Here is a 52458-nt window from a genome sequence, read left to right on the forward strand (position 1 = left end):
GGGCAGTCGCCGACCGCAGTTTTCCCGCCCTGGCAGGGGGGGTGGAGGAAGAGGGGGGGGGGAGCAGGGACAGTGGGGGGTCCCCGGCCACGTCGCCCGGGCCCCTCCCGCTGTCCGTGTACGAGCGGGGCGGCGTGCGGGTCAGCCGACCCAGCAGCGCGTGACGGTGGAGTCGTCGACCTCGAAGTTGATCCGGCCCGCGACGAACTCCAGGGTGATGATCGAGCCGGGCGGCAGCGACCGCACCGTGGTCCAGCCGCGGGAGCGGGCGCGTCGTTCCGCCGCGGTTTCGTCGAGGCCGACGTACGAATCGGTGCTGTCGTCGGGCTGTGCGGGAGAGCTCGGAATCGGTGCCATGTCCTTCACCGTAGGGGGCGGCGCACAGTGACGGAAGCCGGGCGGGACACATCGCCCCACCATCCTCACGTACCTCCGCGGTCACGCTTGTGTCACAGGATCACGACATGTGTTCAGTAAGGCTTACTTCACTCCCGGGGGACTCCGGCACGCTTCCGCAGGACGTTACCGGGGGAATTCCCCAGGGCCGCGAGCCCGTTCGCCGACCGTCGCCGACATGAATTGCCGAGGCTCCGGAAAAGCGCTCGGCATATCGTCACGATAATCCCCGACCCGGGGCGCCTTCACGAGGTCGCCGCAGAATTCCCCCAGTACGCCGACATGTCACCCGCCCACCGCCGGCGCGCCGCCACCGGACGGTGCGGACCGGTCCAGCGCCCGCGAGAGACGGTCGCGGACCAGCCTCACGTGGTCCGCGAGCGCACGTGGCTCGACCACCTCGAACTCCAGCCCCATGAGCGCGACGTGGATCACCAGCACGTCCAGGCTCGCCGCGCCGGTGCGCAGCAGGCAGGTCGACTCCCCCTCCGCCTCCAGGACACCGTCCATGGGGCCGACGACCCGCGCCGCCTCGGCGGCCGGGACGTGCAGCCGGACGACCGCCTGCGCCGCGTACACCCTCCTGCCCACGCCCTCGGAGACGTAGGCCGCCAGGTCCTCCGCCGGGGGCGTTCGGGGCGGGAAACGCGGCCCGTGCGGCGGCTTGGGGACGATCCGGTCCGCCCGAAACGTCCGCCAGTCGGAGCGGTCCACGTCCCAGGCGACCAGGTACCAGCGGCGCTCGGTGCACACCAGGCGGTGCGGCTCGACCGTCCGGCGGGTGGCCGAACCGCCATGGTCGCGGTACTCGAAGCGCAGCCGCTCACCGTCCCGGCAGGCCGCCGCCAGCTCGGTGAGCACCGAGGGGTCCACCGGGGACTCCGCCGAGCGCAGCAGGGGCACCGTGAACGTGGTCAGCGCGCTGACCCGGCGCCGCAGCCGGTCGGGCAGCACCTGCTCCAGCTTGGCCAGCGCGCCCACCGAGGTCTCCCCCACGCCCTCGATGCCGCTGCCCGCCGCGGTGCGCAGCCCGACGGCGACCGCGACCGCCTCGTCGTCGTCCAGGAGCAGCGGCGGCAGCGCGGCGCCCGCGCCGAGCTGGTAGCCGCCGCCCGTGCCGGGGCTGGCGTGGACGGGGTAACCGAGCTCGCGCAGCCGGTCGACGTCACGCCGTACGGTGCGGGGCGTGACGCCCAGCCGCTGCGCGAGGTCGGCGCCGGACCATTCGCGGTGCGCCTGGAGCAGGGACAGCAGGCGCAGCAGTCGTGCCGAGGTCTCCAACATGGGGCGAGTCTGCCACCGCTCGCGGACAGGATCGGTCCTCGATCGCCTGCTCGATCAGGGGCTGAGTCGTACGCAGAGATCGTTGTCGGTCGTGTAGCAGGGCGCCGCCCGGTACCCCTCGCCCCGGTGCGCCGGGTAGACGAAGACGTTCTTCCGGTCCCAGACGTCGTCCAGGACCCGGGCGACCCGCACCGGCTCCGCTCCGGCGTCCGGCCGCAGCCACAGCTCCCACAGCTGCTCGGCGGCGATCGGCGGCTCGGCGAGCAGCTCGTACGGGACGGTGAAGGCGAAGGTTCCGCCCTCGCCGCCGGCCGGCACCCGGTGGACCTTCCCGCCCAGCCGCGTCTCGGCCACCGCACCGGCCGCGCAGCGCGCCCCGTACAGCGTCCCCTCGACCGTGCAGACGCCCTCGCCGAGGACGATGTCGCCCGCCTCGGCGTGCGGGCGCCGCACCCAGCTGCGCACGGCGAGCCGGCCGTCCGCCGTGGGGTACGGGATTCGGGCGGAGACCCCGTCCCGCTCGTCCGGGACCCGGTCGACGAGCGCCCGGAGGTCGCGGAGGCCCGGCTCGACCGGCCGGTCGCCGAGGTAGGCGTCCCAGCGGCCCTCGGCGAGCCGCACCGTGCCGGGCAGCACCGCCCGCAGGTGCCCCCCGCCCACCGGGGTGAGCGGCAGCCGGACCTCCTCCGACGGGTTGCCGGAACCACCGGAACCGGGACCGCCGCGCCGGCGCAGTACCAGTACCGGCTCGGCCGCGTCGACGACCGCTATGTCGAAGGTGATGCCTCCGGCGGAGTCCGCGACGCAGTCGGCGCGCGGCGGTGCGCCGGGCGCGGGGGCCGGGTCGGTGGCATCACTCATGCGGGCTTTCCCCTCCGGAGCACGTCGGCGGTTTTGTAGCGCGCGGAGTAGGCGGCGTCCAGGACCGCCCCTCGGGTGCGGTGCAGCGCGTCACGGACCCGGCCGCGCGAGCGCCCGCCGCCGCCGCGGGCGACGAGTTCGGCGAAGAGCGCCTCGTGGCGTTCGGCGATCCGGACCGGGTCGAAGCGCTGCGACGAGGCGAGCGCGGCCTGCCCGGTACGGCGCCTGAGGTCGTCGTCCTGGATGAGCGCGAGCAGCGCGTCGGCGATCGCGTCCACGTCACCGACCGGCACCAGCCGCCCGTCGACGCCGTCCTCGATGATCTCGCGCGGCCCGTGCGGGCAGTCGGTGGAGACCACCGGCAGGCCGCAGCGCATCGCCTCGACGATGGTCATGCCGAAGGATTCGAGGCGTGAGGTCACGGCGGCGACGGAGCCCTTGACCCACTCGGGCTCCAGCGGGTTGGCCGTGCCCATCAGGAACACGTGGTTGTGCAGCCCGCGCGCCTGGATCAGGGCGAGCAGCGCGTCGCGCTCGTTGCCGGTGGCGTCGCCGGAGCCGTAGATCCGCAGCCGCCAGTCGGGGCGGGCGGCGACCACCTTCGCGAAGGCCTCGACGAGCAGGTCGTATCGCTTGACACGGGTGAGCCGGCCGGCCGCGACGACCCACTTGGCGGTGGAGTCGGCGGGTTCGACGGCCGGGGCGGGGACGCTGTTGGGCACGGAGTCGATGCGTACGCCGGGCAGCTTCAGCCTGGTGCGGTACGAGCGGGCGTCGGCCTCGGTGACGGTGGTGATCGCGTCGAGCAGGGCGTAGCGGTGGCCGATCTCGCGGCGCAGCCGGTAGCCGTGGCTGTCCAGCGTCAGGTGCTCCTGCCCGACGCGGACGGGCCCGCGGCGGGCCTGGCGGGCGATGTGCACGTTGAGGCCGGGCCGGGTGCCGACGACGACGTCGGCCCGGAGGGCCTTCAGGTGGGCGGCGATCCGGTCGTCGGTGAGGCGGCTGTACTGCTTCCAGCGGCCGTCGCCGCGCGGGAAGACCCTGGCGGGCTTCTTGTAGTCGGGGTGCGCGCCGTCGTAGGTGGGGCTGTTCTTGCGCAGGTCGACCAGGTGCTTCATGGTCACGCCGGCGGGGGCGCCGAGGGTCGGTTCCTCGCGGTGGCGGAAGACGGACACGATCTCGACGTCGTGCCGCTCGGCCAGCGTCCGGGCGAGGTTGAACGTCGTGCGGATCGTGCCGCCGATGCCGTAGGCGTTGTGCAGCAGGAAAGAGATATGCATCGCGTCGCCGCGTCCCCCTGGTCCGGACGTGCCCGTGGTCCCGTCCGATGGTCCGGTCCCTGGTCGGTCTGATCGGTCTGGTCTGTCGTCAAAGGGCGACTGTACTTTGCTTCCGACGGCCCGGACGGTCAGGGCCGATACGGCAGCTGGGGCACGGTGGCGCAGTTGTCGTCCATGTCGCCGCCCTGGGTGACCCAGCCCCGGCCGTCCTGCCAGCGGGCCACGGACAGGCAGGTGTGCCGGGTCCTGGGGGGCTCGGGGAGCCGCTCGAAGCGGACGGGCAGCAGGAGACCGCCGGCGGTGTACGGCTCGGGGCGGTTGACGAACCGTTCGACGCACGCGCGGGTGAGTCCGGCCGGGGGGCAGGAGCGCGCGGCGTCCGTGAACCACCTGGCGGCGGCCCAGCCCTCCAGGGCCCACTGGGAGAGCGGCTTGCCCTTCATGGCCCGCCGGAACTCCCGTACGGCGGGGTGCGCCGTGTCGTCGTGGTTGCGGCTGGCGCCGGTCGCCCACAGGGAGTTGCGGCAGCGCGGGGCGCCCTTGTAGTCGCGGGGCACGTCCTGGTTCCAGTTCTGGACGTTGGTGACCTTGGCGGTGACGGTGGCGCCGACGGCGTCCATCGCCTCGCACAGCCGGGCGTTGCCCCGCGCGTCGAGGGCGTCGAAGACCACGTCGACGCCCTGTGCGCGGAGGTCGGCGGCGACTGCGCGGTAGTTGGGGAGGGCGAAGTCGACCTGCTCGGGGACGACCCGGTACCCCTCCGCCTTCAGGCCCTCGGTGACGAGCCGGGCGTAGGACGCGGACGCCGCCTGGTTGTAGGAGACGACGGCCGCCGTGCGGGCGCCGTGCTCCCGCCTGAACCAGCGGTACACCTCGGTGCCGCCGGTGAGCACGCCGTTCCAGCCGGGCTTCCCCCCGGTGCGCGGTGCGGAGCTGCCGTAGATCCCGTACAGGTGCGGGTAGGTGTCGTACGCCGGGCCGAGCGGCTGGCCGCCGATGTCGGGGACGCCGGCGCGGGAGACGCGTGCGGCGCCCGCGTAGTCGAGGGCGGTGGTGGCGACCAGGGCGAGGACCCGCCTGCCGTCGACGAGTTCACGCACGCACGCGTCGTTGCCGATGCCGCTGCCGCCGTCGTCGCAGGTGGTGACCTCCACGCGGCGTCCGCCGATGCCGCCCCGGGCGTTGAGTGCTCCGAAGAACGCCAGCGCCCCGTCGCGGGGCCCGGTGAGGGCGTCGCCGCCGATGGGGCTGGTGGCGCCGGTGATGATGCCGACGCGGACGGGCTCCCCGCCGCCGGTCGCCGGCGCGGGGGGCCGCGACGCGAAGTCGCTCTCGGGGAGGCGGCTGCCGCAGGCGGCGCTCAGCGCGAGGAGCGCCGCCAGCAGGAGGGTCTCAGCAGCCCGGTACGGCCGAGGCATCGGGGCTGAGCTCGACCAGGGCGCACAGCGTCTTCACGGACACCTTCCAGGTGTCCTGCTGGTGCACGGCGGTGCCCTTGGAGTCCGGCAGGGCGGGGTTGCCGGCGACCAGCAGGTCGTAGGTGACGTCGGCCCGGTCGGCGGCCGTGAAGGCGACGTCCTTGACCTTCACGGACGTCTGGGCCGCCTGGGGGCCGGCGGAGAGGGCCTGGAGCACGGGCCTCATCCGGTCTCCGTTCTCCAGCAGCGCGGCCTTCCGGTCGATCGGCGTCTTCGGGTCGAAGAAGGTGGTCCAGTTCTTGCGGATCTCCTGCCGGGCAGCGCCGGGGTCGGCGGGCTGGTTCTCTCCCCCGGTCACCGTCGCGGTGGGCGTCGGGGAGCTCCGCGGCTCGCTGCCGTCCCCGTCACCGCAGCCGGCCGCGACGGGTACCAGTGCCAGTACCGCGACAGCGGCCAGGGCCGCCGTGCGGGGGCGCTTGCGGGGGTTCTTGTGGACCATCTGGCTCACCGCCGGGTTCCGGGGTCTGTGCCTTGTTGGGCCTTCCTGGGCATAGTGCAAGGAATCGCCATACATCGCCAGCCGGAGGGTTCGGGATGCCGACGTCACGGGTGCTGTGGTGGGGCGGGATCGTGGCCGCCGCCACCGGCGCGGTGCTGTGCGTGCTGGGCTGGTACGGGGCGTCCGGCGAGCGTTTCGCGGAGCGGCAGGTCCCCTACCTGGCGTCGTGCACGGTGCCCGGCGCCGCGCTGCTGGTCGCCGGGGCGGTGCTGCTGGCCGGCGGGCCGCCCCCGCGGCCCCCGGGGCACGGGGCGGTGCGGGAGCCCGGCGACGAGGCGGACCGCCCCTCCTCCGGAGCCCCGCCGGTCCGGGTGCCGGGCGGCACGCTGGCGCACCGCCCGGACTGCCCGCTGGTGGCGGGCAAGGCGGACGCGGTGCCGGTCGGGGACGCGGCGCTGGACCCGTGCCCGGTGTGCGAGCCGGAGGGCTGACGCCCCGGTGTCCTCGCTGACGTACGAACTGCTGCTGGCGGGGCTGGCGGTGGGCAGCGCGGCGGCCCTGACCGGGATCGGGCTGATCGTCACCTATCGCGCGACGGGCGTGCTGAACCTCGCGCACGGCGCGATCGCCATGGTCTGCGCGTACGTGCTGCGTGACCTGGTGGTGGAGTCGGGCTGGCCGCTGCCGCTCGCCGCGTGCCTGACCCTGCTGGTGGTGGCGCCCGGCATCGGGCTGGTGCTGGAGCGGGCGGTGTTCCGGCCGGCGGCGGTGCTGGGCCCGGACCCGGCCAGGACCCTGGTGGCGTCGATCGGGGTGTTCGTGCTCCTCGTCGGCGGCGCGGCCCTGGTGTGGGGCGGCGGGGCGCGGGCGGACGCGCCGGTGCTGCTGGGCGACGACCCGTGGGCGCAGCCGGCGACGGTGCTGCTGGTGGGCGGCGCGGTCGGGGCGGTGACCCGGTGGACACGGCTGGGGCGCGAGCTGCGGGCGGTGGTGGACAACCGGGAGCTGGCGGTGCTGAGCGGGATCGCCGCGGACCGGGTGTCGGCGGCGGGCTGGGCGTTCGGGTCGTTCACGGCGGGGCTGACGGGCGTGCTGCTGGCGCCGTACGTCCGGCTCGACCCGTACGGGCTTCCGCTGCTGGTCGTCGAGGTGATCGCGGTGGCGGTGGCCGCCCGGATGCGGAGCCTGCCGGCGGCGGTGACGACGGCGCTGGCCATCGGCCTCGCCCAGGCCCAGCTGACCCGCTTCCACCCGGAGGGCTGGGCGGGGCCGCTGGTCCAGGCGGTCGCCACCAACCTGTTCGTCGTCGCCCTGCTGGTCGCCGCGCTGGTGCTGCCGGGGGTGGGGGCGCGGGACGCCGTGCCGCGCACCTCCCCGGCGGGGGCGCGCGTCCCGGCGTGGCTGTGGGTGGCCGCGGGGGTGCTGTATCTGCTGCCCCTCGGCTTCGCCGGGAGCGACCTGCGGACGGCGGTCCAGGTGCCGGCGCTGGCGGTGGTTCTGCTGTCCCTGGTCGTGGTCACCGGCCGGGGCGGTCAGATCTCGCTGGGCCAGGCGGCGTACGCCGGTCTTGGCGCGCTGTTCACGGCGCTGCTGGCGGCCGGCCGCTTCCCGGGCCTGCCGGCCCTGGCGGAGCCGGCCGCGCTGCTGGTGGCCGTGGTGCTGGTCGCCCCGCTGGGCCTGCTCACCGGCGGGCCGGCGATCCGCCGCCACGGCCTGGCCCTGGCGCTGGTGACGCTGGCGGTGGGGGTGGCGGTGAGCCGGTTCGTCTTCGCGCAGCCGTACGCGACGGCGGGGCTGACGCTGTCGCGTCCGGCCGGCCTGGCACCGGACCGCGCGTACTACGCGGTGGAGCTCGCCGTGCTGGCGTGCGCCCTCCTGCTGGTCGCCGCCCTGCGCCGGGGCCGTACGGGCAGGGCGCTGGCCGCGCTGCGCGACCACGAGGCGGGCGCGCAGGCGGCGGGCGTACGGGTCCCGGCCCTGAAGGTCATGGCCTTCGTGGCGGGCGCCGCCCTGGCAGCGCTGGGCGGCGGCCTGCTCGGCATGGGCGTCCAGGCCTTCGACCCGGCGGCGTACGACCCGGTGCGCGGCCTGCTGTGGTTCGCCGCCGTCCTGGTGCTGGGCGCCGACAGCCTGCTGTCGCCGCTGGCCGCCGCGGCCCTGCTGGTCGGCCTCGACGCGGGTGCCCGGGGTGGCGCGGCGGCGGCCGTGATCGGGCTGCTGGCCGCGTTCACGGCTCGTGTCCCCCCGCCGGCGTCCCTCCTGCCGGGCGCGGCCCGGCGCCCGCACGGCACGCGTCAGCCGGGCGCGCCCGGCCACCCGGCCGGCACCGGCGCCCGCCTCTCCGAGGGCCCGGCGCTCCGCCGCCGGCCGCCGGTCCGCCCCGCGCGTCCCCCGGCGCGGCGGCCCGCCGCGCCCGCCCCCGTCCGCGGGCTGGAGGCCCACGGCCTGACCCTGCGCTACGCCGGGTTCACCGCACTCGACCGTGTGGACCTCCTCGTGGCGCCGGGCAGGGTCACCGCGCTGGTCGGGCCCAACGGGGCCGGCAAGAGCAGCCTGTTCCACTGCCTGGCCGGCACCGCCCGCCCCACCGCCGGCCGGGTCCGCCTGGACGGCACCGACATCACCGCCCGCCCGGCGCATGCCCGCACCCGGCTCGGCATCGCCCGCACGTTCCAGGAGCTGGCCGTGTTCCCGTCGCTCAGCGTCGAGGAGAACGTCCGCGTCGGCGGGGAGCAGGGCCGCGTGCGCGACGATCCGTACGCCGTCGAGCGCGCCCTGCGCCTCCTGGGGCTGACCGCGGCCCGCCACCTGCCCGCCGGCGGGCTGTCCACGGGCGCCCTGCGCCGCGTCGAGGTGGCCCGCGCCCTGGCGGGGCAGCCGCACACGCTGCTGCTCGACGAACCGGCCGCCGGGCTGGACGCGACCGAGGCCGCGGCGCTCGCCCGGGTGCTCAAGGCCCTCGCGGCGGACGGGACCGCCGTGCTGGTCGTCGAGCACGACCTGGACCTGGTCGCCGGCGTCGCGGACACCGTGCACGTCATGGAGGCGGGGCGGATCGTGCCATGAGCGTCGAGATCGCGCTGCGCTCCGCCCGCGTCCGCTACGGCCCCCTGGAGGCCCTCCACGGCGTCGACCTCCCCGTCCCGGCGGCCGCCGTCACGGTGCTGCTGGGCCGCAACGGATCGGGGCGTACGACCGTGCTGCGCGCCCTCGCCGGCACGGTGCCGCTGAGCGCCGGGCGGGTCGTGTGGCGGGGCGCCGACGTGACCCGGCTGCCCGCCCACCACCGGGCGCGCCGCGGCCTGTGCTTCGTACCGGACCGTCGCGCGCTGTACGCCACGCTCACGGTCGCCGAGAACCTCGCGCTAGGCGCCCGGGGCCGGGATCCCGCGCCCGCCCTGGACGCCTACCCCGAGCTCCGCCCGCTGCTCGCCCGGCCCGCCGGCACGCTCTCCGGCGGCGAGCAGCGGATGCTCGCCCTCTCCCGCGCGCTGCTCGCGCCCGCGCGGGTCGTCCTCGTCGACGAGCCGGGCCTCGGCATGTCACCGGCCGTCGCGGCCCGTACCCACCGCCTGCTGCGCGGCCTGGCCGACCGGCACGGCACGGCGGTGGTGGTGGCCGAGCAGCGCCCGCCGGCGGATCTGCCCGGCGGGTCGCCGGTCCACGAACTGCGGCGCGGGACCGTGTCCTTCAGCGGTGAGCTGGCCGAGTTCACTTTCCGAGCGGCGGAGGAACGGCGGCCGCCTTCGGAGCGGGCTTGAGGCCGGGGAGGGTGAGCATCATGCCCGGCCGGATCCGGTTCGGGTCGCTCCCCACGACCTTCCCGTTGGCCTTGTACAGCGCCTTCCAGCCGCCGGGCACCTTGAAGCGCCGCGCCACGTGGGTCAGGGTGTCGTCCGGCTGGACGGTGTGGGCGCGGCCGGAGAGCCCGTACTTCTTGGAGCAGACGGGCCAGGCGTTCCACCCGTGCCAGCGCAGCACCTCCTCGGCGACCGCGATCTGCTGCGGCCTGGTCGCCAGGTCGGCGCGGCGGGCGTGGGCGAGACCGCCGTACGTCTCCCAGGTGGACTGCTTGAACTGCAGCCCGCCGTAGAAACCGTTGCCGGTGTCGAGGTGCCAGCGGCCGCCGCTCTCGCAGTCCGCGACGCAGCCCCAGGGCCACTGGTCGCGGGCGCAGTCGGCGGCGGACACGGGCCGGGCCCCGGGCCCGGGTGCGGGCGGGGGCGGGTGGGAGCCGGGCCCGGCCGGCGCCGCGACCGCGCCCGTCGTTCCCCAGGCGAGCAGCAGCACGGCGGGCAGTGCGCCCGGCCACAAACGGATCTTCGGCATCGGCCCACGCTAGACGGGGCGACCGCGCCCGGTGGCGCCGCCGCGCGGTGCGGCGGCCCGGCCCCACCCGGTCGGCCGACGCACCGAGGCGCGGCCGACCCGTGACTCCGGCCGCAGATCACCCGTTGAACCCTTCATGAGACGAGCCGGGAACCGCCCGGCTTCGCACGCAACGAGTCCGAGGAGCCACCCGTGCCCCGCATGCTCGACGTCAGCGAGGACGTACGCGCCGAGATCGGCGACGAAGAAGCCGACCGGCTGCTCGCCGGCGAGAACGCCCCGGGCAGCTACGACTGCACCTCCTGCCGCACCCCGGGCGACTCCGAGCAGGAGCGCACCAGCACCGTCCTGTTCGTGGGCGAGGAGACCGCCGTCCTCGCCTTCGCCCACGCCACCTGCATCCCCTCCCAGGTCGTCAAGGTCGCCGAGGAGCAGCTCCAGGGCGCCGTCCGGTCGATCACCGGCGCGGAGGGGCAGGCGGCGGCCCCCGCCGCGCCCGCGCCGGCCGGCGACCAGGCCGTCCTGGGCGTCACCAGCGGTCTGGTGCTGATCGACAACGAACTGCACCCGGCTCTCGTGGTCGAGCCGACCGCGCCCATCGCACGTCCCGGGTCGGCCGGCGTCAGCGACGAGTTCCTGCCGCTGCTCATCGAGCAGGGCTTCCTGCCGGTGGGCGACGTCAACCAGAAGCCCAGCCCGATCGCCGGCTGGTCGGTGCTGCTCGCCATGGGCCAGCTGCACGCCATCCTCCAGCCGGGCACGGGCGGTGGCAGCCCGGTCGCCTGGTGGCAGGCCCACCAGCCGCTCCAGGTCACCGAGGGCTGGCGGGCGGCGGCGAACAGGTCGCACACGGTGCTGGTCTTCGCGGCCCCGGTCGGTTCCATCGGCCAGCAGCCGCGTGAGGACCTGCTGCGCGACGCGCTGGAGAAGGCGGCGGCGAACGGCCGGCTGGTCGCGGCGGCGATGCCGCTGGCCGGTACCTGATGCACCCGGGGGCGACGGGGGGCCGGACCGCGGAGGGCCCGGCCGCACGCCCCGGCACGCGGAGCGGGTACGCGCCGCCCTCGCCGCGCCCGGCGTTTTCCGCACCGGGGCCGCATCCGAAGGGCGGTGAGGTCGTTGGCTCATACGTGCACGCATACGAGTCTTCCCGCCAGCCGTACCAGCAGATTCCCGCCATGCGGTCCACGCAGGACGGACTGTCCGCCCCGTCGGCCACGCCGATCTACGACGCGCTGTACTCCGAGTACCTGAGGTCGTTCAGGACCCTGCCCGGCGACCGCAGCGGCGAGGAGGACCTGGGGTTCACGTCGTTCGGTTCGTCCGGGCCGGGCGGTGGCGCGGGGTCGTACCAGACACACCACGGCGGTTACACCAGCGGCTGGCAGCCGGTCCAGTCGATGCGCCGGGCCACCGGCCACCACCACGTACCGGCGGCGCTGCCACCGGCGCCCCGCAGGGGGCTGTGACCCGGCGGCGGACATGACGGCGGGGCCGGAGCGCATCGTTCGCTCCGGCCCCGCCGTCGTCATGCGCCCGGTGGGCGCGTGCGCGTCACTTCTTGCGGCCGCGCTTCTCGCGCACCCGCACCGAGATGTGGATCGGGGTGCCCTCGAAACCAAACTCCTCGCGCAGCCGGCGCTCGACGAACCGGCGGTAGCCGTGCTCCAGGAAGCCCGAGGCGAACAGCACGAACCGCGGCGGCTTGGTCCCCGCCTGGGTGCCGAAGAGGATGCGGGGCTGCTTGCCGCCCCGGATGGGGTGCGGGTGGGCCGCGACCAGTTCGCCGAGGAAGGCGTTCAGCCGTCCGGTCGGGACGCGGGTCTCCCAGCCGGCCAGCGCCGTCTCGATCGCCGGGACGAGCCGGTCCATGTGGCGGCCGGTGACGGCCGAGACGTTGACGCGCGGCGCCCAGGCGACCTGCTGCATCTCCGTCTCGATCTCGCGCTCCAGGTAGTAGCGGCGCTCCTCGTCGAGCTCGTCCCACTTGTTGTACGCGATGACGAGGGCGCGGCCCGCCTCGACGGCCATGGTGATGATGCGCTGGTCCTGGACCGAGATGGAGTCCGTCGTGTCGATGAGGACGACGGCCACCTCCGCCTTCTCGACGGCGGCGGCGGTACGCAGCGAGGCGTAGTAGTCCGCGCCCTCCTGGAGGTGGACCTTCTTGCGGATACCGGCGGTGTCGACGAACTTCCAGGTCGTACCGCCCAGTTCGATCAGCTCGTCGACCGGGTCGCGGGTGGTGCCGGCCATCTCGTTGACGACGACCCGCTCCTCGCCCGCGATCTTGTTGAGCAGGGACGACTTGCCGACGTTCGGGCGGCCGATGAGCGCGATGCGGCGCGGGCCGCCGACCGCGGTGCCGAAGGTCTGCTCCGGGGCCTCGGGGAGGGCCTTCAAGACCTCGTCGAGGAGGTCGCCGGTGCCGCGGCCGTGGAGGGCGGAGACGGGGAACGGCTCGCCCAGGCCCAGCGACCAGAGCATGGAGGCGTCGGCCTCGCCGGAGGGGCCGTCGACCTTGTTGGCGGCGAGGACGACGGGCTTCCCGGCGCGGCGCAGCAGCTTGACGACGGCCTCGTCGGTGTCGGTGGCGCCCACGGTGGCGTCGACGACGAAGACGACCGCGTCGGCGGCCTCGATGGCGAACTCGGCCTGGGCGGCGACGGAGGCGTCGATGCCGAGGACGTCCTGCTCCCAGCCACCGGTGTCGACGACCTTGAAGCGGCGGCCGGCCCACTCCGCCTCGTAGGTGACGCGGTCCCGGGTGACGCCGGGCTTGTCCTCGACGACGGCCTCACGACGGCCGATGATGCGGTTCACCAGGGTCGACTTGCCGACGTTCGGCCGGCCGACGACGGCGAGGACGGGGAGCGGGCCGTGCCCGGCCTCCTCGATCGCGCCCTCGACGTCCTCCACGTCGAAGCCCTCTTCGGCGGCGAGCTCCATGAACTCCGTGTACTCGGTGTCGCCGAGTGCCCCGTGGTCGTGCTGGTCGTTCATGAAGTCCGTTCCTCGTTCATCATCGTCATCGGCGGATCGAGTGATCCGCTACTCAAGACTCAGTCTCGCTCAGCGCCCGGTGAGGCGCCTGGCGTTTTCCAGGTGGGCGGTGAGCTTCTCCTGGATGCGTACGGTGGCGTCGTCCAGCGCCTCGCGGGTGCGGCGGCCGGAGCCGTCGCCCGCCTCGAAGGCGTCGCCGAAGACGACGTCGACGCCGCTGCGCAGCGGGGGCAGTGCTTTTATCAACCGTCCGCGGCGGTCGGTGCTTCCCAGGACGGCGACCGGGACGATCGGGGCGCCGCCGCGCAGGGCGAAGTACGCGAGGCCCGCCCGCAGGGAGGCGAAGTCGCCCGTGCCGCGGGTGCCCTCCGGGAAGATACCGAGGACGCCGCCGCCCGCGAGCACGTTCAGGGCGGCGGTGATGGCGGTGCGGTCGGGTGCGCCGCGGTCCACCTTCAGCTGGCCGATGCCTTCCAGGAAGGGGCCGAGAGGCCCCTTGAAGGCTTCCTTCTTGATCAGGAAGTGCACGGGCCGGGGCGCGGTGCCCATCAGCATGGGGCCGTCGAGGTTGTGCGCGTGGTTGACGGCGAAGATCACGGGCCCGGAGGCCGGGACCCGCCAGGCGCCGAGGACGCGCGGCTTCCACAGCCCGTACATCAGCCCGATGCCGATGCCCCGGCCGACGGCGGCGCCCTGGGGGGATGGGGTCACTCGGCGGCCCGCTTCTCCTCGACGAGCGTGACGACGCACTCGATGACCTGCTGGAGGGTGAGCTCGGTGGTGTCGACCTCGACGGCGTCGTCCGCCTTGGCGAGCGGCGACGTCTTGCGGCTGGAGTCGGCCGCGTCCCGCTTGATCAGTGCCTCGCGGGTGGCGTGGACGTCGGCGCCCTTGAGCTCGCCGGAGCGGCGGGCGGCACGGGCCTCGGGCGACGCGGTGAGGAAGATCTTGAGGTCGGCGTCCGGCAGGACGGTGGTGCCGATGTCCCGCCCCTCGACGACGATGCCCTGCTCGGCGCCCGCGGCGATGGACCGCTGCAGCTCGGTGATCCGCTCGCGCACCTCAGGGACGGCGCTGACGGCGCTGACCTTGGAGGTGACGTCCTGCGTGCGGATGGGTCCGGAGGCGTCCACCCCGTCGACGGTGATCGTCGGGTGGGACGGGTCGGTCCCGGAGACGATGGTGGGCTTCCCGGCGGCGGAGGCCACGGCGTCGGCGTCGTCGACGTCCACCCCGTTGGTGATCATCCACCAGGTGATCGCCCGGTACTGGGCGCCGGTGTCCAGGTAGCTGAGCCCCAGCTTGGCGGCGACCGCCTTGGAGGTGCTCGACTTGCCCGTGCCGGAGGGCCCGTCGATGGCGACGATCACGGATTCCACGGTGTCGGACACCTTCCTGGTACGGGGGAGAGGGCCGGCCGGTTGCCGAGGGGCCCTGCACAAGGTTACCGACTGCTGCCGCCACCCCTTGCACCCATTCGGGCTACACCCCCGGCCCGGCCGCCCCGCGGGCCCCCCGCGCCCCTACTGGCGCAGCGCCCAGCCCCGCTCCCGCAGGGCGGCGGCCAGCACCGGGGCGGAGGCGGGCTCCACCATCAGCTGGACGAGACCCGCCTGCTGGCCCGTCGCGTGCTCGATGCGGACGTCCTCGACGTTGACGCCCGCCCGGCTCGCGTCGGCGAAGATGCGGGCGAGCTCACCGGGCTGGTCGCTGAGGAGGACGGCGACCGTCTCGTAGGCGACCGGGCCGCCGCCGTGCTTGCCGGGGACGCGGGCGCGGCCGGCGTTGCCCCGGCGCAGGACGTCCTCGACGCCGGTGGCGCCGTCGCGGCGCTCGTCCTCGTCGGCGGACTGCAGCGCCCGCAGCGCCCGGACCGTCTCGTCGAGGTCGGCGGCCACCCCGGCGAGGACGTCCGCGACGGGACCGGGGTTCGCCGACAGGATCTCGATCCACATGCGGGGGTCGGAGGCCGCGATGCGGGTCACGTCGCGGATGCCCTGCCCGCACAGCCGTACCGCCGTCTCGTCGGCGTCCGCGAGCCGCGCGGCGACCATCGACGACACCAGCTGCGGGGTGTGCGACACCAGCGCGACCGCCCGGTCGTGCGTGTCCGCGTCCATGACGACCGGGACGGCCCGGCACAGGGCGACCAGCTCCAGGGCGAGGTTCAGCACCTCGGTGTCGGTGTCCCGGGTGGGGGTCAGCACCCACGGGCGGCCCTCGAACAGGTCGGCCGTCGCGGCCAGCGGACCCGAGCGCTCCTTGCCGGACATCGGGTGCGTACCGATGTACGCGGAGAGGTCCAGGCCCATCGCCTCCAGTTCCCGCTTGGGCCCGCCCTTGACGCTGGCGACGTCCAGGTAGCCGCGGGCGATCCCGCCGCGCATGGCGTCGGCGAGGGTGGCGGCGACGTACGCGGGCGGTACGGCGACGATGGCGAGGTCGACGGGGCCCTCGGGCGGCTCCTCGGTGCCGGCCCCGCGCGCGGCGGCGGTGCGGGCCCGGTCCGGGTCGTGGTCGACGAGGTGGACGCCGATGCCACGCCCGGCCAGCGCCAGGGCTGCCGAGGTGCCGATCAGTCCGGTTCCGATGACGACGGCGGTTCTCACTGGGCGATGTCCTTGCGGAGGGCGGCCGCGGCGCCGAGGTAGACGTGCGCGACGGCGGACTTGGGAAGGCCGGTCTCGACGTGGGCGAGCAGGCGCACGACGCGGGGCATCGCGCCGGCGACGTCGAGCTCCTGCGCGCAGATCAGGGGTACGTCCACGATGCCCAGCTCGCGCACCGCCGCGGCGGGGAAGTCGCTGTGCAGGTCCGGCGTGGCGGTGAACCAGAGGCTGATGAGGTCGTCGGCAACGAGGTCGTTGCGTTCCAGTACGGCGGTGAGCAGCTCGCCCACCCGGTCCCGCATGTGCCCGGCGTCGTCCCGCTCCAGCTGGACGGCCCCTCGGACCGCTCGTACCGCCACGTCCCGCTCCTTCGCCTGGTGCCTCTGTGCTGTCGTTCAGCCTAGTCAGCCCGGCCGCCGGCGCCCGATCCGTCCGGCATGCAGAACGGTGGGGCGGTCCCTCCGGGTGCAGACTGTGGGCATGCTGCTTCACATCGCACCGGCCGCCGAGTGGGCCGGTCCGGAGGTTCCTCACCGTCCCGCGTCCCTGGCCTCGGAGGGGTTCGTGCACTGCTCCCCCGACGAGGAGACGGCACTGGCCGTGGCCGGCGCCCACTACCGGGACGTGCCCGGGCCGCTGCTGCTGCTGGACCTCGACGAGGCGCGGCTCACCGCGGAGGTCCGCTGGGAGCCCTCGGGCGGCCGGCTGTTCCCGCATGTGTACGGTCCGCTCGACCCCGCCGCCGTCACGGGCGTGCGGGAGGTCCGCCGGGATGCGGCCGGCCGTGTCACAGGGCTCGCCCCCTGGGCGTAACCGGCAGCGCGGTGACTTCGGCCCGAGGGCGTACGGCGCCAGGATGCCGCTCATGAACCCAGTCCCCGCCTCCCGCCGTACCGTGCTCGGAGCCGCCGCCACCGTCGCCCTGGCGGCCGGCTGCGGCGACGGCTCGGGCGACGCCCCACCGGCCACCACCGCTCCCATGACGCCGGCCGGTTCCGCGACCGGCCCCGCGTCCTCCCCCGCCGTCCCACCGGATTCCGCGTCGGCTTCCGCGTCCGCGCCCGAGGCCGGAGAACTGGCCAGGACGTCGGACATCCCGTCCGGCGGCGGTGCGGTCCTCAAGGACCGGAAGGTCGTCGTGACGCAGCCGCGGGAGGGCGAGTTCAAGGCCTTCTCCGCGGTCTGCACCCACCAGGGCTGCGTCGTCGCCACCGTGGAGGACGGCACGATCAACTGCGCCTGCCACGGCAGCCGCTTCCGCATCGCGGACGGCTCGGTGGCGCGCGGCCCGGCGACCCGGCCGTTGCCCGCCGAGCGGATCACCGTGGCGGGAGGCACCATCCGCCTGGCATAGGGTCTGGCGCATGCCGACCCCCCACGAACTGGTGCGCGACCACACGATCTACTCCTGTGTCATGGGGTCGCGCGCCTTCGGGCTGGCCACCGACGACAGCGACACCGACCGCCGCGGTGTGTTCCTGGCCCCCACCGCGCTCCAGTGGCGTTTCGACAAGCCGCCCACGCATGTGGAGGGCCCGGCGGACGAGCAGTTCAGCTGGGAACTGGAGCGGTTCTGCGAGCTGGCCCTGCGGGCCAACCCCAACATCCTGGAGTGCCTGCACTCGCCGCTCGTCGAGCGCGTCGACGACACCGGGCGCGAACTGCTGGCGCTGCGCTCCGCGTTCCTCTCCCGCGAGGCCCACCGGACGTTCGTCCGGTACGCGAGCGGGCAGCGCCGGAAGCTCGACGCGGATGTCCGCCAGTACGGCGCGCCCCGCTGGAAGCACGCCATGCACCTGCTGCGTCTGCTGGCGAGCTGCCGGGACCTGCTGCGCACCGGCGAGCTGGTGATCCGGGTGGGCGACGACCGCGAGCGGCTGCTGGCGGTCAAGCGGGGCGAGGTGCCGTGGCCGCAGGTGGAGGCGTGGATGTCCCGCCTCGCCGCCGAGGCGGACGAGGCGGTGGCCGGCTCGCCGCTGCCGCCCGGGCCGGACCGGCGGGCGGTCGAGGACTTCCTGTTCCGTACGCGGCGGGCGTCGGCCCTCCAGTCGGACCCGTACGACGAAGCCGTGCAGGACGTCGTGGGCGGCGGGGGCGTCCGGTAGCGCGGAGGCCGCCCGCGCCTCGTCCAGGACGGTGTGCAGCGCCTCCGCGTCGGCCCGCACCCGCCCGGTGTCCACGCCGGTGGCCGCTCCGTGCCGGCTGTGCGGCGACGACGGAGGCCAGGTCGAGGAGCTCCGGGAGTGCGGTCAGGGACCTAAGCGTCCCAGAGCGCCCCCAGCGTCAGAAGCTCGCTGCCGTGCTCGATGCGGTCCGCCCACTCCTTGGGCCAGGCACCGGCGCCCAGATGGGCCCCGGCGAAGGCTCCGGCGAGGCAGGCGATGGAGTCGGAGTCGCCCTTGGTGCAGGCGGCGCGGCGCAGGACGGTGAGCGGCTCCTCGGGGAACTGGAGGAAGCACAGCAGCGCGGTGGTCAGCGCCTCCTCGGCGATCCAGCCCTCGCCCGTCAGCAGGCACGGGTCGGTTTCCGGATCGGCCGTGCGCAGCGCAGTGTCCAGCCTGCTCAGGGCGTCCGCGCACTCGTCCCAGCCCCGCTGGATGAACGCCTGGGGCGTCGCGTCGTGGGAGTACGTCCACAGGTCGCCGAGCCACTGCTCGCGGTAGCGGGAGCGGTTGTCGTACGCGTAGGAGCGCAGGCGCCCGACCAGGCCGAGGGGTTCGGCGCCCCGCGTCAGCAGGTGGACGGCCTGGGCGGTGAGGTCGGAGGCGGCCAGGGCGGTGGGGTGGCCGTGGGTGAGGGCGGCCTGCAGCTGGGCGGCACCGGCGCGCTGCTCCTGGCTGAGTCCCGGTACGAGGCCGATGGGGGCGACCCGCATGTTGGCGCCGCAGCCCTTGGAACCGATCTGGCTGGCCTGCTGCCAGGGGCGGTCGCCGTCGAGGTTCTCGCAGGCGACCAGGCAGGTGCGGCCGGCGCCCGGTTGTTCTCGGGCGAGTGGTACCAGGCGACGAACTCGTCGCGCAGCGGGCGGGTGAGCCACTGGGGGGCGAGCGCGCCGCGGGCGAGGGCCGTGCGGACGGCGCGGCCTACCGCGAGGGTCATCTGGGTGTCGTCGGTGACGAAGGCCGGCGTGGGCAGGGTCATTCCCCGCCAGGGCCCGCACTTCGCGAGGATGGACGGGACGTCGTGGAACTCGGTGGGGAAGCCCAGCGCGTCGCCGAGCGCGAGCCCGATGAGCGAGCCGGTGGCCGCCTGCTTGGTGATGGTCCTGGACGTGATCATTTCTGCCGTCCCTCCGGTCGCAGCAGTGGCGGGTGCAGGGCCGTGGCCTGGCCCGCCCGGTACAGAGCGGCCGGTTTCCCCCGTCCGCCGGTGAGGCGCGGCGGTCCTTCCACGGCCTGGACGAAGCCGGGTGTGGCGAGGACCTTGCGCCGGAAGTTGGGGCGGTCGAGTTCGACGCCCCAGACCGTCTCGTACACCTGCCGCAGCTCGCCGAGGGTGAACTCGGGCGGGCAGAAGGCGGTGGCGAGGCAGGTGTACTCGAGCTTGGCGCCGACGCGCTCGTGGGCGTCGGCGAGGATCGTGTCGTGGTCGAAGGCGAGGGGGCCGTACGACCCGTAGGGCAGCCACTGGGCGTGTGCCGCGTCGCCGCCGCCGCGTGGTTCCGGCAGGTCCGGTACGAGGGCGGTGTACGCGACCGAAACGACGCGCATCCGGGGGTCGCGGTCGGGGTCGCTGTAGGTGCGCAGCTGTTCCAGGTGCAGCCGGGCGACGGTGGCGCCGGACAGGCCGGTCTCCTCCGCGAGTTCGCGGCGGGCGGCCCGGCCGGCGGACTCCCGGGGCAGGACGAAGCCCCCGGGCAGGGCCCACGAGCCCCGGTAGGGCTCCTGTCCCCGCTGGACGAGGAGCACCTGGAGCCGCTCGTCGCGGACGGTGAAGACGGCGAGGTCGACGGTGACGGCGAAGGGCTCGAACGCGTGCGGGTCGTAGCCGTCCGGGCGCCGGGCTTCCGGGCGCGGGGCGCTCATGCGCGCCGCCGCGCCGTGCGGGTCCCCACCACCTCCGCCGCGCGGGCGTCGGGGCCTGGTCCACCCCCGTGGGTCCAGGTCCGCCGGCCCGGCGCGGCGGAGGTGATGAAGACGGTCCTGTCGGCGACGTGCACGCCATCCCCCTTTAAGAGTCACCTTGACTATAAAGGCCACGGGGGTGCCCCACAAGCACGAAAGCCCGCGGCCTTCCAGCAGGCCACGGGCTTTTCGTACGGCTATGGACTGTTACAGACCGACTTCCCTCATCAGCATGCCGACCTCCGTGTTCGTCAGGCGGCGCAGCCAGCCCGACTTCTGGTCGCCGAGCTGGATCGGGCCGAACGCGGTCCGCACGAGCTTCTCGACCGGGAAGCCGGCCTCGGCGAGCATGCGGCGCACGATGTGCTTGCGGCCCTCGTGGAGCTGCACCTCGACCAGGTAGTTCTTGCCGGTCTGCTCGACCACCCGGAAGTGGTCGGCGCGGGCGAGGCCGTCCTCCAGCTGGATGCCGTCCTTGAGCCGCTTGCCCACCTCGCGCGGGAGCGGGCCGGTGATGGCGGCCAGGTAGGTCTTGTTCACCCCGTACTTGGGGTGCGTGAGGCGGTGGGCCAGCTCACCGTGGTTGGTGAGCAGGATGATGCCCTCGGTCTCGGTGTCGAGGCGCCCGACGTGGAAGAGCCGGGTCTCGCGGTTGGTGACGTAGTCGCCGAGGCACTGACGGCCGTCCGGGTCCTCCATCGTGGAGACGACGCCGGCGGGCTTGTTCAGCGCGAAGAAGAGGTACGACTGGGTCGCCACGGTCAGACCGTCGACCTTGATCTCGTCGTGCTCGGGGTCGACACGCTTGCCCTGCTCCAGGACGATCTCGCCGTTGACCTCGACACGGGCCTGCTCGATCAGCTCCTCGCACGCGCGGCGCGAGCCCATACCGGCCCGGGCGAGCACCTTCTGGAGCCGCTCGCCCTCCTGCTCGGCGCCCGGGAAGGTCTTGGGCGTCCTGACCTCCGGCCGGTCCGCGTACCGGTCGCGGTTGCGCTGCTCGATCTTGGCGTCGAGCTCGCGCGAGCGGGCCGGGGCATGCCGCTGTCCGTGCGGGCCACGACGGGGCGGGGTGCCGCCCTGCGGGGCCTTGGGGCCGCCCTTCGCGCCACCGCGGGCCGCGGCGCCGCGGCCCTTCTTCGGGGCCTCGGACGTGCCGCCCACGTCGTAGCGGCGCTCCTCGGGACGCGGGTTGCGCGGCCGTCCGCCGCCGCCCTGCCTGTCGTCACGGCCACCGCCGCCACCGGCGCCCCGGTGACCGCCGCCACCCGCGCTGCCGCCGCGGCCGCCGCTGCTGCTACCGCTTCCGCGGCCGCCGCTGTTGCCACCACGGCTCCCGCCGTTGTTTCCGCTGCTGTTCCTGCCGCTGCTGCTTCGCATCAAAGTTCCGTCTTGTCGTCTGCCTGCTCGGAATCCGGAGCGTCCGGATCGAACGACGGGACCCCTTCCTGCGACTCCGCCTCGATCGCCTCCGCCTCGGGGAGGAAGGGCGCGAGCTCGGGGAGTTCGTCCAGGCCGCGCAGGCCCATCCGCTCCAGGAAGTAGTTCGTCGTCCTGTACAGGATCGCACCTGTTTCGGGTTCCGCGCCCGCCTCCTCGACCAGACCCCGCTGGAGGAGGGTGCGCATGACCCCGTCGCAGTTCACCCCGCGCACCGCCGAGACCCTCGACCGGCTGACCGGCTGGCGGTACGCGACGACCGCGAGCGTCTCCAGCGCGGCCTGGGTGAGCCGGGCCTGCTGCCCGTCGAGGACGAAGCTCTCCACGGCCTCCGCGTACTCGGGCCGCGTGTAGAACCGCCAGCCGCCGGCGACGAGCCGCAGCTCGAAGCCGCGCCCGTGCACGTCGTACTCGTCGGCCAGCTCGCGCAGCGCGTCGGCCACCTCGCGCCGGGGGCGGTCCAGCACCTTGGCGAGGTGCTCCTCCGTGGCCGGCTCGTCGACGACCATGAGGACGGCCTCCAGGGCCGGCTTCAGCTCCATCACGACTCCTCCTGGTCGAACTCGTCCGTCACGGCGGCGTCCTGCGCCCCGGTCCACCTCACCACGAGTTCACCCAGCGCCTCCTCCTGGTCGAGGGCGACGACCTTCTCCCGGTACAGCTCCAGCAGGGCCAGGAACCTGGCGACGACGGTGAGCGTGTCCGGGGCGTCCTCGGCCAGCTCCCGGAAGCTCGCCTCGCCGCGCTCCTTCAGCCGGGCGACGACCACCCCGGCCTGCTCGCGGACGCTGACCAGCGGGGCGTGGATGTGCTCGACGTACACCTGCGGCTTCGCCCGGGGCCGCATGGCCTTGACGGCCAGCCGGGCGAACCCCTCGGCGCCGATGCTGATGACGACGTCGGGCAGCAGCTCGGCGTGGTGGGGTTCGAGGCCGACGGTACGGGGGTACCGCCGCCCCTCACTGTCCAGCCGCTCGCCGAAGATGTCGGCGACCCGCTTGTAGGCGCGGTACTGGAGCAGCCGCGCGAACAGCAGGTCCCGTGCCTCCAGCAGTGCGAGGTCCGCCTCGTCCTCCACCTCGGCGGCGGGCAGCAGCCGCGCGGCCTTCAGGTCGAGCAGGGTGGCCGCGACGACGAGGAACTCGGTGGTCTGGTCCAGGTCCCAGTCGGGCCCCATGGCGCGGATGTGCGCCATGAACTCGTCGGTGACCTTCGACAGGGCGACCTCGGTGACGTCCAGCTTGTGCCTGGAGATCAGCTGGAGCAGGAGGTCGAACGGCCCTTCGAAGTTCGCCAGCCGGACGGTGAACCGCCCGTCGGCGTCCCTGGCGTCGCCGGTGTCGCCGGGCTCCCGGGCCGCCGCCGGCGCCTCGGCGGGCCCCTGGAGGGGCGCCGGCGGCTCTGGGGCGGCGTCCGGCGCTGCGGGGTCGGCCGGGGGCGGCGGGGGCGGCGATTCCGGCGGGTCCGGCACCGGCTCGGGGGCGTCCGGGGGGCGGGGGGCCTGAAGGGGGGCCTCCGGCCGTGCGGCGCCCGGACCGCGGCCGAGGGCACGGCGGCGGGGCGAGGAAGCGTCGGTCGGGGGCATCGTGGTCCTGGGCGGGGCGAGGAACGGGCGGCGGCCCGCGCAGGCTACCGTCAGCGCCCGCGCAGGCGCCGCACGAGGATGCTCGCGTCGCCCCGCGACTCCAGGTCGGCCAGCACCACGGCGACCGCCTCGCGGACGATGCGCCCGCGGTCGACGGCCAGGCCGTGCTCGCCGCGCAGGACCAGGCGCGCGTGCTCCAGGTCCATCAGCTCCTCGGCGGAGACGTACACCGTGATCTTCTCGTCGTGCCGCTCACGCCCGCTGGGGCGCCGGTTCGCCCCGCGGCCCCGGCGCCGGGCCGGAGCACCGGCCTGGGCGGTCCCCGGCGCCGTCTTCGCGGGCGGCTCCGCCTCGCGGCTGCGGGGCTCCGCGGTGTCCGCCTCGGCGGCCGCGTGCTCCTCGGGGGCGGAGGCGGGCACCGCCGCCCCCGGGTCGCTCTCGCCCGCCGGCGCCGGCACCCGCGGCTCGCCGTTCTGGCGGCGCGGGGTCGACGACTGGAGCGCCATGCCCCCTGTCGTACGGAACAGCTCGTCGGCACCGGGCAGACTCACTCGGCGTGACACCGGGCGAGCACCTCCCTGGCGAGCTGGCGGTAGGCGGCCGCACCGACCGAGTTCGAGGCGTACGTGGTGATCGGCTCACCCGCGACCGTGGTCTCCGGGAAGCGCACGGTCCGGCCGATCACCGTGTGGTACACGTGGTCGTCGAAGGCCTCGACGACCCGCGCGAGCACCTCCCGGCTGTGCACCGTGCGCGAGTCGTACATCGTGGCGAGGATGCCGTCGAGCTCCAGCTCGGGGTTGAGCCGCTCCTGAACCTTCTCGATGGTCTCGGTGAGCAGCGCGACACCACGCAGCGCGAAGAACTCGCACTCCAGCGGCACTATCACCTTGTGGGCCGCCGTCAGCGCGTTCACGGTCAGCAGACCGAGCGACGGCTGACAGTCGATCACGATGTAGTCGTAGTCGTTGAGCAGCGGCTTGAGCGCCCGCTGGAGCGTCGACTCGCGCGCGACCTCGCTCACCAACTGCACTTCGGCGGCTGACAAATCGATATTGCTGGGAAGCAGGTCCATGTTGGGCACGGCGGTCTTCAGCAGGACCTCGTCGGCCGACATGCCCCGCTCCATGAGCAGGTTGTAGACGGTGAGGTCGAGCTCCATCGGGTTCACCCCGAGGCCGACCGACAGGGCTCCCTGCGGGTCGAAGTCGACGAGCAGCACCCGTCGTCCGTACTCCGCGAGCGCGGCGCCCAGGTTGATGGTCGACGTGGTCTTGCCCACGCCGCCCTTCTGGTTGCACATCGCGATGATCTTCGCGGGGCCGTGGTCGGTCAGCGGTCCCGGGATCGGGAAGTACGGCAGGGGCCGTCCGGTGGGGCCGATCCGCTCGCGGCGCTGGCGGGCAGCGTCGGGGGCGAGGGTGGCCGCGTACTCCGGATCGGGCTCGTACTCGGCGTCGGGGTCGTAGAAGTGCCCCTCGGGGACTTCGTCGTAGGCGGCGAAGTGGGTGGACTCTCGGCCACTCTCGTTGCCGGCCATGGCGTTCACGTGTGGGCCGTCCGTCGTCTTCATCGTGTGGGCTGTCGTCCTGTGCTGCTGGCCGGCCGCGAAGGATCGGACAGCGACCGAGCCGGCGTCGCCGACCGTTCCCGGTTGACCACCCCCAGGAGTAAATGTCGACTCATTCACAAGTCGTCTTACCTCCTTGGATGTGACCAGGAAACTTATCGATAGGTCAGCGTGGCACCATGCCGACGGTTTGCGACTCTATGGCGTGTCACCGCTCCGCAGCAACACAATCGCCCGGACGCGGGCCGATGTGTCGGCAAAGAAACAGTCCCGTGTCAAGGGCGCACGGCCATGCATCGGCACGTTTCCTGGGTGTGCGAAACGGTTAAAGGGTTACGTTCGAGACGACTTGAGCGACGGTCAGGGGGCACCGGACACACGTCCGGCCGGACCTCGTGGCGCAAGGTCCGGCCGGATGTGTGAGGTTGACGGCAACCGTTGACGGTCGGCCGGTGGTGCCGCGGGTCAGCCGATGAGCGAGCTCAGCTCGAGGTGCTCCAGGCCGTGGGCCTCGGCGACCTCCTTGTAGACGACCTTGCCGTCGTGGGTGTTGAGGCCCTTGGCGAGAGCCGCGTCGCGGCGCAGCGCCTCGACCCAGCCGTTGTTGGCCAGCGACACGATGTAGGGAAGCGTGGCGTTGGTCAGGGCGTAGGTGGAGGTGTTCGGCACCGCGCCCGGCATGTTGGCGACGCAGTAGAAGACCGACTCGTGGACGGGGAACGTCGGCTCGGCGTGCGTGGTGGGACGGGAGTCCTCGAAGCAGCCGCCCTGGTCGATCGCGATGTCGACAAGGACACTTCCGGGCTTCATCCGGGAGACGAGCTCGTTGGTGACCAGCTTCGGGGCCTTGGCGCCGGGGATCAGCACCGCGCCGATGACGAGGTCGGCCTCCAGGACGGCCTTCTCCAGCTCGAAGGAGTTGGACATGACGGCCTTGACCTTCGTACCGAAGATCTTGTCGGCCTCACGGAGCTTGTTGATGTCGCGGTCGAGCAGCGTCACCTCGAAGCCCATGCCGACGGCGATCTGGGTGGCGTTCCAGCCGGAGACGCCACCGCCGATGACGACGGCCTTGGCCGGGATCACGCCCGGGACGCCGCCCGGCAGCACGCCGCGGCCGCCGGCCGCGCGCATCAGGTGGTAGGCGCCGACCTGAGGGGCCAGCCGGCCCGCGACCTCGGACATCGGGGCGAGCAGCGGCAGGGCGCGGTTGGCGGTCTCGACCGTCTCGTACGCGATGGCGGTGGTGCCGGACTCGATCAGGGCGTCCGTGCACTCACGGGAGGCGGCGAGGTGCAGGTAGGTGAAGAGGGTCTGGTCCTTGCGGAGCCGGTGGTACTCCTCCGCGATCGGCTCCTTGACCTTGAGCAGCAGGTCGGCGGTGGCCCACACCTCGTCGGCGGTCGGCAGGATCTGCGCGCCCGCGGCGACGTACTCGTCGTCCGTGATCGAGGAGCCGACACCGGCGTTCTGCTCGACGAAGACCTGGTGCCCGTTGCGCACGAGCTCGTGCACACCGGCGGGGGTGATGGCCACCCGGAACTCGTTGTTCTTGACCTCGCGGGGGATGCCGACCTTCACGTCGATCACGGTCCTTGGCTTTGGGGGTACGGGGGCAATGCAATACATACCCGGATACACAGGACGCACCGGGATAGACCGCGGTCAATCGCGGCCCGCCCAGTCTATTGAAGGGTCTGCCGTTGTCTAGCCTTGCAAAGCATTAATCTTTGGCTGAAGCACTGCGGATTTCGTAGGCAGCCCGTGGGGCGGAGCTTCCGGTTCCCAGCAGCTGGTCGGCGGCGGCGCGGTGCAGCCGGGCCGCAGCGGGATCGCCGAGCCGGTCCAGGGTGTCCGCCAGCCGCAGCTGGAGCGCCGCGAGAAGCCGCACGTCCTTGGCCCGGCGGGCCCACTCGACGGCCTCCTCGCAGGTGCGCAGCGACTCCTGCGGCCGTCCCGCGTACTCCTGGACCCGGGCCGCCTCGCTCAACGCCCGCGCGTGGCCCGCGAGATCACCGAGGCGGCGATATCCGGCCGCGGCGGCCCGCCAGTTCCTGAGCGCCTCGCCGTACCGGCCCTCATAGGTGTGCACGGCGCCGAGCCTGCCGTACAGCCGCGCCTGGTCGGCCCGCTCGTCGCGGGCGAGGCGCTGCGACAGGGCGCGCCCGTACCAGTCGGCGGCCCGCTGCCAGTCCCCCAGCTCCTGGTGAGTGCCGCCTACGGATTCCATCGCGCGGCTGATCGCGTACGGGTCGTTAGCGAGCCGTCCGGCGTCCAGCGCGGCCCGGTAGCGGACCAGCGCGTCGGCGGTACGGCCGGTCCGGGCGTCCAGGTCGGCGAGGTTCAGCAGGGCGGCGGCCCGCTCGCGGTGCAGCCCGCGCCGCTCGGCGACGTCCAGGACCAGCTGGTGCAGCCCGTACAGCTCCGGCGCGGCGTCCTCGGTGCCCCGGTGCGCGGCGAGCGCCCGGACGAGGGCGGCGACCAGGCGGCGGGCGAGGGTGTCGAGCTCCCCGTCGGCGACGGCGACCCGGGCGGCGGCCAGCAGCGCGGGCTGCCGGGTGCGCAGCCACGCGGCGGCGGCCTCCGGGCCGGGGAAGCGCAGGGCGCGGGGCAGCCCGGCGAGCCTGCGCCGCGCGGGTGACCCCTCCGGCTCGGTGACCGCCCGGCAGGACTGGAGCAGCCGCACGGTGCGCTCCAGCATCCGGGCGCGGGCCAGCTGCACCTCGGCGGGCCGGTCCTCGGTGTCGAGCAGCTCCCGCAGCAGGGGCATCAGGCAGCCGGGCACCTCGTACCGCTCGTCGCCCGCCTCGTGCACGAGCCCGGCGACGGCGAAGCCCTCCAGCGCGGAGCGGGCGGCGGAGACCGAGCAGCCGGCCAGCGCGGAGGCGGTGTGGGCGTCGGCGGTGCCGTCCGGGGCGAGGGCGAGCAGGCGGAGCATTCGGGCGGCGGGCACCGGCAGCGCCTCGTAGACCAGGCGGAAGGCGCGGGCCAGCGGGCGGACGGCGACCGGGCGCTCGGGCTCGTCGGTCAGGGCGCGCAGCCGCTTGGTCAGGTCGGCTACGGACGACATGGGGCGGGCCGCGAGCCAGCCGCCGGCCAGCACGAGGGCGGCGGGCTGGCCGGCGCACAGTTCGGCGAGCGTCTCGGCGGCCTGCGGGTCGACGGTGATGCGCACCGAGCCGGTGTAGCCGTCGAGCAGCTCGATGGCGGACTTGGAGTCCAGCCCGCCCACCGTGCAGGGCCGTACCCCCGGGATACCGGTGAGCGGGCCCTGCGCGACGGCCACGACGAGGCAGTCGGGGTTGTCGGGCAGCAGCGCGTCGACCTGCTCGGCGCTCGCGGCGTCGTCCAGCAGGAGCAGGACGCGCCGCTCGGCGCACGCGCCGCGCAGCAGCTGGGTCAGTTCGTCCTCCCCCGCACCGGCGGGGGCGGGGACGCCGAGGTGGTCGAGGAGCCCGCGGGCGATCCGCTCGACCGGCACCGGCTCCCCGCCGGGCTCGGTCAGCCGGGCCCGCAGGACGCCGTCGCGGTAGCCACGGGCGAGGTCGCCGACCAGTTCCTCGGCGAGCGCGGTGCGGCCGCTGCCGGGGCGGCCGGCGATCAGGAGCACCCGGGCGCGCGGGGAGGGCCGCCCGGCGAGGGTGTCGAGCCCCGCGCGGGCGATGTCGGCCCGCAGCTCCTTGAGCTCGCGCGCCCGTCCGTAGAACCGACGGCGTCCGGGCCGCGCACCGGACCGGTCCGCACCGCCCGCGCCGCCGAAGTCCACCGCCTGATCCGTCACGGGCCACGCTCCCGTCCGCTGCGCACGTGCTGATCCCGCCGGGTCCCCAGGCGGGCGATCCGAGCGTAGTTCAGCCGCCGTGCCCCGCCCGGCTGAGCACGGCGGACGAGTCCCTCAATCGGATCAGCCGATCGTCACACCGCAGGGCCGTTCGGACTCTTTTCCCGGACCGCCGCCCGGTACACCCGTGTCTCGCGCGGCCCCAGGGGACGTCTTGCCGATCAGGCCGGGCGTCGTGAGCCCGGCCTGATCGACAAGACATCCCCTACGCCTCGAAGGGGCGGGCCGGCCAGGGTGCCTCGGCGGGACGCAGGGCCTCCAGACCGTCGCCCGCACGGGCGGCGAGCACCGACAGGACGCCCACCACCAGGCAGGTGTTGTGCAGCTCGCCCGCCAGCACCCCGCGGGCCAGCTCGTCGAGCGGCACCCGCGCGAGCTCCATGTCGGCCTCCTCCTCGGCGACCTCGAAGCGCTCGCCCTCCGCCGCCGACAGGCCACGGGCCAGGAAGATCCGTACGGCCTCGTCGCAGCCGCCCGGCGTGGTGTACACGTCCGTGAGGACGTGCCACGTCTCCGCCTTGACGTGCGCCTCCTCGTACAGCTCCCGTACCGCCGCGCTCAGCGGGTTCTCGCCGGACACGTCCAGCAGGCCGGCCGGGATCTCCCACAGCTTGTGCCGCACCGGGTGGCGGTACTGGCGCAGCACGAGGACCCGGTCGTCGTCGTCGAGGGCGAGGACCGCGACCGAGCCGGGGTGGACCTGGTAGTCGCGGCGTACGACGGTCCCGTCCGGCATGACCACGTCGTCGGTGCGGACACTCGTCTTGTTGCCCTTGAACGGCACGGCGGTCGCGGTGACCCGCCACTCCTCGGGCGTGTCCTTGATGGTCATGAAGACGTCCTCCCTCGTACACACACAGAAAACCGGGGCACGTGCCCTGATCAGGCGCGTACCCCGGTCAACCGTATCGCTAGCGCGTCACTTGCCCGTCTTGCGCTCCACGGCCGCCTTCACCAGGCCCGCGAAGAGCGGGTGCGGACGGGTCGGGCGGGAGCGGAGCTCCGGGTGCGCCTGGGTGGCGACCAGGTAGGGGTGCACCTCGCGCGGGTACTCCACGTACTCGACCAGCTTGTTGTCCGGGGAGGTGCCGGAGAAGACGATGCCCGCCTTCTTCTCCAGCTCCGCGCGGTAGGCGTTGTTCACCTCGTAGCGGTGCCGGTGCCGCTCGTCGACGTACGGCTGGTCGCCGTAGACCTCGCGGACGATGGAACCCTCGGCGAGCTTCGCCGGGTACAGGCCCAGGCGCATCGTGCCGCCAAGGTCGCCGGCGCCCTCGACGTACGCCAGCTGCTCCTCCATCGTCGAGATGACGGGGTGGGAGGTGGCCGGGTCGAACTCGGTGGAGTTGGCGTCGGCGATGCCCGCCAGGTTGCGCGCGGCCTCGACCACGATGCACTGGAGGCCCAGGCACAGGCCCAGCAGCGGGATCTTGTTCTCCCGGGCGTACTGGATGGCGCCGACCTTGCCGTTGACACCGCGCTCGCCGAAGCCGCCGGGGATGACGATCGCGTCGACGTCGCCGAGCTGCCTGGCCGCACCCGCCTGCGTCTTGCAGTCGTCGGAGGTGACCCACTTGACCTTGACGCGGGCCTTGTTGGCGAAGCCGCCCGCGCGCATGGCCTCCGTCACCGACAGGTACGCGTCGGGCAGGTCGATGTACTTGCCGACGAGCGCGACCGTGACCTCGTGGTCGGGGTTGTGCACGCGGTCCAGCAGGTCGTCCCACGTCGTCCAGTCGACGTCGCGGAACGGCAGGTCCAGCTTGCGCACGACGTACGCGTCCAGACCCTCGGTGTGCAGCACCTTCGGGATGTCGTAGATCGACTTGGCGTCGATGGCCGCGACCACGGCCGCCTCGTCGACGTCGCACATCAGCGAGATCTTGCGCTTGATCGCGGTCGGTACGTCCCGGTCGGCGCGCAGCACGATCGCGTCCGGCTGGATACCGATGTTCCGCAGCGCGGCCACGGAGTGCTGGGTCGGCTTGGTCTTCAGCTCGCCGGACGGCCCGATGTAGGGCAGCAGCGAGATGTGCACCACGAAGACGTTGTCCCGGCCGACCTCGTGACGGACCTGGCGGACGGTCTCCAGGAACGGCAGCGACTCGATGTCGCCGACGGTGCCGCCGACCTCCGTGATCACGACGTCGACGTCGTCGGCCGCCATGCGGCGGATGCGGTGCTTGATCTCGTTGGTGATGTGCGGGATGACCTGGACGGTGTCGCCGAGGTACTCGCCGCGGCGCTCCTTGGCGATGACCTGGCTGTAGACCTGGCCGGTGGTGACGTTGGCCGAGCCGTCGAGGTCGACGTCGAGGAACCGCTCGTAGTGGCCGATGTCCAGGTCGGTCTCGGCGCCGTCGTTGGTGACGAACACCTCACCGTGCTGGAACGGGTTCATCGTGCCCGGGTCGACGTTGAGGTACGGGTCGAGCTTCTGCATCGTGACCCGAAGGCCCCGGGCCTTGAGGAGCGCACCCAGGCTGGAGGCGGTCAGGCCCTTGCCGAGGGAGGACGCGACACCCCCGGTGACGAAGATGTGCTTGGTCGTCGTGGATTTGGGCGGCATGGCCAAGAGGGGGCTCCCGTGGTCGCGTTCTGGAGGTGCGTTCCGGCGTCCGCCCGGAGGGTTCCGGGGGTGCCGTCGCTGCGGTTCGGGGGCCGCCGATTCGAGGTGCGGCGCCCACCGGTCCACGGGCTACCAGGGTATCAGCGACGCGGCACCCCCGCTTCCGGCCACGCGCGCACCCGGCGGCTCCGCGCCCCGCTCCGGCCGGGACGCACGCAGCGCGCACGCCCGGACACGGTGGGCACGCGAACGGGCCGGGGGTTTCGCACCGGGAGAGGAGGGTCACTCGTTCTGTTCAGCAGCTCTACCAGGACGATCACACAGAGGGCCGGGTCGCGTCGTATCCTGCTCGGACATCCGCTGCCGAGCCGGCCCCCCACAACGGCACCACCCCCGCCCGAAACCGGGAACATCCGCTCGTCGGCGATCCTTGACCTTGACCCCAGTAAGCGCCCCACGGGGGCGAACGTTGCCGTTCGACTGGAGATTGCACGTGGCCGGGCGCATCGAGGACTACGCACTCATCGGAGACATGCAGACCGCCGCCCTGGTCTGCCGGGACGGCACGGCCGACTGGCTGTGCCTGCCCCGCTTCGATTCGCACGCCGTCTTCGCAGGACTCCTCGGTACCGAGGAACACGGTTTCTGGCGGATCGGGCCGGCGCACGCCGACGGCACCGAGCCGCCCGCCGCCGACCGGCGCCGGTACGTCGGTGACTCGCTGATCCTGGAATCCGAGTGGGACGCACCGGGCCGGGGCACGGTCCGCGTGACCGATTTCATGCCGCCGCGTGACGGAGCCCCGCAGCTGGTGCGGATCGTGGAGGGCGTCAGCGGGCGGGTGCGGATGCGGTCCGCGCTGCGGATGCGGTTCTCCTACGGGCGTGTGGTGCCCTGGGTGCACCAGGTCGACGGCCGGACGGTCGCCGTCGCCGGCCCGGACTCCATCTGGCTGGACACCGAGGTCGAGACCCATGGCGAGGACCTCACCACGTACTCCGACTTCACCGTCAAGGAGGGCGACCGGGTCGCCTTCACCATCAGCTGGCAGCCCTCGCACCACCCGCAGCCGCCGGTGGCGGATCCGATGGGCGCGCTGGAGGCCACGTCGGACTTCTGGCGCGAGTGGGTCGACCACTGCACCTACCGGGGCCCCTACCGGGAGGCGGTGGTCCGCTCCCTGATCACCCTGAAGGCCCTGACGTACGGCCCGACGGGCGGCATCGTCGCCGCGCCCACCACCTCCCTGCCGGAGGACATCGGCGGCGTACGGAACTGGGACTACCGCTACACCTGGCTGCGGGACGCGGCGATCACCCTCTCCTCGCTGCTGCGCACCGGCTACCGCGAGGAGGCCCGCGCCTGGCGCGAGTGGCTGCTGCGCGCGGTGGCCGGCGACCCGGAGAACCTCCAGATCATGTACGGCATCGCGGGCGAGCGGGAACTCGGCGAGGCGGAGCTGGACTGGCTGCCGGGGTACGAGAACTCCGCCCCGGTCCGGGTCGGCAACGGCGCCGCCAACCAGCTCCAGCTCGACGTCTACGGCGAGGTCACCGAGGCCCTGCACCTGGCGCACATGACGGGCCTGTCCCGCAACGACTACGCCTCGCTGCTCCAGCTGAAGCTGATCCGGTACCTGGAGAACCACTGGGACCAGCCCGACGAGGGCATCTGGGAGGTGCGCGGGCCGCGCCGCCACTTCGTGCACTCCAAGGTGATGGCGTGGGTCGCGGTCGACCGGACGATCAAGCTGATCGAGTCGGGGGACGCGGACGGGCCGCTGGACAGGTGGCGCGAACTGCGCGACAGGATCCACCGGGACGTGTGCGAGAAGGGGTACGACCCGGAGCGGAACACGTTCACGCAGTCGTACGGCTCCAAGGAGCTGGACGCCTCGCTGCTGCTGATCCCGCAGGTGGGTTTCCTCCCGCCGGACGACAAGCGGGTCATCGGCACGATCGAGGCGATCCAGCGGGAGCTGTCCACCGAGGACGGCTTCATCCTGCGCTACCCGACCGAGGGCGCGGACGAGGGTGTGGACGGACTGCCCGGTGACGAGGGCGCGTTCCTGGCCTGTTCGTTCTGGATGGCGGACGACCTGGCGATGATCGGGCGGGTCGACGAGGCACGGAAGCTGTTCGAGAAGCTGCTGGGGCTGCGCAACGACCTGGGGCTGCTGGCGGAGGAGTGGGATCCGCGCCTGCAGCGCCAGGTCGGCAACTTCCCGCAGGCGTTCAGCCACGTGCCGCTGATCGACACGGCGCTGCGGCTGACCGCCTCGGGCGCGTACGGCGGCTAACAGGCGGCCACCACCTCCAGGGCGGCGCGCTCCCCCTCGGTCGCGCCGCCCTCCATGAAGCCCTGGAAGTCGTAGCTGCAGTGCTCGCCACCGAGGTGGATGTTGCCCTGCGCGGTTCCCTCGTAGCCGGCGTACCGGTGCAGGTAGCCGACGGGCCAGTACGAGTAGGCGCCGAGGGCGTACGGGTTGTGGTGCCAGGCGGAGAGCTGGGCGCGGCCGGTGAAGGCCCTGGACGTGCCGGGGAAGAACGCGTCGATGGCGCGCAGGCGGCGGGTGGCGAGGTCGCGCACGTACGGGTCGGACTCGGTGGAGAACGGCCCGGCGGGGCTGAGGTCTCGTGCCAGGGAGCCGCCGTTGTACTGGATGAGGATGCCGCCGGTACCCGGCTGGATCTTGGTGGTGTCCCAGGTCTGCTGGACGTCGCTGTCGGTGAAGCAGTCGCCGGCGGAGACGCCCGGCCAGGGACCGGTGCCGCGCCAGGGGCGGGTGGCGCACTGCATGTTGAGTTTGGTGCAGTGGCCCATGCGGGCGTCGCGCAGCAGGTCGCGCATGCGCGGGTCGAACCCGGCCTGGCTGAGGTCGAGCCGCTGGAGCACGGGCAGCGGGACGCACAGCACGGTGTGGTCGGCGGTGACCGTGCGGGTGGTGGCGCCCTCGGTGAAGGTCAGCGTCTGGGTGCCGTCGGTGTTCGCGCGCACGGCGGTGAGCGTCCAGCCGGCGCGGAGGGTGCCGGAGGGCAGCGACCGGGCGATGGCGTTCGGCAGCAGGTCGTTGCCGCCGGTGATGTGGTAGCGCTCGTTGGACAGGCCCCAGACGTTGAAGTGGCCGGGGTTGGTCTGGTAGCCCATCAGCAGGACCAGGGCGAGGGACGACTGTTCGGTGGTGTCGGCCCCGTACTCGACGTTGTACGCCACGTCGATGAACTGCCCGAGCGGTGAGGCGTGCCCGCCCGGCACGCGGCTCTCGATCCATTCGTATATCGACATGTCGTCCAGGGCGGTGCCGCGGGGCGTGGACTGGTTCCACTTCACCTCGCCGGCTTCCTGGAGGTCCCGGTGGAGCTGCTGGTAGACGGCCTTGAAGTCCTCGTCGGCCTGGTGGCGCGGGTAGTAGGTGCCGTCGAACCACAGCACCTCCTCGGCACCGGTCGGTCCGCCGCCCAGGAAGTCCTCGACGTTCAGGCCGAAGCGGCGGCACAGCGCCAGGATCTTCTTGTGGCTGGTGTCGATCAGCTCACCGCCGATCTCGGAGGTCTGGCCGTACGCCCAGTGGTCGCGCTGCGTCCACATGCGACCGCCGACGCGGGTGGGGTTCGCCTCGTACAGCGTGCAGTTCAGGCCCGCGTCCCTCAGGGTGAGGGCGGCGGTCAGGCCGGCGATACCGGCGCCGACGACGGCGATGCGCGGGGCTGCCGCCCCGGCCGCGCGGGCGGGGGTGGGCCGCGCCGCGACCGCCGTGCCGACCCCGGCGGCGAGGCCCAGGGCGGCGGCGCGGCGCAGCAGCTCGCGGCGGGTGGAGCCGCGGACGGCGGCGACGGGCATGCCGAGCCGGTCGGCGGCGGCGTGGTGGGCGGCGATGTCGCGCAGGGTGCGCATCAGGGGCGTACGGGACATGGATCTGCTCCTCAGACGGTCGCGGCGGGCTGGACGTCGTGCTGCTCCTCGCGCTCGGCCGCGTCCTCGAGGACGATCCGGCCGATGATCTCGTACCGTTCGGGCCGTCTGGCCTTCAGGTACAGGCCCAGTCCCAGACCGCCGAGGAAGACGGCGCCGACGATCCACGGGATGAGGGTGAAGAAGAGGGAGTCGGCGGCGAGGCCGGCGGCGGTCTCCATGTTGAGCACCAGCAGGACGACGACCGCGGTCATGCCGATCCCGCCGAGCAGGGGTGCGGTGAGGGTCCGGAACCAGTGCCGGTCCTCGGGGTGGTTCTTGCGGAAGTAGCCGATGACGGCGAACGAGCAGAGCGTCTGGACGATGAGGATCGCCATCGTGCCGAGGATCGCCAGCAGCGTGTAGAGGTGGATGTACGGGTCCTGTCCGGTGAGCCAGAAGGCGCCCACGAGGAGGACGGCGATACCGCTCTGCGCGTAGGAGGCGATGTGCGGCGAACCGTGCCGGGCGTGTGTGCGGCCGAGCGCCGGGTGCAGGAAGCCCTCGCGGCCGATGGCGTACAGGTAGCGCGAGGCGCACTGGTGGAAGGCCATGCCGCAGGCGAAGGAACCCGTGAGCAGCAGCCATTGGAAGGCGTCGACGGCCCAGGCTCCGAGGTACGACCGCGTCGGGTCGAAGAACAGGTCGAGCGGGACGGCGGACGCGGACACCTCGACGGCGCGGTCGAGGCCGTTGCCGGCGATGGTCATCCAGGACACGTAGATGTAGAAGAGGCCCACCCCCACGACGGAGACGAGGGTGGCGCGCGGGATGACGCGCTTGGGGTCGCGGGACTCCTCGCCGTACATCGCGGTCGACTCGAAGCCCACCCACGACCAGAAGGCGAAGAAGAGGCCCAGCCCGGCGGAGGTGCCGGTGAAGGCGTTGGCGGGGTTGATCGGCTCGACCGGTATGCCGTCCGGGCCGCCGCCGTTGACGAGGACCGCCGTGGCGACGGCGAACAGCACGGCGATCTCGGCGACGAGCATCACGCCGAGCGCCCTGGCGGTGAGGTTGATGTCGAAGTGCGCGAGGACGGCGGTGACGGCGAGCATCGCGGCCGCGTAGACGATCCACGGCAGGTCCACGCCCAGCTGGTCGGCGACGGTGGTCCTGGTGAAGTAGGCGAAGACGCCGACGATCGAGGCCTCGAAGACGATGTACGCGAGGACCGCCAGCATGCCGGAGGCCATCCCGGCGATGCGGCCGAGGCCGTGTGAGATGTAGCCGTAGAAGGCACCGGCCGCGGTGATCCGTTTCGCCATGGCGACGTAGCCGACGGAGAAGACGGTGAGGACGAGCGTCGCGAAGAGGTAACCGGCCGGCGCCCCGGTGCCGTTGCCGAATCCGACGGCGATGGGGAGGTTGCCGGTCATCGCGGTGATCGGGGCGGCGGTGGCGACCGCCATGAACACGACGCCGACGAGCCCGACGGAGTCCGCCTTGAGCCGCTGCACCTGGTGGCCTGCTGGAGTGGGATTCTCTGCCATGGCGGGACACCATCCTCCGGCGTGACGTACGCCACAATCGACAGGCGGTCGCGCAAATGGCCCGCCGGCGCGACGAGTTGTCGCCCGGTGCCGGCGTCGTCATCGTCCGGTGATGTCCCCGGAACACGGACGCGGGTACCGTCCGGCCGTATGACCTCCATGAACGAGCAGGGCGGTATCACCGTGCAGCGGGCCCTGGAGCTGCCCGGGCTGCGCGGGGGACTCCCGGAAGTGGTCGTCGGGGCGGACCGGCTGGACCGGACGGTGCGCTGGGTGCACGCCGGCGAGGTGCCGAACATCGCCTCGCTGCTGAAGGGCGGCGAACTGCTGCTGACGACCGGGCTGGGGCTCGGTACGCGGCCGGCCGAGCAGCGGGCGTTCGTGCGGCGGCTGGCGGACCGCGGGATCGCGGCGCTGGTGGTGGAACTGGGGCCGAGGTTCTCGCGGCTGCCGGCGACGATCGTGGAGACGGCGCGCGCGGCGGGCCTGCCGCTGGTCCAGCTGCACCGCGAGGTCCCGTTCGTCTCGGTGACCGAGGAGGTCCACACCGAGATCGTCAACGGGCACTACGCCCTGCTCCGGCAGGCCGAGGACGTGCACCGGCGGTGCACGGAGGCGCTGCTGGGCGGCGGCGGGGTGCCGCAGGTGCTGGGCATCCTCGCCGACTTCGCGGCCAACCCGGTGTTCCTGGAGACCACCGACGGGCGGCTGCTGTACGCGGCGGGCGGCGGGCCGGGGCCCGATCCGCTCCAGGTGTGGGAAGGGCTGCGCGGCCAGCGCGAGGCGCGGGAGGCGGGGCCGCCGGCGGGGGCGGTCCTGGTCGACGTGCCGGGCGGCGGGCCGGGCGCGGCCGCGGTACGCGCCCGGCTCGTCCTGCTGGCGGTGTCCGGGGGGCTGCTGCCGGTGCACCGGATGGCGGCGGAGCGCGCGGCGGGCATCCTCGCGGTGGTGCTGATGCAGGCGCGTCAGGAGGAGGAGCTGGCGGCGCGGGGCCGGGGCGACTTCCTCACCGACCTCGCGGAGGGCCGCGTGTCGGCGGAGGACGCGCCCGCGCAGGCCCGGGTGCTGGGCTTCAGACCGGGCGACGGCCCGCTGCTGCCGGTCGTGATGCGGCTGGGCGCGGACGTGCTGCCGTACGGCAACTGGTCGCTGCTGGCCCGCGCCGTGCTGGAGGAGCTCTCGGCCGTGGGGGTGCCGGTCCTGCTGGGCGTGCGCCCCGTGGAGGGCAGGGTGCCGCTGCTGCTGGGCCTGCGGACCGAGTCGGAGCGGACGGCCGTCGCCGACCGGGTGGCCGCGGCGCTGCGGGCCGGTGTGGCGCGGGCGGGGCTGGTGGGGGTCACCCCGTCCGGCGGCTGGGGGAGCCCGTCGGGCGGGCACCCGCCGGTCGTCGTGGTGGGCGTCGCGGGCGGGTGGGCGGCGGCGTCGGCGGGGCTGCGGCACGCCGCGGAGACGGCGACCGCGGCACGCGGGCTGCCGGACCGGCCGTGGTACGACGCGCGGCGGCTGGACATCGACCTGTTGCTGTGGCGGCTGCGGGAGCATCCGGACCTGGCCGCGTTCGTGGACCGGGCGATCGGCCCGCTGCGGGAACACGACCGGACGTCGCGTCCTGCCCTGCTCCCGACGCTGGAGACGTACCTGGCGCACGCGGGCCGCAAGGCGGAGACGGCACGCGAACTGCACCTCAACCGCCAGACGCTCTACAACCGCCTGGCCCGCATCGGCGACCTGCTGGGCACGGACCTGGACGATCCGCAGACCGTCCTGGCCCTCTCCCTGGCCCTCCGCGCCCGCCGCCACACGCCGTGACCGGTACCGCGTGGCCCGCGGGCCCGGCCTGCCGGCCGCATGGCCCGGTGGCCGCGATGGCGGCGTGGGCGCCGGTGGCCCGTGGCCGCGTCACCCCGTCGGCCGGTCAGCCGGTACGGGGGCGCGGCCCCGCGCACAGTTCGTCGTAGACGCTCAGCACCTGCGCGATCGTCTCGTCCTCCGTCGGCCACGTCGTCGCCTGCGTCCGCCCCGCCGCCGTCAGCTCCGCCCGCCGCCCGGGGTCGGCGAGCAGCGCGGTCACCGCGCCGGCCAGGGCGCCCGCGTCCCCGTACGGCACGAGTTCCGCCGCGTCGCCGACGAGTTCCGGTACGCCGCCCACCGCCGTGGCGACCAGGGGCACGCCGAGCCGCAGGGCCTCCTGGGCGAGCGGGGACCTGGCCTCCCAGCGGCTCGGGAGCACCGCCACGTCCGCCGCCGCGATCAGCGCGGTGACGTCGGCGCGCCGCCCGAGCAGCCGCACCGGCAGCCCCTCCAGGTCGATCCGCCGTTGCAGCACCGCCCGTTGGGGCCCCTCCCCCGCGACGGCGACCAGCGGCACCGGGTCGTGGCGGAGCCAGAACCGGGACGCGTCCAGGAGCGTGCGGTACCCGCGGTGCGGCTCCAGCGCGCCGACCGCCACCAGCAACGGCCGGTCCATGGCGCCCAGTTCCGCCCGCGCCTTGCCGGCCTCGGACTCGGCGACACCCCCGCGCGGGGCGGGGATCGAGACGGGCGCCAGCCGGGCGTCGCGGGCGCCCCGGCGCCGCGCCCGGTCGACGAGTTCGGACGACGTGCCCAGCACAACGGCCGCCTCGCGTGCGGTTCTCCGTTCCATGAGCCGGAGCAGCCTGCCACGGGCGCCCTCGGCGTGCGTGCGCGTGTGCCAGGTGACCACCAGCGGTACGCGCTGCTGCCCGAGCGCCAGCCCGGCCCGTACCGAGGCGTGCAGTCCGTGCGCGTGCACCACGTCCGCGCCCGCGCACGCCGCGCGCAGCGCCCCGATGGCGACCGGGTCACCGCGGCGCGGCACGGGCACGAACCGCGCGCCGGTGCCCCCGAAGTCGTAGTCGTGGTCCAGTTCGGCAGGGGCGCACACCGTCACCCGCACGCCCCTCGCCACGAGCCCGGCGGCCAGTGATCTGACGTGAGCGCTGCTGCCCGCGCTGCCGCCACCCAGCACCTGGACCGTATGCAGCTGTGTCACGCGCCCAAGGATGCCAGTCCGTACGCACGTTCCGGCACCGTCGCGGCGAAGCGGCCGTGTCGCGGGGCGTGAACCGTCGTCAGTGATCACTCACGCGGGTGAACCGGCGACCCGGCTGACGGTGTCTCCGTACGCCGCGGCGGCGACGAGCCCGGCGGCGTGGGCCGCCAGTCCGGCCCGCCCGTTGGCGGCGGCGACCGCGGTGCCGAGCACCGCGCCCAGGGCGTGGGCGCCCGCGTCGCCGAGCATGGTGCGCTCACCGAGGTCGTCGGCGGCGACGGCCGCCGCGGCGCCCATCGGCGCGGCGGCGAGACGGCCCCGCGCCAGGCCCGGCACGCCGACCGCGAGCACGGTCAGGACCGCCCGGCCGGGGCGTACGTCCACGAGGTTGACGAAGTGGGCGGTCCCGGCGATCACCACGCCCGCGAGGGCCTTGTCGACCGGCCGCTCCTTGAGCAGCGCGCCCGCGACGAGCCCGGCGGCGCCGATCCCGAGGAGTTTGACCGCCCCGCTGGTGACCCCGCAGTCCCGCAGGGCGCCCAGGTGCGCCCGGAATCCCCGCCGGTGGTCGCCGTTGACGTCGTCGTACGCCCCACAGACACCCGCCACCAGGCCGGCCACCGCGACGGCGCCCCGCTCCCGGCCGCCACGGCCCGCCGGCAGGGCCCCGAGCACGGCGCCCACGGCGGTGGCGGGCCCGGCGTACAGGTCGACGGTCCGCCCCGCGTGGTTCTTCCGCTCCCACCGCTCGTCACGCCGCCTCCGCAGCCCCGCGTACACGGCACGGGTGGCTCCGGCGGCGAGCCCGAAGGCGACAGTCCTGATCACGCCGGCAACCCTACGCGCCCCCTTGCCACCAGAAGCAGTGCGCCCGCCACCCCTCCCCCTGCGGGCGACCGTCCCGCCGGGGCCACCCCCTCCGTTGCGGGCAATCGTTCCGCCGGGGCGGAACGGGTGGGCACACGGGACCGGGGCGGTGCCTGACCGGGTGTCCCCGGGGGTGGTACCCCCGCAGGCGGTGCGCCCCGGCGAGCGGGCCCGGCGGGCGGCGCACCCCGGCGAGCGGACCCAGCGGGCGGGGCCCACCGCGCACCGCGAGACGCCTCCCGGGCGCGCCGGCTCGCCGGCGGCCCGGGTCCCCGCGCCCGGAAGCGTCAGGCGTCCGCCCGTGCCGTCGCCAGCAGTTCCTCCGCGTGCGCCCGGGCCGTTTCGGAGTCCTCCTGGCCGGCCAGCATCCGCGACAGCTCGCGGACCCTGTCCTCGCCCTCCAGCACCGTGACGCCCGAGCGCGTCACCGACCCGTCGCTGGTCTTCTCGACCAGCAGCTGCCGGTCGGCGAAGGCCGCGACCTGCGGGAGGTGCGTGACGACCACGACCTGCGCCGACTTGGCGAGCTTGGCCAGCCGCCGCCCGATCTCCACCGCCGCCTTGCCGCCGACGCCCGCGTCGACCTCGTCGAAGAGGTACGTCGGCACCGGGTCCGTACCGGCGAAGACCACCTCCACGGCCAGCATCACGCGGGACAGCTCACCACCCGACGCGCCCTTGGCGATCGGCCGGGGCGGCGCCCCGGGGTGCGGGGCGAGCAGCAGCTCGACCTCGTCGGCGCCGGCCGGCCCGTAGGCGACGGTCCGCCCGCCGACCTCCACCCCGTCGGGGTCCTCGGACTGGCGGATGTCGAACGACACGCGCGCGTGGGGCATGGCCAGCGAGGCCAGCTCCGCGGTGACGGCGTCCGCGAACCGGGCCGCCGCCTCCGTCCGCGCGTCCGTCAGCGCCTGGGCCAGCCCGGACAGCTCGGCACGCAGGGCCTCCCGCTCCGCCGTCAGCTCGCCGATCCGGTCGTCGTCGCCGTCCAGCTCGGTGAGCCGGGCAGCACCCTCCTCCGCCCAGGCCAGGACGGCGGCGACATCGGTGCCGTACTTGCGGGTGAGGGCGGTCAGCGCCGCGCGGCGCTCCTCGACGGCCGCCAGGCGCCGGGGGTCGGCGTCCAGGTCGTCGGCGTACCCGGCGAGTTCCGTCGCCACGTCGGCGAGGAGGATCGAGATCTCACCCATCCGGTCGGCGAGCGCGGCCAGTGCCGGGTCGTGCGACCGGACGGCCTCCAGCGCCCGCTGCGCGCCCGCCACGAGGGTCGTCGCGTCGAGCACCTCCGGGTCCTCCGGGTTGCCCGCCAGCGCCCCGTGGGCGAGCGCCGCTGCGGACGCGAGGGCCTCGGCGTGGCCGAGCCGCTCCGCCTCCGCGGCCAGTTCGGCGTCCTCACCCGGACGCGGCTCGACCGCCTCGATCTCGGTCAGTCCGAAGCGCAGCAGGTCCGCCTCCTGGGCCCGCTCCCGGGCGCGGGTGGTGAGCTCCTCCAGCCGCGCGGTGACGGCTCGCAGCCGCCGGTAGGCGTCGCTGTACTTGGCGAGGGGCACGGCGACGGCGTCGCCCGCGTACCGGTCGAGCGCGCCGCGCTGCCGGGCGGGCTTGAGCAGGCCCTGCTGGTCGGTCTGGCCATGGACGGCGACGAGCTCGTCGGCCAGTTCGGCGAGCACGCCGACCGGCACGGAACGCCCGCCCAGGTGTGCCCGTGAGCGGCCCTCGGCCGAGATGGTGCGGCTGATGAGCAGCGCGCCGTCGTCGAGTTCGGCGCCCGCTTCCTCGGCCCGGACCGCCGCGGCGGCGCCGGGCGGCACGCTGATGCGGCCCTCGACGACGGCGGACGGCGAACCGATCCGCACCAGGGCGGGGTCGGCGCGCCCGCCGAGCAACAGTCCGAGGCTGGTCACGACCATGGTCTTGCCCGCGCCGGTCTCACCGGTCACCGCGGTGAAACCGGGTGACAGCTCCACCACCGCGTCGTCGATTACCCCGAGCGACCGTATCCGCATCTCCTCCAGCACGGAGAAGACCTTACGAGGTCCGGGGCCCGCTGTGCGACGGCCCCCGCCCCGCGGCGCCGAACCCGCAGGTCGCCGCCGGGTCGCGGCGGTGGTCCGTCACCCGCCGGAGTGGAGCCGGCACGGTGCGGACGACCCGCCGGCGGGCGCTCCGGGCCGGGGGCCGGACCCGGGCGCGGCGTCAGTGCGGGGCACCCCGCCAGCCCGAGACGGGCAGCGCGAACTTGGCCACCAGCCGGTCGGTGAACGAGGCGTGGTGCAGGCGGGCGAGGCGTACCGGCACCGCCCCCCGGCGGACCTCCACCCGGGCGCCGGCGGGCAGTTCGACGGTGCGGCGCCCGTCGCACCACAGCACCCCGTCGGGGGTGTGCGGCTCCACCTCCACCGCCAGCACCGAGTCCGGCGTGGTCACCAGCGGCTTGGCGAACAGCGCGTGCGCCCCGATCGGCACCATCAGCAGCGCCTCCACCTCGGGCCACACCACCGGGCCGCCCGCCGAGAAGGCGTACGCCGTGGAACCGGTGGGCGTCGCGCAGATCACCCCGTCGCAGCCGAAGCCGGTCACGGGGCGGCCGTCGATCGCCAGGACGACCTCCAGCATGCGTTCGGGCGAGACCTTCTGCACGGCGGCCTCGTTGAGCGCCCAGTCGCTGTGCAGGACGTCGCCGTTGTTGTGCACGGTGACGTCCAGGGTCATGCGCTCCTCGACCTCGTAGGCCCGGGTGACCACCCGGTCCACGACCTGGTCGAGGTCGTCCCGCTCCGCCTCGGCGAGGAAGCCGACGCGCCCCAGGTTGACCCCGAGCATCGGTACCCCGGAGGCGCGCGCGAACTCCGCGCCGCGCAGCAGCGTCCCGTCACCGCCGAGGACGATCAGCAGTTCGCAGCCGTCGAGCACGTCGGGCGACGCCTCCGGTACGGTCTCCACCGTCGGTGGCAGCGGCAGGTCGGCCGCCTCGGCGGCCAGGACGCGCACGCCGATCCCGCTGCGCAGCAGGCCGAGCACCACGAGTTCCGCGCTGCGGATCGCGGCCGGCCGGCCGGTGTGCGCGAGCAGGAACACGGTCCGCGGTGCGCCGGTCGCCGCAAACGCTGTCGATGAACTCAACGAGGTCCCTCCGCCACGGCGCGTTCCACATCCGCCGGATCCAGCGCGGGCGCGCCCGCCCGCAGCCACAGAAAGTACTCGACGTTGCCGGACGGGCCGGGCAGCGGACTGGCGGTGACGCCCAGCACGCCGAGGCCCAGCTCGCCGGCCTGCCGCGCGACGCCCCGCACCGCCTCGGCCCGCAGCTCCGGGCTGCGCACGACCCCGCCGCTGCCCAGCCGCTCCTTGCCCACCTCGAACTGCGGCTTCACCATCAGCACCAGGTCGGCGTCGGGCGCCGACACCCGCGCCAGGGCCGGCAGGACCAGCCCCAGCGGGATGAACGACAGGTCGCCCACCACCAGATCCACCGGTTCTCCGTCGATCGCGTCCAGCGTCAGCTCACGCACATTGGTACGGTCCTTGACGGTCACGCGTTCATCGCTCTGCAGCGACCAGGCCAGCTGCCCGTACCCGACGTCGACGGCCACGACGTGCGCCGCCCCGGCGCGCAGCAGCACGTCGGTGAAGCCGCCCGTGGACGCGCCCGCGTCGAGCGCCCGCCGCCCCTCGACCCCCAGCCCGCGCGGTACGAAGGCGGCGAGGGCGCCGGCCAGCTTGTGGCCGCCGCGCGAGACGTAGTCGGGGTCGCCGTCGTCCTGCGCCACGACGATGGCCGCGGCGGTCTCCACCTGGGTGGCGGGCTTCGTGGCGGTGTTGCCGCCGACGGTCACCCGTCCCGCGGCGATCAGCTGGCTCGCGTGCTCGCGCGAGCGGGCGAGCTTGCGGCGCACCAGCTCCGCGTCCAGACGACGGCGTGCGACTCCTGCCACGTTCGGTTCAGCTCCTGTGTTCGTACGACGAGGACATCGGCGGGGACGCCGGCGAGGGCGCGTCGAGCGCGGCCAGCGCCTCCCGCAGCCCCCGGTGTACATCCTCGTACACCTCCAGGTGACCGTCGGCGGGGAGGTGGTCGGCGTCGGCCAGCCGCTCCAGGCCGGCGTCGACCTGCGGGTGCCCGGTCGGGACGCGCCCGACGCCGAGGGGGGCGGGCGCGGCCGGGTCGCAGGACTCCGCGGGCTGGTCCCGGACGCCTTCCGGGACCTCGGGCATCACGTCGGTCATGCCCAGACGCTACCCCGAAGGGCTGGGGTACCGTCGTGCACGATGGCCACGATCGACGAATGCCGCGCCGCGCTCGACGGACTCGCGGACAGCCTGGCGCACGCCGACGGCGCGGTGCGTGGCGCCGCCGCGCTCGACCGCACGCTGAGCTGCCACATCACGGACCTCGGCGTCACCTTCACCGGCCGCCTGGCCGGCGGCCGGATCGAGGTGCTGGACCGGGTGGACGGGCCACCGCCCGGGCGGGCCGACATCCGGCTGAGGATGTCCGGCGACGACCTGGTGGCTCTGGTGGGCGGCGAGCTGGGTTTCGCCAAGGCGTGGGCCTCCGGCCGGGTCGGACTGGAGGCCGGCTTCCGCGACCTGCTGCGCCTGCGGTCCCTGCTGTAGGACGGCTCCCCACGGGTCCGCGCCCGCCCGCCGGTCCCAGCCCGCCGGGGTCAGTCGCGCGCCGCGCCCACCGCCGCCCGGGAGGTGCGCGCCCGGGCCTTCCTCGCCGCCGGTACGACCAGCGGCGTGCCGGTCTCCGGGTCGTCGATGACCTGGCAGCGCAGCCCGAAGACCCGCTCGACCAGCTCGGCGGTGACCACCTCGGACGGCGGGCCCTCCGCGACGATCTCCCCGCCCCGTACCGCGATGAGGTGCGTGGCGTACCGGGCGGCGTGGTTGAGGTCGTGCAGGACGGCGACCAGGGTGCGGCCCTGCGTCTCGTGGAGCTCGGCGCACAGGTCGAGGACGTCGATCTGGTGCTGGATGTCGAGGTACGTGGTCGGCTCGTCGAGCAGCAGCAGCGGGGTCTGCTGGGCCAGGGCCATGGCGATCCACACCCGCTGGCGCTGCCCGCCCGACAGCTCGTCGACGTACCGGTCGCCCAGCTCCCCCACGCCGGTCGCGTCCATCGACTCCTGGACGACGCGCTCGTCCTCGGGCGACCACTGGCGCAGCAGCCCCTGGTGCGGATAGCGGCCGCGTGCCACGAGGTCCGCCACGGTGATGCCGTCCGGGGCGATCGACGACTGCGGCAGCAGGCCCAGAGTCCTGGCGACCTTCTTGGCGGGCATGGAGTGGATGGCCTGCCCGTCCAGCAGGACACGGCCCTCGGTGGGCTTCAGCATCCGCGACAGGGCCCGCAGCAGCGTCGACTTGCCGCACGCGTTGGGGCCGACGATCACCGTGAACGAGTTGTCGGGTATCCGGACCGACAGGTCACGGGCGATGATCCGCTGCTCGTAGGCGAGGGTGACCGCCTCCGCGCTCAGGCGCTGCTGCATGGACGTACTCCTGCCGTTCTTCTCAGGGTTCTGGGGGGTCATATCCGGCCCGCCTTGCGCTCGGTGACGAGCAGCCACAGCAGGTACACGCCGCCGACGACTCCGGTGACGACGCCGACCGGCAGTTCCCGCTCGCCGAAGGCGTTGGTGGCGGCCCAGTCGGCGACCAGCAGCAGCGCGGCGCCCATGAGCGCGGAGGCGGCGAGGTTGGGGCCGGGCGAGCGGGTGAGGCGGCGGGCGAGCTGCGGCGCGCTCAGCGAGACGAAGGTGATCGGACCGGCGGCGGCCGTGGCGGCGGAGACCAGCAGCACGGCGGAGCCCATCAGCACCAGGCGCGTCCGCTCCACCTTGACGCCGAGGGCGTACGCGGCGTCGTCGCCCATCTCCAGCATCCGCAGCGGCCGCCCGTGCCCCAGCACCAGCGGCACGAGTACGGCGCAGACGGCGAGCAGCGGCCAGAACTGGGCCCAGTCGCGGCCGTCGAGGGTGCCGGTCATCCAGAGCACGGCCCGGGTGGCGTCGATCAGGTTCGCCTTGGTGATCAGGTAGTGGATGACGGCGGTCAGCATGGCGGCGGCGCCGATGCCGATGAGGACCAGCCGGAAGCCGTGCAGGCCGCGCTTCCAGGCGAGCAGGTAGATCAGGGTGCCGGTCACCACACCGCCGACGACCGCGCCCCCGGCCACGGCGGTGGGGCTGCCGCCGAAGAGCACGATCACCGTGAGCGCGCCGACCGCGGCGCCCTGCCCGAAGCCGATGACGTCGGGGCTGCCCAGCGGGTTGCGGGAGACGGACTGGAAGACCGCGCCGCCCAGCCCGAGGGACGCGCCGACCAGGATCGCCACCAGGACGCGCGGCAGCCGGAGGTCCTGGACGATGAACTCCTGCGCCATGGTGCCGTTGCCGAGCAGGGTGGCGACGACGTCACCGGGGGCGATCGGGAAGTCGCCGCTGCCGATGAGGACGACCCCGGCCGCCACGGTCACCACCACCAGCAGCAGCACGGCGACGGCCGCGCGCGGCTCGTAGCGGACGGACAGGCCCCCGGGGGTGCGCAGGGCCTTGGCGGTGCGTGTGCTCACAGCTGGGCCATCCTCTTGCGGCGTACGAGGTGGATGAAGACGGGCCCGCCGACGAGTGCGGTCACGATGCCGACCTGGAGCTCCGAGGGCCGCGCCACGACCCGGCCCAGTACGTCGGAACCCAGCAGCAGCACGGGCGACAGCACCGCCGCGTACGGCAGGATCCACCGCATGTCCGGGCCGGTCAGGGCGCGTACGAGGTAGGGGACCATCAGGCCGATGAAGACGATCGGCCCGCACGCGGCGGTCGCGGCGCCGCACAGCAGCGTCACCGACACCATGCCCATGGCCCGTGTGCGGTTCAGGTGCGCACCCAGCGCGCGGGCGGTGTCGTCGCCCATCTCCATGGCGTTCAGCGGCCGGGCGATCAGCAGCGCCAGTACGACGCCCACGACGATGAACGGCGCCACGCCGCGGACCGTCGCCATGTCGGCGTTGGCCAGCGAGCCGACGGTCCAGAAGCGCAGCCGGTCCAGCGCGGCGGAGTCCAGCAGCTGGACGGCGTTGACGTACCCGTACAGCGCGGCGGTCGCCGCAGTGCCCGCCAGGGCGAGCCGCACGGGGGTGGCGCTGCGGCTGCCGCCGAGCACGTACACCACGACGGAGACGACCGCGGCGCCCAGGAACGCGAACCACACATAGCCGGTCAGCGACGTGACGCCCAGGAAGCTGATCGCGGAGACGACGGCGGCGGCGGCTCCCGCGTTCACGCCCAACAGCCCGGGCTCGGCCAGCGGGTTGCGGGTCAGCGCCTGCATCACGGCGCCGGACAGTCCCAGCGCGACGCCGACAATCACTCCCAGCAGGGTCCGGGGGACCCGCAGCTCCTGGATGAGAACGTCGTCGCCCGTGCCGGAGTTGTGGAAAAGGCCGTGCCACACATCGCCGAGCGGGACCGGCTTGGCCCCGATCATGATGCTCGCGACACAGATCAGCAGCAGGACACCGACGGCGGCCAGCAGCCCGGCCGCACGCACCGAACGGCGGCGCCCACGGGGCTCGGCTGCGGAGGGATCCGCGCTCTGTTTGGGAGGACTGTCGACCAACACCCGGTTAGGTTAGCCTACCTTTCCCTCGGTGCCTGAGGCGGCTCGTACGCCCGCCGCGGAGTCACCACCCCAGCCTGGCCAGGGCCTTCCCGGCGTCCGCCGCGCACGAGCCGTCGCCCGCGTACGTCCACGCCGCCGCGCACAGCGCCCGCAGACCGTCCAGCGCCCCGCCGTCCCCGCCCAGCGTCAGGGCGTCCCCGCGCACGGTCGCCGTCCAGCCCCCGCACCGGAACCCCTCGTCGGCCGAACCCTCGACCTCCGGCTGCCCGGTCAGCAGCCCGCGCAGATCGGCGTCCACGTACGTCGGCCGGTGCCGCGGCTCGGCGGCCAGCAGTTGCGCGGCGTCGGTCACCCCGGTCAGCACCAGCAGCGAGTCCACACCCCCGTGGAACGCCCCCTCGATGTCGGTGTCCAGCCGGTCCCCCACCACCAGCGGCCTCTCGGCACCGGTCCGCAGGATCGTCTCGCGGTGCATCGGCGGCAGCGGCTTGCCCGCTACCTGCGGCTCCGCGCCCGTCGCGATCCGCACCACCTCCACTGCGGCCCCGTTCCCCGGCGCGATCCCGCGACCGCTGGGGATCGTCAGGTCGGTGTTGGACGCGAACCACGGAACGCCCCGCGCCACGGCGTACGACGCCTCCGCGAACCGCCCCCACGGCAACTCCGGCCCTCCGTACCCCTGCACCACGGCCGCCGGGTCGTCGTCGGCCGACTCGACCGGCTCCAGCCCCCGCTCCCGCAGCGCGACCCGCAGACCCTCACCGCCGATCACCAGCACCCGCGCCCCCCGCGGCACCTGGTCGGCGATCAGCCGGGCCACCGCCTGCGCCGAGGTGATCACGTCGGCCGCCCCGGCCGGCACCCCCAGCTCCGTCAGATGGGCCGCGACGGCCTCCGGCGTCCGCAGCGCGTTGTTGGTGACATAGGCGAGGTGCATCCCGCCGCTCCGGGCCGCGGCGAGGGCGTCCACGGCGTGATCGATCGCCTCCCCGCCCGCGTACACCACGCCGTCCAGGTCCAGCAGCGCCGTGTCGTACGCCTCGCTCAGCGCGCGCGCACTGCCGCTCGGCCGGTTCCTGCCCCGCTGCCCCATGTCCCGCACTCCTCGCTCCGAGAACCGATCACCCCCGATCATCGCTCATACCCCCGATCCACATACGATGCGGGGATGGACACCACAGGTTCCGCGGCCAACGGCGGTCTGCGCCTGACACCTTTCCGTGGATTGCGCTATGTCCCGGAACGGGTCGGGAGCCTTGCCGCGGTGACCTCTCCCCCGTACGACGTCGTCGTACGTCCCGACGGCGTGCACCACCTGCAGTCGGCCGACCCCCACAACATCGTGCGGCTGATCCTGCCGCAGGCCGCCACCGCGGAGGCCCGCCACCGCCAGGCGGCGGACACCCTCAACGCCTGGCTCTCCGACGGTGTCCTCGCGGCGGACGCCGAGCCGGCTCTCTACGTGTACGAGCAGCGCAAGGGCGACCTGCTCCAGCGGGGCCTCATCGGCGCCCTGGAACTCACCACCCCCGCCGAGGGCATCGTGCTGCCCCACGAGGACGTCATACCCCACGTCGTCGAGGACCGCGCCTCTTTGATGCGCACCACGGCCGCCAACCTCGACCCGCTGCTCCTCACGTACCGCGGCAACGGCACCGCGACCGGCGCGACCGCCGTCATCGAACGCACCGTGCGGCGCGCGCCCCTCCTGTCCACCACCACCGAGGACGGCATGAGCCACCGGCTGTGGTCCGTCACCGACCCGGCCGCCCTGGCCGAGGTCGCCGACGACCTCGCCCGCCATCAGGCGCTCATCGCCGACGGCCACCACCGCTGGGCCACCTACCTGCGCCTCCGTGAGGAGCACCCCTCACCCGGCCCCTGGAACTACGGGCTCGTGCTCCTCATCGACACCGCCCGCTACCCGCTCCAGGTCAAGGCCATCCACCGGCTGCTCAATCATCTCCCGGTCGCCGACGCGCTGACCGCCCTCGGCGGCGACTTCCGCGTCCGCCCGGTCGACGGCCCCCTCCCGGCCGCCCTGGACGCCCTGGGCTCCGCCGCCCTGGAAGGCAACGCCTTCCTCCTCGCCGGCGACGGCCGCTTCCACCTCGTCGACATGCCCTCCCCGGGCATCATCGCCCGTACCGTCCCAACCGACCGCCCGGCGGCCTGGCGCACCCTGGACGCGACCGTGCTCCACGCTGCGCTGATCGACCACGTCTGGCACGTCCCCGACACCCCCGGGGGCATCACCTACATCCACGACGCCCAGGCAGCCGTCGCCCAGGCCGAACGGCGGGGCGGCACGGCCGTCCTGATGCACCCGGTACGCGAGGACGTGGTCCGCGACCTCGCCCGCCAGGGCGTGACCATGCCCCGCAAGTCGACCTCCTTCGGGCCCAAGCCGGCGACGGGCCTGGTCCTGCGCAGCCTCGACGTCGACTGACACCGGACACCGGACACCGGACATACGAAAGGGGCGGCACCCACCAGGGATGCCGCCCCTCTCAACCCGGTCAGCCCCGCGACTCGTCGTCCGCTTCGGCCTCCTCGTCGTGCTCCTCCACCGCGGCGTCGACGAACTCGACGCCGTCCAGCTCGGCGAGCCGGTCGGAGGCATCGGTCGAACCGTCCTTGTCGGCCTCCAGCGCCTTGGCGAACCACTCGCGCGCCTCGTCCTTGCGCCCCGCCTCCAGCAGCGCGTCGGCGTAGGCGTACCGCAGGCGCGCCGTCCACGGCTGGACGGAGTTCGACGCCAGCTCCGGGCTCTGAAGGGTCACGATGGCGGCGTCCAGCTGCCCCATGTCCCTGCGCGCCCCGGCGGCGACCAGCCGCATCTCGACCTGCCCGGCCTTGTCGAGCTTCTGCACCTCGGGCTCACCGGCCATCGCCATCGCCCGCTCGGGCCGGCCCAGTCCGCGCTCGCAGTCGGCCATCACGGGCCACAGCTCCACGCTGCCCGTCATCCGCCGGGCCGCCCGGAACTCGGCGAGCGCCTCGGCGTACTTCTGCGTCGCGTACGCGGCGAAGCCGGCGGCCTCGCGCACGGCCGCCACACGCGAGGCCAGCCGCAGCGCGATGCGCGAGTACGCGTACGCCTGCTCCGGGTCCTCGTCGATCAGGTTGGCGACCATCACCAAATTCTTGGCGACGTCCTCGGCCAGCGTCTTGGGCAGGCTCATCAGCTCCTGCCGCACGTCCTTGTCGATCTCGTCGCCGGTGACGTCCGCCGGGATGGGCAGCCGCTTGATGGGCTCCCGGTCCCGGTCCCGCCGGTCACGGTCGTCGCGCCGGAACCCACCACGGTCGTCCCGGCCACGGTCGTCCCGCCCGCGGTACCCGCCCCGGTCCCGGTCATCACGCCGCGGCCCACGCGGCCGGTCGTCGCGCCGGTCGTCACGGCGGAACCCGCCACGGTCGTCACGCCCGCGGTCGTCACGGCGGGGCGCGCGGTCGTCGCGCGGGAACCCACCCCGGTCGTCGCGGCGGTCGTCGCGGGGCCGGTAACCGCCGCGGTCGTCGCGCGGGAAGCCGCCACGGTCGTCGCGGCGGAACCCACCGCGATCGTCACGCCCGCGGTCGTCACGGCGGGGCGCACGGTCGTCACGGTCCCGGTTGAACGCCGGCCGCTCATCACGACGGTCATCACGGCGGAACCCACCGCGATCGTCACGCCCGCGGTCGTCACGGCGGGGCGCACGGTCGTCACGGTCCCGGTTGAACGCCGGCCGCTCATCACGACGGTCATCACGGCGGAACCCACCGCGATCGTCACGCCCGCGGTCGTCACGGCGGGGCGCACGGTCGTCACGGTCCCGGTTGAACGCCGGCCGCTCATCACGACGCTCGTCACGACGGAACCCACCGCGATCGTCACGCCCACGGTCGTCACGGCGGTCGTCACGACGGAACCCGCCACCACCACCACGGTTGTCATCACGGCGGAACCCGCCACGGTCGTCACGCCCGCGGTCGTCACGGCGGGGCGCACGGTCGTCACGGTCCCGGTTGAACGCCGGCCGCTCATCACGACGCTCGTCACGACGGAACCCACCGCGATCGTCACGCCCACGGTCGTCACGGCGGTCGTCACGACGGAACCCGCCACCACCACCACGGTTGTCATCACGACGGAAGCCGCCACGGTCGTCACGGCGGAAGCCGCCACCGCCGCCGGCGCCGCCCGTCGCAGGCCGACCACCACGGTCGTCACGGCGGAAGCCGCCGCCACCGCCACGGTTGTCGTCACGGCGCGGGGCGCGGTCATCACGGCGGAAAGCCGGCCGGTCGTCCCGGCGATCGTCGCGGCGGAACCCACCGCCGCCGCCACCGGCCGGGGGACGCCCGGGGCGGTCGTCACGGCCGCGGTCGTCCCTGCGATCGTCCCGGCGGTCATCGCGCCGGAAGCCGCCACCACCGCCACGGTTGTCGTCACGGCGGGGGCCACGGAAGCCGCCCCGCTCACCGTCGTCCTTGCGACGCGGTTCGCGCTCCGGACGATCGTCGGGGGAGTTGGTGGACATGGGCAAAGCTCCTGTCTTCGGGTACCGCAGTCATTCTCGCGCAGTCGGCCGACCGACGCGCTCCGAGAAAAAGATCAAGCAAAAACAAAAAGGACCCTTGGTCCCAGCGTGAACGCTGGGACCAAGGGTCCTTCAAAGATTGTTCGGCGGCGTCCTACTCTCCCACAGGGTCCCCCCTGCAGTACCATCGGCGCTGAAAGGCTTAGCTTCCGGGTTCGGAATGTAACCGGGCGT

48 protein-coding genes, 1 rRNA gene and 1 pseudogene are annotated in these 52458 nt (G+C 74.0%); 12 read left to right on the forward strand and 38 right to left on the reverse strand.

What is annotated here, in order from left to right; translation table 11 throughout:
• Positions 1–141 precede the first annotated feature (141 nt).
• From AC07DW_RS25125 to AC07DW_RS25150, 6 genes are all read right to left on the reverse strand, one after another.
• The gene (locus tag AC07DW_RS25125) at positions 142–357 is read right to left on the reverse strand and encodes an I78 family peptidase inhibitor (RefSeq protein ID WP_478859939.1); all 216 of its coding nucleotides are present in this window, start codon (positions 355–357) and stop codon (positions 142–144) included.
• 324 nt (positions 358–681) lie between these two features.
• Positions 682–1680 carry a helix-turn-helix transcriptional regulator gene (locus AC07DW_RS25130; protein WP_478859940.1) on the reverse strand — a complete coding sequence of 333 codons (999 nt, stop codon included), beginning with the start codon at positions 1678–1680 and terminating at the stop codon, positions 682–684.
• Positions 1681–1734: 54 nt separating this feature from the next.
• Complete coding sequence (locus tag AC07DW_RS25135; protein ID WP_478859941.1) at positions 1735–2541, reverse strand: hypothetical protein; 807 nt, start codon at positions 2539–2541, stop codon at positions 1735–1737.
• Positions 2538–3821: a glycosyltransferase family 4 protein gene (locus AC07DW_RS25140; RefSeq protein WP_478859942.1), complete on the reverse strand. Its 1284-nt coding sequence runs from the start codon at positions 3819–3821 to the stop codon at positions 2538–2540. Before AC07DW_RS25140 ends, AC07DW_RS25135 begins: the two co-directional genes overlap by 4 nt.
• 128 nt (positions 3822–3949) lie before the next feature.
• On the reverse strand, positions 3950–5239 hold the full coding sequence (locus tag AC07DW_RS25145; RefSeq protein ID WP_478859943.1) for an ABC transporter substrate-binding protein: 1290 nt from the start codon (positions 5237–5239) through the stop codon (positions 3950–3952).
• Positions 5214–5738 (reverse strand): MTB12 C-terminal domain-containing protein, encoded by a 525-nt coding sequence (locus tag AC07DW_RS25150; RefSeq protein WP_478859981.1) that lies wholly within the window; start codon positions 5736–5738, stop codon positions 5214–5216. The genes AC07DW_RS25145 and AC07DW_RS25150 overlap by 26 nt, the downstream gene beginning before the upstream one ends.
• Positions 5739–5833: 95 nt before the next feature.
• Between AC07DW_RS25150 and AC07DW_RS25155 the strand changes: the two genes are divergently transcribed.
• Genes AC07DW_RS25155 through AC07DW_RS25165 form a run of 3 tightly spaced genes read left to right on the forward strand, consistent with a single transcriptional unit; the run spans position 5834 to position 9499 of the window.
• Entirely contained in the window at positions 5834–6229 is a 396-nt protein-coding gene (locus AC07DW_RS25155) for a hypothetical protein (protein ID WP_478859944.1), read from the forward strand.
• A gap of 7 nt (positions 6230–6236) precedes the next feature.
• Positions 6237–8804 carry an ABC transporter permease subunit gene (locus tag AC07DW_RS25160; protein ID WP_478859945.1) on the forward strand — a complete coding sequence of 856 codons (2568 nt, stop codon included), beginning with the start codon at positions 6237–6239 and terminating at the stop codon, positions 8802–8804.
• The gene (locus AC07DW_RS25165) at positions 8801–9499 is read left to right on the forward strand and encodes an ABC transporter ATP-binding protein (protein ID WP_478859946.1); all 699 of its coding nucleotides are present in this window, start codon (positions 8801–8803) and stop codon (positions 9497–9499) included. Before AC07DW_RS25160 ends, AC07DW_RS25165 begins: the two co-directional genes overlap by 4 nt.
• Here AC07DW_RS25165 and AC07DW_RS25170 read toward each other — a convergent pair.
• The gene (locus AC07DW_RS25170) at positions 9450–10067 is read right to left on the reverse strand and encodes a LysM peptidoglycan-binding domain-containing protein (protein WP_478859947.1); all 618 of its coding nucleotides are present in this window, start codon (positions 10065–10067) and stop codon (positions 9450–9452) included. The two genes, AC07DW_RS25165 and AC07DW_RS25170, sit on opposite strands and share 50 nt — an antisense overlap.
• Before the next feature lie 192 nt (positions 10068–10259).
• On the opposite strand from AC07DW_RS25170, the gene AC07DW_RS25175 reads away from it, so the two are divergent.
• Together AC07DW_RS25175 and AC07DW_RS25180 are read left to right on the forward strand one after the other, a co-directional pair.
• On the forward strand, positions 10260–11051 hold the full coding sequence (locus AC07DW_RS25175; RefSeq protein WP_478859948.1) for a hypothetical protein: 792 nt from the start codon (positions 10260–10262) through the stop codon (positions 11049–11051).
• A 194-nt stretch (positions 11052–11245) separates the two neighbouring features.
• Positions 11246–11536 (forward strand): hypothetical protein, encoded by a 291-nt coding sequence (locus AC07DW_RS25180; protein WP_478859949.1) that lies wholly within the window; start codon positions 11246–11248, stop codon positions 11534–11536.
• Positions 11537–11621: 85 nt separating this feature from the next.
• Here AC07DW_RS25180 and der read toward each other — a convergent pair whose 3' ends face one another.
• From der to aroH, 5 genes are all read right to left on the reverse strand, one after another.
• Entirely contained in the window at positions 11622–13070 is a 1449-nt protein-coding gene (gene der, locus AC07DW_RS25185; protein ID WP_478859950.1) for a ribosome biogenesis GTPase Der, read from the reverse strand.
• Positions 13071–13139: 69 nt separating this feature from the next.
• Positions 13140–13820, reverse strand: a complete 681-nt coding sequence (locus AC07DW_RS25190; RefSeq protein ID WP_478859951.1) for a lysophospholipid acyltransferase family protein — start codon at positions 13818–13820, stop codon at positions 13140–13142.
• Positions 13778–14440, reverse strand: coding sequence for a (d)CMP kinase (gene cmk, locus AC07DW_RS25195; protein WP_478859982.1), 663 nt, complete (start codon positions 14438–14440; stop codon positions 13778–13780). The genes AC07DW_RS25190 and cmk overlap by 43 nt, the downstream gene beginning before the upstream one ends.
• Positions 14441–14593: 153 nt before the next feature.
• Positions 14594–15679 (reverse strand): prephenate dehydrogenase, encoded by a 1086-nt coding sequence (locus AC07DW_RS25200; protein WP_478859952.1) that lies wholly within the window; start codon positions 15677–15679, stop codon positions 14594–14596.
• Positions 15676–16038, reverse strand: coding sequence for a chorismate mutase (aroH, locus tag AC07DW_RS25205; RefSeq protein WP_478859953.1), 363 nt, complete (start codon positions 16036–16038; stop codon positions 15676–15678). The genes AC07DW_RS25200 and aroH overlap by 4 nt, the downstream gene beginning before the upstream one ends.
• 121 nt (positions 16039–16159) lie before the next feature.
• Here aroH and AC07DW_RS25210 point away from each other — a divergent pair, with 121 nt between their 5' ends.
• Genes AC07DW_RS25210 through AC07DW_RS25220 form a run of 3 tightly spaced genes read left to right on the forward strand, consistent with a single transcriptional unit; the run spans position 16160 to position 17784 of the window.
• Complete coding sequence (locus AC07DW_RS25210) at positions 16160–16492, forward strand: DUF952 domain-containing protein (RefSeq protein ID WP_478859954.1); 333 nt, start codon at positions 16160–16162, stop codon at positions 16490–16492.
• 52 nt (positions 16493–16544) lie between these two features.
• Complete coding sequence (locus tag AC07DW_RS25215; RefSeq protein WP_478859955.1) at positions 16545–17033, forward strand: Rieske (2Fe-2S) protein; 489 nt, start codon at positions 16545–16547, stop codon at positions 17031–17033.
• A gap of 10 nt (positions 17034–17043) precedes the next feature.
• A complete protein-coding gene (locus AC07DW_RS25220; protein WP_478859956.1) occupies positions 17044–17784 on the forward strand; it encodes a nucleotidyltransferase domain-containing protein in 741 nt (246 codons plus the stop codon).
• 275 nt (positions 17785–18059) lie between these two features.
• On the opposite strand, the pseudogene AC07DW_RS25225 reads toward AC07DW_RS25220, so the two are convergent.
• From AC07DW_RS25225 to AC07DW_RS25275, 11 genes and pseudogenes are all read right to left on the reverse strand, one after another.
• Positions 18060–18958, reverse strand: a pseudogene (locus AC07DW_RS25225) (ADP-ribosylglycohydrolase family protein); the annotation flags it as partial.
• On the reverse strand, positions 18955–19704 hold the full coding sequence (locus tag AC07DW_RS25230) for an NUDIX hydrolase (RefSeq protein ID WP_478859957.1): 750 nt from the start codon (positions 19702–19704) through the stop codon (positions 18955–18957). The gene AC07DW_RS25230 and the pseudogene AC07DW_RS25225, both read right to left, overlap by 4 nt.
• Before the next feature lie 246 nt (positions 19705–19950).
• On the reverse strand, positions 19951–21123 hold the full coding sequence (locus AC07DW_RS25235) for a pseudouridine synthase (RefSeq protein WP_478859958.1): 1173 nt from the start codon (positions 21121–21123) through the stop codon (positions 19951–19953).
• Positions 21123–21725 carry an SMC-Scp complex subunit ScpB gene (scpB, locus tag AC07DW_RS25240; protein ID WP_478859959.1) on the reverse strand — a complete coding sequence of 201 codons (603 nt, stop codon included), beginning with the start codon at positions 21723–21725 and terminating at the stop codon, positions 21123–21125. The genes AC07DW_RS25235 and scpB overlap by 1 nt, the downstream gene beginning before the upstream one ends.
• A complete protein-coding gene (locus tag AC07DW_RS25245) occupies positions 21725–22768 on the reverse strand; it encodes a segregation and condensation protein A (RefSeq protein WP_478859960.1) in 1044 nt (347 codons plus the stop codon). The genes scpB and AC07DW_RS25245 overlap by 1 nt, the downstream gene beginning before the upstream one ends.
• Before the next feature lie 50 nt (positions 22769–22818).
• Positions 22819–23331: a hypothetical protein gene (locus AC07DW_RS25250; protein WP_478859961.1), complete on the reverse strand. Its 513-nt coding sequence runs from the start codon at positions 23329–23331 to the stop codon at positions 22819–22821.
• A complete protein-coding gene (locus AC07DW_RS25255; protein WP_478859962.1) occupies positions 23316–24341 on the reverse strand; it encodes a ParA family protein in 1026 nt (341 codons plus the stop codon). The genes AC07DW_RS25250 and AC07DW_RS25255 overlap by 16 nt, the downstream gene beginning before the upstream one ends.
• 462 nt (positions 24342–24803) lie before the next feature.
• Positions 24804–25919, reverse strand: coding sequence for an alanine dehydrogenase (ald, locus tag AC07DW_RS25260; RefSeq protein WP_478859983.1), 1116 nt, complete (start codon positions 25917–25919; stop codon positions 24804–24806).
• 142 nt (positions 25920–26061) lie between these two features.
• Positions 26062–28119: a tetratricopeptide repeat protein gene (locus AC07DW_RS25265; protein WP_478859963.1), complete on the reverse strand. Its 2058-nt coding sequence runs from the start codon at positions 28117–28119 to the stop codon at positions 26062–26064.
• Positions 28120–28384: 265 nt separating this feature from the next.
• Positions 28385–29011: an NUDIX domain-containing protein gene (locus AC07DW_RS25270; RefSeq protein WP_478859964.1), complete on the reverse strand. Its 627-nt coding sequence runs from the start codon at positions 29009–29011 to the stop codon at positions 28385–28387.
• Between the two features lie 87 nt (positions 29012–29098).
• Positions 29099–30748: a CTP synthase gene (locus AC07DW_RS25275; protein ID WP_478859965.1), complete on the reverse strand. Its 1650-nt coding sequence runs from the start codon at positions 30746–30748 to the stop codon at positions 29099–29101.
• 493 nt (positions 30749–31241) lie between these two features.
• Here AC07DW_RS25275 and AC07DW_RS25280 point away from each other — a divergent pair, with 493 nt between their 5' ends.
• Positions 31242–33047, forward strand: coding sequence for a glycoside hydrolase family 15 protein (locus AC07DW_RS25280; RefSeq protein WP_478859966.1), 1806 nt, complete (start codon positions 31242–31244; stop codon positions 33045–33047).
• Here AC07DW_RS25280 and AC07DW_RS25285 read toward each other — a convergent pair.
• Together AC07DW_RS25285 and AC07DW_RS25290 are read right to left on the reverse strand one after the other, a co-directional pair.
• Complete coding sequence (locus AC07DW_RS25285) at positions 33044–34660, reverse strand: flavin monoamine oxidase family protein (protein ID WP_478859967.1); 1617 nt, start codon at positions 34658–34660, stop codon at positions 33044–33046. The genes AC07DW_RS25280 and AC07DW_RS25285 overlap by 4 nt on opposite strands.
• Before the next feature lie 11 nt (positions 34661–34671).
• Positions 34672–36189: an APC family permease gene (locus tag AC07DW_RS25290; RefSeq protein ID WP_478859968.1), complete on the reverse strand. Its 1518-nt coding sequence runs from the start codon at positions 36187–36189 to the stop codon at positions 34672–34674.
• A 159-nt stretch (positions 36190–36348) separates the two neighbouring features.
• Between AC07DW_RS25290 and AC07DW_RS25295 the strand changes: the two genes are divergently transcribed.
• Complete coding sequence (locus AC07DW_RS25295; RefSeq protein ID WP_478859984.1) at positions 36349–37998, forward strand: PucR family transcriptional regulator; 1650 nt, start codon at positions 36349–36351, stop codon at positions 37996–37998.
• 106 nt (positions 37999–38104) lie between these two features.
• Here AC07DW_RS25295 and AC07DW_RS25300 read toward each other — a convergent pair whose 3' ends face one another.
• From AC07DW_RS25300 to AC07DW_RS25325, 6 genes are all read right to left on the reverse strand, one after another.
• Positions 38105–39202: a glycosyltransferase family 4 protein gene (locus AC07DW_RS25300; RefSeq protein ID WP_478859969.1), complete on the reverse strand. Its 1098-nt coding sequence runs from the start codon at positions 39200–39202 to the stop codon at positions 38105–38107.
• A 90-nt stretch (positions 39203–39292) separates the two neighbouring features.
• The gene (locus AC07DW_RS25305; RefSeq protein WP_478859985.1) at positions 39293–40027 is read right to left on the reverse strand and encodes a hypothetical protein; all 735 of its coding nucleotides are present in this window, start codon (positions 40025–40027) and stop codon (positions 39293–39295) included.
• 329 nt (positions 40028–40356) lie between these two features.
• Positions 40357–42075 (reverse strand): DNA repair protein RecN, encoded by a 1719-nt coding sequence (recN, locus tag AC07DW_RS25310; RefSeq protein ID WP_478859986.1) that lies wholly within the window; start codon positions 42073–42075, stop codon positions 40357–40359.
• Positions 42076–42265: 190 nt separating this feature from the next.
• A complete protein-coding gene (locus tag AC07DW_RS25315; protein WP_478859970.1) occupies positions 42266–43192 on the reverse strand; it encodes an NAD kinase in 927 nt (308 codons plus the stop codon).
• Entirely contained in the window at positions 43189–44004 is an 816-nt protein-coding gene (locus AC07DW_RS25320) for a TlyA family RNA methyltransferase (protein WP_478859971.1), read from the reverse strand. Before AC07DW_RS25320 ends, AC07DW_RS25315 begins: the two co-directional genes overlap by 4 nt.
• A gap of 7 nt (positions 44005–44011) precedes the next feature.
• The gene (locus AC07DW_RS25325) at positions 44012–44296 is read right to left on the reverse strand and encodes a hypothetical protein (protein ID WP_478859972.1); all 285 of its coding nucleotides are present in this window, start codon (positions 44294–44296) and stop codon (positions 44012–44014) included.
• 42 nt (positions 44297–44338) lie between these two features.
• Between AC07DW_RS25325 and AC07DW_RS25330 the strand changes: the two genes are divergently transcribed.
• Positions 44339–44686: an SCP2 sterol-binding domain-containing protein gene (locus AC07DW_RS25330; protein WP_478859973.1), complete on the forward strand. Its 348-nt coding sequence runs from the start codon at positions 44339–44341 to the stop codon at positions 44684–44686.
• A gap of 50 nt (positions 44687–44736) precedes the next feature.
• On the opposite strand, the gene AC07DW_RS25335 is transcribed toward AC07DW_RS25330, so the two are convergent.
• The 4 genes from AC07DW_RS25335 to AC07DW_RS25350 form a co-directional block, all read right to left on the reverse strand.
• Complete coding sequence (locus AC07DW_RS25335) at positions 44737–45609, reverse strand: ABC transporter ATP-binding protein (protein WP_478859974.1); 873 nt, start codon at positions 45607–45609, stop codon at positions 44737–44739.
• Positions 45606–46649, reverse strand: a complete 1044-nt coding sequence (locus AC07DW_RS25340; RefSeq protein ID WP_478859975.1) for a FecCD family ABC transporter permease — start codon at positions 46647–46649, stop codon at positions 45606–45608. Before AC07DW_RS25340 ends, AC07DW_RS25335 begins: the two co-directional genes overlap by 4 nt.
• A complete protein-coding gene (locus AC07DW_RS25345) occupies positions 46646–47698 on the reverse strand; it encodes a FecCD family ABC transporter permease (RefSeq protein WP_478859976.1) in 1053 nt (350 codons plus the stop codon). Before AC07DW_RS25345 ends, AC07DW_RS25340 begins: the two co-directional genes overlap by 4 nt.
• 61 nt (positions 47699–47759) lie before the next feature.
• Positions 47760–48791 (reverse strand): HAD-IIA family hydrolase, encoded by a 1032-nt coding sequence (locus AC07DW_RS25350; protein ID WP_478859977.1) that lies wholly within the window; start codon positions 48789–48791, stop codon positions 47760–47762.
• Positions 48792–48866: 75 nt separating this feature from the next.
• On the opposite strand from AC07DW_RS25350, the gene AC07DW_RS25355 reads away from it, so the two are divergent.
• On the forward strand, positions 48867–50147 hold the full coding sequence (locus tag AC07DW_RS25355) for a DUF1015 family protein (RefSeq protein WP_478859978.1): 1281 nt from the start codon (positions 48867–48869) through the stop codon (positions 50145–50147).
• Positions 50148–50217: 70 nt separating this feature from the next.
• Here the strand turns inward: AC07DW_RS25355 and AC07DW_RS25360 are convergent, their stop codons facing one another.
• From AC07DW_RS25360 to rrf, 3 genes are all read right to left on the reverse strand, one after another.
• A complete protein-coding gene (locus AC07DW_RS25360; RefSeq protein WP_478859979.1) occupies positions 50218–50883 on the reverse strand; it encodes a tetratricopeptide repeat protein in 666 nt (221 codons plus the stop codon).
• The gene (locus AC07DW_RS25365) at positions 50883–52136 is read right to left on the reverse strand and encodes a hypothetical protein (RefSeq protein WP_478859980.1); all 1254 of its coding nucleotides are present in this window, start codon (positions 52134–52136) and stop codon (positions 50883–50885) included. The genes AC07DW_RS25360 and AC07DW_RS25365 overlap by 1 nt, the downstream gene beginning before the upstream one ends.
• A 229-nt stretch (positions 52137–52365) precedes the next feature.
• A 5S ribosomal RNA gene (gene rrf / locus AC07DW_RS25370) occupies positions 52366–52458 on the reverse strand; the annotation flags it as partial.

This window comes from Streptomyces sp. NPDC045701 (assembly GCF_056432045.1).

Coding starts and splice junctions, on each gene's coding strand:
- AC07DW_RS25255 (WP_478859962.1), bottom strand. CDS start 24,341: ATGAAGACGACGGACGGCCCACACGTGAACGCCATGGCCGGCAACGAG.
- AC07DW_RS25170 (WP_478859947.1), bottom strand. CDS start 10,067: ATGCCGAAGATCCGTTTGTGGCCGGGCGCACTGCCCGCCGTGCTGCTG.
- AC07DW_RS25275 (WP_478859965.1), bottom strand. CDS start 30,748: ATGCCGCCCAAATCCACGACGACCAAGCACATCTTCGTCACCGGGGGT.
- AC07DW_RS25165 (WP_478859946.1), top strand. CDS start 8,801: ATGAGCGTCGAGATCGCGCTGCGCTCCGCCCGCGTCCGCTACGGCCCC.
- AC07DW_RS25180 (WP_478859949.1), top strand. CDS start 11,246: ATGCGGTCCACGCAGGACGGACTGTCCGCCCCGTCGGCCACGCCGATC.
- AC07DW_RS25335 (WP_478859974.1), bottom strand. CDS start 45,609: ATGACCCCCCAGAACCCTGAGAAGAACGGCAGGAGTACGTCCATGCAG.
- AC07DW_RS25235 (WP_478859958.1), bottom strand. CDS start 21,123: ATGCGAAGCAGCAGCGGCAGGAACAGCAGCGGAAACAACGGCGGGAGC.
- AC07DW_RS25130 (WP_478859940.1), bottom strand. CDS start 1,680: ATGTTGGAGACCTCGGCACGACTGCTGCGCCTGCTGTCCCTGCTCCAG.
- AC07DW_RS25355 (WP_478859978.1), top strand. CDS start 48,867: ATGGACACCACAGGTTCCGCGGCCAACGGCGGTCTGCGCCTGACACCT.
- AC07DW_RS25125 (WP_478859939.1), bottom strand. CDS start 357: ATGGCACCGATTCCGAGCTCTCCCGCACAGCCCGACGACAGCACCGAT.
- scpB (WP_478859959.1), bottom strand. CDS start 21,725: ATGGAGCTGAAGCCGGCCCTGGAGGCCGTCCTCATGGTCGTCGACGAG.
- AC07DW_RS25245 (WP_478859960.1), bottom strand. CDS start 22,768: ATGCCCCCGACCGACGCTTCCTCGCCCCGCCGCCGTGCCCTCGGCCGC.
- AC07DW_RS25350 (WP_478859977.1), bottom strand. CDS start 48,791: ATGGGGCAGCGGGGCAGGAACCGGCCGAGCGGCAGTGCGCGCGCGCTG.
- AC07DW_RS25210 (WP_478859954.1), top strand. CDS start 16,160: ATGCTGCTTCACATCGCACCGGCCGCCGAGTGGGCCGGTCCGGAGGTT.
- AC07DW_RS25155 (WP_478859944.1), top strand. CDS start 5,834: ATGCCGACGTCACGGGTGCTGTGGTGGGGCGGGATCGTGGCCGCCGCC.
- AC07DW_RS25150 (WP_478859981.1), bottom strand. CDS start 5,738: ATGGTCCACAAGAACCCCCGCAAGCGCCCCCGCACGGCGGCCCTGGCC.
- AC07DW_RS25230 (WP_478859957.1), bottom strand. CDS start 19,704: ATGAGCGCCCCGCGCCCGGAAGCCCGGCGCCCGGACGGCTACGACCCG.
- AC07DW_RS25215 (WP_478859955.1), top strand. CDS start 16,545: ATGAACCCAGTCCCCGCCTCCCGCCGTACCGTGCTCGGAGCCGCCGCC.
- AC07DW_RS25290 (WP_478859968.1), bottom strand. CDS start 36,189: ATGGCAGAGAATCCCACTCCAGCAGGCCACCAGGTGCAGCGGCTCAAG.
- recN (WP_478859986.1), bottom strand. CDS start 42,075: ATGCGGATACGGTCGCTCGGGGTAATCGACGACGCGGTGGTGGAGCTG.
- AC07DW_RS25270 (WP_478859964.1), bottom strand. CDS start 29,011: ATGACCATCAAGGACACGCCCGAGGAGTGGCGGGTCACCGCGACCGCC.
- AC07DW_RS25135 (WP_478859941.1), bottom strand. CDS start 2,541: ATGAGTGATGCCACCGACCCGGCCCCCGCGCCCGGCGCACCGCCGCGC.
- AC07DW_RS25285 (WP_478859967.1), bottom strand. CDS start 34,660: ATGTCCCGTACGCCCCTGATGCGCACCCTGCGCGACATCGCCGCCCAC.
- AC07DW_RS25220 (WP_478859956.1), top strand. CDS start 17,044: ATGCCGACCCCCCACGAACTGGTGCGCGACCACACGATCTACTCCTGT.
- AC07DW_RS25325 (WP_478859972.1), bottom strand. CDS start 44,296: ATGACCGACGTGATGCCCGAGGTCCCGGAAGGCGTCCGGGACCAGCCC.
- AC07DW_RS25360 (WP_478859979.1), bottom strand. CDS start 50,883: ATGAGCCTGCCCAAGACGCTGGCCGAGGACGTCGCCAAGAATTTGGTG.
- AC07DW_RS25330 (WP_478859973.1), top strand. CDS start 44,339: ATGGCCACGATCGACGAATGCCGCGCCGCGCTCGACGGACTCGCGGAC.
- AC07DW_RS25295 (WP_478859984.1), top strand. CDS start 36,349: ATGAACGAGCAGGGCGGTATCACCGTGCAGCGGGCCCTGGAGCTGCCC.
- AC07DW_RS25145 (WP_478859943.1), bottom strand. CDS start 5,239: ATGCCTCGGCCGTACCGGGCTGCTGAGACCCTCCTGCTGGCGGCGCTC.
- der (WP_478859950.1), bottom strand. CDS start 13,070: ATGAACGACCAGCACGACCACGGGGCACTCGGCGACACCGAGTACACG.
- AC07DW_RS25140 (WP_478859942.1), bottom strand. CDS start 3,821: ATGCATATCTCTTTCCTGCTGCACAACGCCTACGGCATCGGCGGCACG.